This is a genomic window from Mesoflavibacter sp. CH_XMU1404-2 (assembly GCF_037029465.1).
Taxonomy (GTDB): Bacteria; Bacteroidota; Bacteroidia; order Flavobacteriales; family Flavobacteriaceae; genus Mesoflavibacter.
In genome coordinates, this window is record NZ_JAYMEM010000028.1 from 1 (window position 1) to 55,465 (window position 55,465).

At 32.4% G+C, this 55,465-nt stretch carries 75 protein-coding genes (1 of these 75 cut by a window edge); 57 read left to right on the forward strand and 18 right to left on the reverse strand.

Annotated elements, in window-relative coordinates:
• The first annotated feature begins 517 nt into the window (after window positions 1-517).
• The 5 genes from WA327_RS11440 to WA327_RS11460 all read left to right on the forward strand — a co-directional run bounded on the left by WA327_RS11440 (window position 518) and on the right by WA327_RS11460 (window position 6,732).
• A complete protein-coding gene (locus WA327_RS11440) occupies window positions 518-1,585 on the forward strand; it encodes a T9SS type A sorting domain-containing protein (RefSeq protein WP_336069864.1) in 1,068 nt (355 codons plus the stop codon).
• 160 nt (window positions 1,586-1,745) lie between these two features.
• A complete protein-coding gene (locus WA327_RS11445) occupies window positions 1,746-3,836 on the forward strand; it encodes a hypothetical protein (RefSeq protein ID WP_336069866.1) in 2,091 nt (696 codons plus the stop codon).
• Window positions 3,837-3,982: 146 nt separating this feature from the next.
• Window positions 3,983-4,687, forward strand: coding sequence for a hypothetical protein (locus WA327_RS11450; RefSeq protein WP_336069867.1), 705 nt, complete (start codon window positions 3,983-3,985; stop codon window positions 4,685-4,687).
• A gap of 157 nt (window positions 4,688-4,844) precedes the next feature.
• Window positions 4,845-5,543 (forward strand): CPBP family intramembrane glutamic endopeptidase, encoded by a 699-nt coding sequence (locus tag WA327_RS11455; RefSeq protein ID WP_336069870.1) that lies wholly within the window; start codon window positions 4,845-4,847, stop codon window positions 5,541-5,543.
• A gap of 76 nt (window positions 5,544-5,619) precedes the next feature.
• Window positions 5,620-6,732: a serine hydrolase domain-containing protein gene (locus tag WA327_RS11460; RefSeq protein ID WP_336069872.1), complete on the forward strand. Its 1,113-nt coding sequence runs from the start codon at window positions 5,620-5,622 to the stop codon at window positions 6,730-6,732.
• Between the two features lie 57 nt (window positions 6,733-6,789).
• On the opposite strand, the gene WA327_RS11465 is transcribed toward WA327_RS11460, so the two are convergent.
• Complete coding sequence (locus WA327_RS11465; RefSeq protein WP_336069873.1) at window positions 6,790-7,269, reverse strand: Dps family protein; 480 nt, start codon at window positions 7,267-7,269, stop codon at window positions 6,790-6,792.
• A 106-nt stretch (window positions 7,270-7,375) separates the two neighbouring features.
• On the opposite strand from WA327_RS11465, the gene WA327_RS11470 reads away from it, so the two are divergent.
• Window positions 7,376-8,314 (forward strand): LysR substrate-binding domain-containing protein, encoded by a 939-nt coding sequence (locus WA327_RS11470; protein ID WP_336069875.1) that lies wholly within the window; start codon window positions 7,376-7,378, stop codon window positions 8,312-8,314.
• Window positions 8,315-8,344: 30 nt separating this feature from the next.
• Here WA327_RS11470 and WA327_RS11475 read toward each other — a convergent pair whose 3' ends face one another.
• The 8 genes from WA327_RS11475 to WA327_RS11510 all read right to left on the reverse strand — a co-directional run bounded on the left by WA327_RS11475 (window position 8,345) and on the right by WA327_RS11510 (window position 14,596).
• The gene (locus WA327_RS11475; RefSeq protein WP_336069877.1) at window positions 8,345-9,331 is read right to left on the reverse strand and encodes a hypothetical protein; all 987 of its coding nucleotides are present in this window, start codon (window positions 9,329-9,331) and stop codon (window positions 8,345-8,347) included.
• Window positions 9,309-10,355, reverse strand: coding sequence for a cytochrome c peroxidase (locus tag WA327_RS11480; protein WP_336069880.1), 1,047 nt, complete (start codon window positions 10,353-10,355; stop codon window positions 9,309-9,311). The genes WA327_RS11475 and WA327_RS11480 overlap by 23 nt, the downstream gene beginning before the upstream one ends.
• A 21-nt stretch (window positions 10,356-10,376) precedes the next feature.
• Window positions 10,377-11,168 (reverse strand): MbnP family protein, encoded by a 792-nt coding sequence (locus WA327_RS11485; protein ID WP_336069882.1) that lies wholly within the window; start codon window positions 11,166-11,168, stop codon window positions 10,377-10,379.
• 55 nt (window positions 11,169-11,223) lie between these two features.
• Entirely contained in the window at window positions 11,224-11,595 is a 372-nt protein-coding gene (locus WA327_RS11490) for a hypothetical protein (RefSeq protein ID WP_336069884.1), read from the reverse strand.
• 86 nt (window positions 11,596-11,681) lie between these two features.
• Window positions 11,682-11,879 (reverse strand): hypothetical protein, encoded by a 198-nt coding sequence (locus WA327_RS11495; RefSeq protein ID WP_336069887.1) that lies wholly within the window; start codon window positions 11,877-11,879, stop codon window positions 11,682-11,684.
• 145 nt (window positions 11,880-12,024) lie between these two features.
• Window positions 12,025-12,822 (reverse strand): TIGR00266 family protein, encoded by a 798-nt coding sequence (locus WA327_RS11500; protein ID WP_106676163.1) that lies wholly within the window; start codon window positions 12,820-12,822, stop codon window positions 12,025-12,027.
• Window positions 12,823-12,882: 60 nt separating this feature from the next.
• Window positions 12,883-13,341: a DUF4442 domain-containing protein gene (locus WA327_RS11505; protein WP_336069892.1), complete on the reverse strand. Its 459-nt coding sequence runs from the start codon at window positions 13,339-13,341 to the stop codon at window positions 12,883-12,885.
• Between the two features lie 508 nt (window positions 13,342-13,849).
• Window positions 13,850-14,596 carry a hypothetical protein gene (locus tag WA327_RS11510; RefSeq protein WP_336069895.1) on the reverse strand — a complete coding sequence of 249 codons (747 nt, stop codon included), beginning with the start codon at window positions 14,594-14,596 and terminating at the stop codon, window positions 13,850-13,852.
• 119 nt (window positions 14,597-14,715) lie between these two features.
• On the opposite strand from WA327_RS11510, the gene WA327_RS11515 reads away from it, so the two are divergent.
• The 25 genes from WA327_RS11515 to WA327_RS11635 all read left to right on the forward strand — a co-directional run bounded on the left by WA327_RS11515 (window position 14,716) and on the right by WA327_RS11635 (window position 27,905).
• Entirely contained in the window at window positions 14,716-14,946 is a 231-nt protein-coding gene (locus tag WA327_RS11515) for a hypothetical protein (RefSeq protein WP_336069897.1), read from the forward strand.
• A gap of 4 nt (window positions 14,947-14,950) precedes the next feature.
• Window positions 14,951-17,044, forward strand: a complete 2,094-nt coding sequence (locus WA327_RS11520; protein ID WP_336069900.1) for a hypothetical protein — start codon at window positions 14,951-14,953, stop codon at window positions 17,042-17,044.
• Between the two features lie 15 nt (window positions 17,045-17,059).
• The gene (locus tag WA327_RS11525) at window positions 17,060-17,269 is read left to right on the forward strand and encodes a hypothetical protein (protein WP_336069903.1); all 210 of its coding nucleotides are present in this window, start codon (window positions 17,060-17,062) and stop codon (window positions 17,267-17,269) included.
• Window positions 17,270-17,273: 4 nt separating this feature from the next.
• A complete protein-coding gene (locus WA327_RS11530) occupies window positions 17,274-18,224 on the forward strand; it encodes an ATP-binding protein (RefSeq protein WP_336069906.1) in 951 nt (316 codons plus the stop codon).
• Window positions 18,224-18,904: a hypothetical protein gene (locus WA327_RS11535; RefSeq protein ID WP_336069908.1), complete on the forward strand. Its 681-nt coding sequence runs from the start codon at window positions 18,224-18,226 to the stop codon at window positions 18,902-18,904. Before WA327_RS11530 ends, WA327_RS11535 begins: the two co-directional genes overlap by 1 nt.
• A 3-nt stretch (window positions 18,905-18,907) precedes the next feature.
• On the forward strand, window positions 18,908-19,222 hold the full coding sequence (locus WA327_RS11540) for a hypothetical protein (RefSeq protein ID WP_336069910.1): 315 nt from the start codon (window positions 18,908-18,910) through the stop codon (window positions 19,220-19,222).
• Window positions 19,212-19,946, forward strand: coding sequence for a DUF3164 family protein (locus WA327_RS11545; protein ID WP_336069913.1), 735 nt, complete (start codon window positions 19,212-19,214; stop codon window positions 19,944-19,946). Before WA327_RS11540 ends, WA327_RS11545 begins: the two co-directional genes overlap by 11 nt.
• A 2-nt stretch (window positions 19,947-19,948) precedes the next feature.
• Window positions 19,949-20,095 carry a hypothetical protein gene (locus WA327_RS11550; RefSeq protein WP_336069914.1) on the forward strand — a complete coding sequence of 49 codons (147 nt, stop codon included), beginning with the start codon at window positions 19,949-19,951 and terminating at the stop codon, window positions 20,093-20,095.
• 317 nt (window positions 20,096-20,412) lie between these two features.
• Complete coding sequence (locus WA327_RS11555) at window positions 20,413-20,628, forward strand: hypothetical protein (protein ID WP_336069916.1); 216 nt, start codon at window positions 20,413-20,415, stop codon at window positions 20,626-20,628.
• Between the two features lies 1 nt (window position 20,629).
• Window positions 20,630-20,821 (forward strand): hypothetical protein, encoded by a 192-nt coding sequence (locus tag WA327_RS11560; RefSeq protein ID WP_336069918.1) that lies wholly within the window; start codon window positions 20,630-20,632, stop codon window positions 20,819-20,821.
• Entirely contained in the window at window positions 20,818-21,243 is a 426-nt protein-coding gene (locus tag WA327_RS11565) for a hypothetical protein (RefSeq protein ID WP_336069920.1), read from the forward strand. Before WA327_RS11560 ends, WA327_RS11565 begins: the two co-directional genes overlap by 4 nt.
• A gap of 3 nt (window positions 21,244-21,246) precedes the next feature.
• Window positions 21,247-21,507 carry a hypothetical protein gene (locus WA327_RS11570; protein ID WP_336069921.1) on the forward strand — a complete coding sequence of 87 codons (261 nt, stop codon included), beginning with the start codon at window positions 21,247-21,249 and terminating at the stop codon, window positions 21,505-21,507.
• Window positions 21,508-22,050, forward strand: a complete 543-nt coding sequence (locus tag WA327_RS11575; protein WP_336069924.1) for a hypothetical protein — start codon at window positions 21,508-21,510, stop codon at window positions 22,048-22,050. It begins immediately after the preceding gene.
• On the forward strand, window positions 21,989-22,549 hold the full coding sequence (locus WA327_RS11580) for a hypothetical protein (RefSeq protein WP_336069928.1): 561 nt from the start codon (window positions 21,989-21,991) through the stop codon (window positions 22,547-22,549). Before WA327_RS11575 ends, WA327_RS11580 begins: the two co-directional genes overlap by 62 nt.
• Window positions 22,549-22,866 (forward strand): hypothetical protein, encoded by a 318-nt coding sequence (locus tag WA327_RS11585; RefSeq protein WP_336069929.1) that lies wholly within the window; start codon window positions 22,549-22,551, stop codon window positions 22,864-22,866. Before WA327_RS11580 ends, WA327_RS11585 begins: the two co-directional genes overlap by 1 nt.
• A complete protein-coding gene (locus WA327_RS11590) occupies window positions 22,866-23,147 on the forward strand; it encodes a hypothetical protein (protein WP_336069930.1) in 282 nt (93 codons plus the stop codon). The genes WA327_RS11585 and WA327_RS11590 overlap by 1 nt, the downstream gene beginning before the upstream one ends.
• Window positions 23,147-23,755: a hypothetical protein gene (locus WA327_RS11595; protein ID WP_336069932.1), complete on the forward strand. Its 609-nt coding sequence runs from the start codon at window positions 23,147-23,149 to the stop codon at window positions 23,753-23,755. Before WA327_RS11590 ends, WA327_RS11595 begins: the two co-directional genes overlap by 1 nt.
• A gap of 3 nt (window positions 23,756-23,758) precedes the next feature.
• On the forward strand, window positions 23,759-23,920 hold the full coding sequence (locus WA327_RS11600) for a hypothetical protein (RefSeq protein ID WP_336069935.1): 162 nt from the start codon (window positions 23,759-23,761) through the stop codon (window positions 23,918-23,920).
• 289 nt (window positions 23,921-24,209) lie between these two features.
• On the forward strand, window positions 24,210-24,533 hold the full coding sequence (locus tag WA327_RS11605; protein ID WP_336069938.1) for a hypothetical protein: 324 nt from the start codon (window positions 24,210-24,212) through the stop codon (window positions 24,531-24,533).
• A 4-nt stretch (window positions 24,534-24,537) separates the two neighbouring features.
• Window positions 24,538-24,795, forward strand: a complete 258-nt coding sequence (locus WA327_RS11610) for a hypothetical protein (RefSeq protein ID WP_336069941.1) — start codon at window positions 24,538-24,540, stop codon at window positions 24,793-24,795.
• 120 nt (window positions 24,796-24,915) lie between these two features.
• Entirely contained in the window at window positions 24,916-25,686 is a 771-nt protein-coding gene (locus tag WA327_RS11615; RefSeq protein ID WP_336069943.1) for a DNA methyltransferase, read from the forward strand.
• Window positions 25,687-25,862: 176 nt separating this feature from the next.
• Window positions 25,863-26,234 (forward strand): hypothetical protein, encoded by a 372-nt coding sequence (locus WA327_RS11620; RefSeq protein WP_336069945.1) that lies wholly within the window; start codon window positions 25,863-25,865, stop codon window positions 26,232-26,234.
• Between the two features lie 535 nt (window positions 26,235-26,769).
• On the forward strand, window positions 26,770-27,219 hold the full coding sequence (locus tag WA327_RS11625; RefSeq protein WP_336069946.1) for a hypothetical protein: 450 nt from the start codon (window positions 26,770-26,772) through the stop codon (window positions 27,217-27,219).
• A 24-nt stretch (window positions 27,220-27,243) separates the two neighbouring features.
• A complete protein-coding gene (locus WA327_RS11630) occupies window positions 27,244-27,561 on the forward strand; it encodes a hypothetical protein (RefSeq protein WP_336069948.1) in 318 nt (105 codons plus the stop codon).
• A gap of 98 nt (window positions 27,562-27,659) precedes the next feature.
• Window positions 27,660-27,905, forward strand: coding sequence for a hypothetical protein (locus tag WA327_RS11635; RefSeq protein WP_336069951.1), 246 nt, complete (start codon window positions 27,660-27,662; stop codon window positions 27,903-27,905).
• Here the strand turns inward: WA327_RS11635 and WA327_RS11640 are convergent.
• The 7 genes from WA327_RS11640 to WA327_RS11670 all read right to left on the reverse strand — a co-directional run bounded on the left by WA327_RS11640 (window position 27,902) and on the right by WA327_RS11670 (window position 33,526).
• Window positions 27,902-28,351 carry a hypothetical protein gene (locus WA327_RS11640; protein WP_336069953.1) on the reverse strand — a complete coding sequence of 150 codons (450 nt, stop codon included), beginning with the start codon at window positions 28,349-28,351 and terminating at the stop codon, window positions 27,902-27,904. The genes WA327_RS11635 and WA327_RS11640 overlap by 4 nt on opposite strands.
• Window position 28,352: 1 nt before the next feature.
• Entirely contained in the window at window positions 28,353-28,877 is a 525-nt protein-coding gene (locus tag WA327_RS11645) for a hypothetical protein (protein ID WP_336069956.1), read from the reverse strand.
• On the reverse strand, window positions 28,877-29,635 hold the full coding sequence (locus WA327_RS11650) for a phage minor head protein (protein ID WP_336069959.1): 759 nt from the start codon (window positions 29,633-29,635) through the stop codon (window positions 28,877-28,879). The genes WA327_RS11645 and WA327_RS11650 overlap by 1 nt, the downstream gene beginning before the upstream one ends.
• 113 nt (window positions 29,636-29,748) lie before the next feature.
• The gene (locus WA327_RS11655) at window positions 29,749-30,975 is read right to left on the reverse strand and encodes a DUF935 family protein (RefSeq protein WP_336069960.1); all 1,227 of its coding nucleotides are present in this window, start codon (window positions 30,973-30,975) and stop codon (window positions 29,749-29,751) included.
• Between the two features lie 2 nt (window positions 30,976-30,977).
• Window positions 30,978-31,436 (reverse strand): phage protein Gp36 family protein, encoded by a 459-nt coding sequence (locus WA327_RS11660; RefSeq protein WP_336069963.1) that lies wholly within the window; start codon window positions 31,434-31,436, stop codon window positions 30,978-30,980.
• 3 nt (window positions 31,437-31,439) lie between these two features.
• Complete coding sequence (locus WA327_RS11665; RefSeq protein ID WP_336069966.1) at window positions 31,440-32,969, reverse strand: hypothetical protein; 1,530 nt, start codon at window positions 32,967-32,969, stop codon at window positions 31,440-31,442.
• Complete coding sequence (locus tag WA327_RS11670) at window positions 32,969-33,526, reverse strand: terminase gpP N-terminus-related DNA-binding protein (RefSeq protein WP_336069968.1); 558 nt, start codon at window positions 33,524-33,526, stop codon at window positions 32,969-32,971. The genes WA327_RS11665 and WA327_RS11670 overlap by 1 nt, the downstream gene beginning before the upstream one ends.
• Before the next feature lie 180 nt (window positions 33,527-33,706).
• On the opposite strand from WA327_RS11670, the gene WA327_RS11675 reads away from it, so the two are divergent.
• The 26 genes from WA327_RS11675 to WA327_RS11800 all read left to right on the forward strand — a co-directional run bounded on the left by WA327_RS11675 (window position 33,707) and on the right by WA327_RS11800 (window position 53,841).
• The gene (locus WA327_RS11675; protein WP_336069971.1) at window positions 33,707-34,675 is read left to right on the forward strand and encodes an HK97 family phage prohead protease; all 969 of its coding nucleotides are present in this window, start codon (window positions 33,707-33,709) and stop codon (window positions 34,673-34,675) included.
• Between the two features lie 2 nt (window positions 34,676-34,677).
• Complete coding sequence (locus WA327_RS11680; protein WP_336069974.1) at window positions 34,678-35,592, forward strand: hypothetical protein; 915 nt, start codon at window positions 34,678-34,680, stop codon at window positions 35,590-35,592.
• A gap of 48 nt (window positions 35,593-35,640) precedes the next feature.
• Complete coding sequence (locus tag WA327_RS11685) at window positions 35,641-35,928, forward strand: hypothetical protein (RefSeq protein ID WP_336069976.1); 288 nt, start codon at window positions 35,641-35,643, stop codon at window positions 35,926-35,928.
• Complete coding sequence (locus WA327_RS11690; protein ID WP_336069979.1) at window positions 35,929-36,285, forward strand: M15 family metallopeptidase; 357 nt, start codon at window positions 35,929-35,931, stop codon at window positions 36,283-36,285.
• Window positions 36,286-36,310: 25 nt separating this feature from the next.
• Window positions 36,311-36,718, forward strand: a complete 408-nt coding sequence (locus WA327_RS11695) for a hypothetical protein (protein ID WP_336069981.1) — start codon at window positions 36,311-36,313, stop codon at window positions 36,716-36,718.
• Window positions 36,719-36,728: 10 nt separating this feature from the next.
• The gene (locus WA327_RS11700) at window positions 36,729-37,127 is read left to right on the forward strand and encodes a hypothetical protein (protein WP_336069984.1); all 399 of its coding nucleotides are present in this window, start codon (window positions 36,729-36,731) and stop codon (window positions 37,125-37,127) included.
• A 3-nt stretch (window positions 37,128-37,130) separates the two neighbouring features.
• The gene (locus WA327_RS11705; RefSeq protein WP_336069987.1) at window positions 37,131-38,348 is read left to right on the forward strand and encodes a DUF2586 family protein; all 1,218 of its coding nucleotides are present in this window, start codon (window positions 37,131-37,133) and stop codon (window positions 38,346-38,348) included.
• A 9-nt stretch (window positions 38,349-38,357) separates the two neighbouring features.
• Window positions 38,358-38,771 (forward strand): hypothetical protein, encoded by a 414-nt coding sequence (locus tag WA327_RS11710; protein WP_336069989.1) that lies wholly within the window; start codon window positions 38,358-38,360, stop codon window positions 38,769-38,771.
• 6 nt (window positions 38,772-38,777) lie between these two features.
• Window positions 38,778-39,095: a hypothetical protein gene (locus tag WA327_RS11715; RefSeq protein ID WP_336069992.1), complete on the forward strand. Its 318-nt coding sequence runs from the start codon at window positions 38,778-38,780 to the stop codon at window positions 39,093-39,095.
• Window positions 39,096-39,270: 175 nt separating this feature from the next.
• Entirely contained in the window at window positions 39,271-41,286 is a 2,016-nt protein-coding gene (locus tag WA327_RS11720; RefSeq protein ID WP_336069994.1) for a phage tail tape measure protein, read from the forward strand.
• Complete coding sequence (locus tag WA327_RS11725; protein WP_336069995.1) at window positions 41,286-41,942, forward strand: DUF6046 domain-containing protein; 657 nt, start codon at window positions 41,286-41,288, stop codon at window positions 41,940-41,942. Before WA327_RS11720 ends, WA327_RS11725 begins: the two co-directional genes overlap by 1 nt.
• 16 nt (window positions 41,943-41,958) lie before the next feature.
• Window positions 41,959-42,492, forward strand: a complete 534-nt coding sequence (locus tag WA327_RS11730) for a hypothetical protein (protein ID WP_336069997.1) — start codon at window positions 41,959-41,961, stop codon at window positions 42,490-42,492.
• Window positions 42,493-42,561: 69 nt separating this feature from the next.
• Window positions 42,562-43,530 carry a hypothetical protein gene (locus WA327_RS11735; protein ID WP_336069999.1) on the forward strand — a complete coding sequence of 323 codons (969 nt, stop codon included), beginning with the start codon at window positions 42,562-42,564 and terminating at the stop codon, window positions 43,528-43,530.
• 1 nt (window position 43,531) lies between these two features.
• On the forward strand, window positions 43,532-44,041 hold the full coding sequence (locus WA327_RS11740; RefSeq protein ID WP_336070001.1) for a hypothetical protein: 510 nt from the start codon (window positions 43,532-43,534) through the stop codon (window positions 44,039-44,041).
• A gap of 7 nt (window positions 44,042-44,048) precedes the next feature.
• Window positions 44,049-44,261 (forward strand): hypothetical protein, encoded by a 213-nt coding sequence (locus WA327_RS11745; protein ID WP_336070004.1) that lies wholly within the window; start codon window positions 44,049-44,051, stop codon window positions 44,259-44,261.
• Window positions 44,261-44,599 (forward strand): hypothetical protein, encoded by a 339-nt coding sequence (locus tag WA327_RS11750; protein ID WP_336070006.1) that lies wholly within the window; start codon window positions 44,261-44,263, stop codon window positions 44,597-44,599. Before WA327_RS11745 ends, WA327_RS11750 begins: the two co-directional genes overlap by 1 nt.
• Window positions 44,592-44,879, forward strand: a complete 288-nt coding sequence (locus WA327_RS11755) for a hypothetical protein (RefSeq protein WP_336070008.1) — start codon at window positions 44,592-44,594, stop codon at window positions 44,877-44,879. Before WA327_RS11750 ends, WA327_RS11755 begins: the two co-directional genes overlap by 8 nt.
• A complete protein-coding gene (locus WA327_RS11760; RefSeq protein WP_336070010.1) occupies window positions 44,879-45,745 on the forward strand; it encodes a nucleotidyltransferase in 867 nt (288 codons plus the stop codon). Before WA327_RS11755 ends, WA327_RS11760 begins: the two co-directional genes overlap by 1 nt.
• Window positions 45,735-46,199 carry a hypothetical protein gene (locus WA327_RS11765; RefSeq protein WP_336070012.1) on the forward strand — a complete coding sequence of 155 codons (465 nt, stop codon included), beginning with the start codon at window positions 45,735-45,737 and terminating at the stop codon, window positions 46,197-46,199. The genes WA327_RS11760 and WA327_RS11765 overlap by 11 nt, the downstream gene beginning before the upstream one ends.
• Window positions 46,196-47,017 carry a phage baseplate protein gene (locus WA327_RS11770; protein ID WP_336070015.1) on the forward strand — a complete coding sequence of 274 codons (822 nt, stop codon included), beginning with the start codon at window positions 46,196-46,198 and terminating at the stop codon, window positions 47,015-47,017. Before WA327_RS11765 ends, WA327_RS11770 begins: the two co-directional genes overlap by 4 nt.
• 1 nt (window position 47,018) lies before the next feature.
• A complete protein-coding gene (locus tag WA327_RS11775; protein WP_336070017.1) occupies window positions 47,019-48,740 on the forward strand; it encodes a sialate O-acetylesterase in 1,722 nt (573 codons plus the stop codon).
• A 189-nt stretch (window positions 48,741-48,929) separates the two neighbouring features.
• Complete coding sequence (locus tag WA327_RS11780; RefSeq protein ID WP_336070020.1) at window positions 48,930-49,748, forward strand: DNA adenine methylase; 819 nt, start codon at window positions 48,930-48,932, stop codon at window positions 49,746-49,748.
• Window positions 49,749-49,988: 240 nt separating this feature from the next.
• Window positions 49,989-50,435 (forward strand): DUF4870 domain-containing protein, encoded by a 447-nt coding sequence (locus tag WA327_RS11785; RefSeq protein WP_336070022.1) that lies wholly within the window; start codon window positions 49,989-49,991, stop codon window positions 50,433-50,435.
• A 194-nt stretch (window positions 50,436-50,629) separates the two neighbouring features.
• A complete protein-coding gene (locus WA327_RS11790; protein ID WP_027880605.1) occupies window positions 50,630-50,971 on the forward strand; it encodes a PadR family transcriptional regulator in 342 nt (113 codons plus the stop codon).
• Window positions 50,968-52,833: a PspC domain-containing protein gene (locus WA327_RS11795; RefSeq protein WP_336070027.1), complete on the forward strand. Its 1,866-nt coding sequence runs from the start codon at window positions 50,968-50,970 to the stop codon at window positions 52,831-52,833. The genes WA327_RS11790 and WA327_RS11795 overlap by 4 nt, the downstream gene beginning before the upstream one ends.
• Window positions 52,834-53,022: 189 nt before the next feature.
• Entirely contained in the window at window positions 53,023-53,841 is an 819-nt protein-coding gene (locus tag WA327_RS11800; RefSeq protein WP_336070029.1) for a GIN domain-containing protein, read from the forward strand.
• A 78-nt stretch (window positions 53,842-53,919) separates the two neighbouring features.
• Here the strand turns inward: WA327_RS11800 and WA327_RS11805 are convergent, their stop codons facing one another.
• Together WA327_RS11805 and WA327_RS11810 are read right to left on the reverse strand one after the other, a co-directional pair.
• Window positions 53,920-54,498, reverse strand: a complete 579-nt coding sequence (locus tag WA327_RS11805) for a YceI family protein (RefSeq protein WP_336070031.1) — start codon at window positions 54,496-54,498, stop codon at window positions 53,920-53,922.
• Between the two features lie 113 nt (window positions 54,499-54,611).
• Window positions 54,612-55,465: the 3' portion of a hypothetical protein gene (locus WA327_RS11810; protein WP_336070033.1), read on the reverse strand. It continues 415 nt past the right edge of the window; 854 of the gene's 1,269 nt are visible here — the last part of the coding sequence; its start codon lies off the right edge, out of view; its stop codon occupies window positions 54,612-54,614.

Genomic DNA, 55,465 nt, shown 5'->3' on the forward strand with positions numbered 1-55,465 from the left:
TTTTCAGTTTGGTGTGTACTTGCAAAGTTAAGTGCTAACCCACGCAACTACTCATAGCCGAGACCGTTGGTTGCAATAGCGGAATTAAAAGCTAAACGTGAAAATTGTTCGAATTCTGAACTTTGAAAATAGCGGAACTTTGCGCAAAAAAGATTTTCGGAAACTGAATTTAATACTCAAAACCGAAACGTGACGCTGAATTGAAATGTAAAACGGAACTGTGCGCTGAAACCAACTCGTGCGAAATTAAAAAACGTGAATTGATCACTTCTACTCTATCGAATTCCAAAATTGCGGAATCAAAACGTGGAATTGAATAGCAAAACGCAAAACAAAACGCTGAGTGAATCTCAAAAAACTGAAATATAACTGCAACCAACATTGTATAAATTCAATTGCAATGAATTTCCTACGGAAATTCATTGCAATTTTCTATCTTTCTGCTCAATCGGAAAATCGTACCGATTTTCCGCAACTGAAATTTATACGCTAACGTTGGCAAACATTTTAAAAAATAATGAAGCAAAAAAAATACATTATTATATTATTAATTTTCTTTTTTGGAGTTAATAATTTAAAAGCACAAGTGAGTGATGTGATTACTGGATTGAACTACCCTGGAGGAATCGCATTTTATGGAAATGAATTATATTTTTCTCAATATAATGGAACAATATCGAAAATTAATATTAATGACAACCCTTTAAATATTGAAGAAGTTATTAATACTGGTAATATTTTAGGTGAATTTGAAATAATTAATGACTATTTATATTTTGCAAACTTCAGTGGCAATAAAATTTCAAAAATTAATTTGACCATAGCTAACCCAACAATTATTGATGTTCTAGATGTTTTCCTTCCTTCTGGATTAAAAGCTTCGGGAAATAAATTATATTTCAGTTCTGGTTCTGGTTCAAGTACTGTTTTGAACCAAGGCAAAGTTTCTTTCATAAATATATCTGACTCTAATCCAATACCTCAAGAAGTATTAACAGGACAAGCTTACCCTTTGTCATTAGAATTGAAAAACAACTATTTATTTATTTCGGACAAGTATGATAATAAAATAACAAAAATCAATTTGTCTGATACGACCTATACACCTATAGATTTCATTTCAGGATTAAATGAACCAACAGGGTTAATCTTTAATGGAGACATACTTTATATATCTGAACAAGGAAATAATAAAATAACAAAAATAGACACTTCTAACACAGTTATTACTTTAGTGGATTTCATCACTGGATTAGGAGGTCCTGCTCAAATGGATATCAAACTAACAGATATGTACATTACGGAAACATTATCAGGGAAAATTTCTAAATCAGAAAACACTATGCTTTCTGTTAAAAATTTTAGTTTAGAAAAAGTTAATGTTTTTCCAAATCCAAGTTATAATTTTATTCAAATATCGGGCTTTGAAAGTAGAATGTCAATTTCAATTTATGATGTAATTGGTAATGAATTACTTAAGCAAGTTGTAGTAAATAATCAAAAAATAGATATTAGCCATTTAAATACTGGTATATATTTTTTGAAATTTGAGAATAATGAAATTTTTAAGATTTGTAAAAAATAAAAAACGATTTGCCAACAACGTGTATAGCTCATTGCGGCTGAATTCCTAATCGGAATTCATTGCAATTTGCTATCTTTAGGTTACGGCGGAAAATAATAGCTGATTTCCCGCAACGAGCCATACACAAGACCGTTGGCAACAACTTTGAAAAACATCGAGCTTGAAAAGAAACTTACTGATATTATTATTAATTATTTCTTCTAACCTATTTGCTCAAAAGGAGCGACTTGATTTTCTAGATTGGCAGTTGCGTAAAGGAGATTTTAGCGCTCTAACCGAAATAGCCGAATATTTTGACAGTAAAACTGATTTGACCGAATATTTAGGTTATCACATTATTAACACCAACGAATCGAATGTTTCCAAAAGAATAGTTGAAGAAAATACAATGTTTCTTAATTCAGAAATAATCATTGACTCGACCACTACAACTTCCGATTTCAAAAAATTCTTGATAGAAAACCAGAAGAAAATCAAATTTTCAAATTTGGCAAATGCGTTTTTAATCACAGACTTTGATAGAAGAACAACAGACTTTGAAATTGTTGATTTAACAGAATTCAAATGGTCTGAATTAAATGCCAAAAGAAATGAATTATTAAGTCTTGATTGGGTTAAGGAAAATAAAATTGACAGTTTGGTAAAGGCTAAAAATTCTATGGCTTTATTAAAAACAGCTTCCATTTTACTTAAGAACAGAAATAGATTTGATGAATATGATTACAACGAAGAAGAAGTTATCAATCTAATTCAACTTTTGACAAAATCACAAATTTCTGTACCCAATGAAAAAGGGGAATTAAGTTACCATTTGGAAAAAGAATTTTACGATGAACCTAAAATAAACTTGCTTATTTTCTTTGCTAACAATTATAAGAACTACGAATGGGATGAGTCTACAAACGCTTTTAGGAATAACAGCTTAAATAAAAAGCCCGTTGATTACGAAAAGCAATTGTTTGAAATGCTTACTAGCAAGAATGATACAATAGCTCAAAACGCATATATAAGTCTTACAAAATTAGACCCTACAAGAATTAGTGAATTATCAGACCAGTATAGAAAAGTTGATATATCAGAAAATTATATTCTACCACAATTCTCCTTTAGGTTTTTAAAACAATTGGTTCAATTAACGAATTACAGCAAAGAGAACAATATTGACTTTGAAGGAAACGAAAAACTAAAGAATCAAATTGAGCTCTTAAAAACGGATTTGACTTTTAGTAAACGTAGAAAGCTAGAAGACCAAATAATAAACGAATTGACATTGGACAATATTACAGCATTTGAGTATTGGTCGTTGATTTACCAAAAGTCTTGGTCATTGACTTATTCTGCAGGAAGAATTTTGGATATATTCTACTCAAATAATTGGAACAACTTAATTAATAACCCCAAACACCTTAAAACCTATTTGCTCAAATCAAGGCTTTTCGATGACCTTGGTATTATTGGGTTTTGCAATAATTATTTAATCAAATTTCTTGGCTCATCTCAAGAAGCTAAAACTTCAATTGAAAAATTAAGTTCTACCAATCTAAAAATCCAACACCAAATCAATAAAGCATTAGAAATCGCGAATAAACAAATTGAATTTAAAGAAAAAGAAAAGAAAACTTGGAATGGAAATACCTTTGAAAGAATAGACGACTTTGACAAATCATTCGCGAAACTAGAAAAGTTTTCTGATAGCTTAGATGTATTTGAAGACGAAATTGAAATGTTATTGTCAAAAATCAAATATTCTCAAATAGAAAAAGCGATGAAAACTGTCGAGAAACTTCCTATTGAAGATTTTATTAAATATACCTTCTTAGAAAGAGATTTTGGATTTTCATATATTGGAGATTTTAAGGAATCAGAAGTTCGAAAAGAATTTTTAGCCAACTATAAAAAATTTAATGAGTTAGAATTGTACAAATATTACTTGAAAAATACCGGAATCGATTTTACAGACTCTAACAGCAATTTAGATTTTGATAAGATTTATGAAATTTTAAAATATGATATAAATACTGCTTTTGCTGGTGGTGGCGGAAGTACAAAGGATAATGGAGTATATGCTGTAATAAAGATTCTTGAAATTACTTTTAATGAGACATTAGGCTTTCCAAACAAACTTTGTAGTTCAAATGGAATGTACGCTTGCAATTCACGTTCAAGAGCAAAAGAATGGATGAATTATTTAGAAATAAACAATCATCTGAAAAACGAACATAATCAACCCGTTTCATTTGCATACGAATAAAAAGCAGTTGCCAACAATGTATAAAAATAATAGCGGTTTAATCGCTAAAACGAATGTAAGTAAATATAAAAAAGGTCTGTGTTTAACCGAAAAGTTAGTGTGTGAAATTCCGCAACTGAAATTTATACGCTAACGTTGGCAATAATATGAAAAAAATTTTAGCAATATTAATAATTACAATAACCTATTGTTGCAAATCTAAAGTTGAAAATGAAAAATCAAATTTAGAAAATGATACTGCTATTGATACATCTAAAATTACCGATCAAGCAAAGAAAATTATAAATGACACACCAACTAAAATCCGAAATTTTAATATTGAATATCTCAGAAATAATACTATAAATTTTTCTGATTATGTTCAAGTTGCGGATAATGAGGGAAGATCTCAAATTCCTAAAGAGTTTTTAGAAAACTATATTTCTAATAAAAAAATTGTAATTGGCTACCCTGAATTTTTAACATCTTATTACCCAGAATCATACTATTTTCAAAATTTTAAAGAATACAAAAATTATATACTTTTTACTTTCACTCATTTCGATGAAAGTTGTTGTAACAATTTATATGCAGTCACCAGTAAAAAAGATTCTCTAAATATAATTAATATTGGTTTAATTGGTTATATGGGTGGTGACGGTGGTTGGTATGGAGAACAATATGGCTTTTGGAAAAATGATTCTATTTTAAAAATTACGGAAGTATCTAATTATGATGAAGACCTTATTGAAGAAAATAATAACACTAAAATTGATACAACCTGGTCAAAAATTAAATTTGATAAAAATGGTGTAATTTCAAAAGTAGAAATTGATAGTATAAGTTATTTAGGCAACCAAAAAATCCAATAAATACTATTGCCAACAACGTATAATAACAATTGCGGCTGAATTTCCTGCGGAAATTCATACCAATTTTCTATCTTTCAGCTTAATCGAAAAGTCGTATCGATATTCGACAACAGATATTTACTCTAACACAAATTTAATTTAAAAACCAACAATTTAAATGATAGGAATTTTAGTAGGAATTGCCGTTTCGTGGCTGCTTTTATATCTAATTGAAAAGAAAAGTATTTTAGCATTAGGATTTCTACCTATTGCCAAAAGATTAAAACAATTCTTTATTGGTTTTATAATTACTGGAATACTTTGCGTTCTTGTTCAATACCTAGAAATATATCTAAAATCTTCGACATGGATTTTAAATAAAGATATTTCAAGCAGAATTATACTAAAATCATTTTGGTGGGATTTTAAATCTGTATTCACAGAAGAATTGATTTTTCGTGGAGCTTTGTTATATATTCTTATTCAAAAAATAGGCTCAAAAAAAAGTATAGTAATTTCTGCTATAGCTTTTGGTATTTATCATTGGTTCTCATACGGTGTTTTAGGTAATTTAATGGCAATGATTTTAGTCTTTTCAGGAACAGGCTTAATGGGCTACGCTTGGGCTTGGGCTTTTTCAAAAACAAAATCTATTGCGTTACCTTTTGGGCTTCATTTTGGATGGAATTTCATATTTAATACTGTATTCTCTAACGGACCTTTGGGTGAATTACTACTAGTTCAAAATGGTGGAAACGAACTGACCGATTGGGCGTCATTACTAAATTTTATTAGAGGTTTGGTTATTGTTCCTATTTTAGTTTTGATATATGTAAAATATTTTGTCAAAGTTGAAAGCTCATTTATTAATGAATAACTTAAACTAGATTTAATAAATCAATTTCATTTCATCAAAAGTTTAAATTAAATTTTAAAGTATTATAATCATAATTATGAAAAAACAAGTTTATATCACTTTTATGCTTACCACATTACTTATAAGTGTTTGTAAAAGTCAAAACCTAAAAGAAACTACTAAAAGTGATTATACATTAAAAACATTTACAAAAAAGGTAGACTCAATTGTCTTAAAAAAAATGGAAACTTATCAAATACCAGGTCTATCAATTGGTATTATTAAAAATGATAGTGTTATATATTCAAAAGGCTACGGAATAAAAAGCATAAATTCTAAAAATCTTGTAACCAAAAACACAAATTTTCATACAGCATCTATTAGCAAACTTTTTACAGCACAAGCAATAATGATTCTTGCAGAACAAAAAAAGTTAAACCTTGAAGACAAACTAATAAATATTATTCCTGATCTAAAGTACAAAGACGAAAGAATTAAAAATATAACTATAAAATCTCTTCTCAACCATACTTCTGGTTTACCTGATGTAGACAATTACAATTGGAAAAATAACAACCAATCTGATAATAGCTTAAAAGACTATGTCTTAAACCTCAATTTAAAACTAAAAACCAAACCTAATACAGAATATTTATACAGCAATTTAGGTTACAACATTTTAGGCTATGTCGTAGAAAAAGTTTCTAAAACTAATTTTGATATTTTTATTAAAGAGAACATTCTAAATCCAAAACAAATGTTTAATAGTGATTTTAGATATTTTAAAATAGCAGATTCTTTAAAGTCAGATCCACATTCTAGAAGAATACTTTCAAAAAAAATATTCCAAAGAAAAATTTACCCATATACACGTGAACAAGCACCAAGCAGCACATTAAATTCTTCAGTAAATGATTTAAATAAATGGATGATTTCTATTTTAAATCCTGAAAACTCTCAACAGCTAAATCAAATGGTACAACCTAGCTTTTCAAAATATCCCTATATAGGATTAGGCTTTCAATTAAGTAATATTTACGATGAAAAAACTGTTGGACACTATGGTGGCGATAAAGGATATAGAAGTTATTTAATAATGCTTCCAGAAAAGAGATTTGGATTAGTTTTATTAGCTAATTGTGATTACAATGAAGACTTTAGACAAGAGATTTTACATTCTATATTGAAACAAATGCTAAAAGAAAATTAAAACAAAAAAGCAACCAGTTTGGTTGCTTTTTTTAATTGCTATTAATCAATTTTAAGGTTAAATGCTTTTTCCTAACCAAGCATTCATCATCCACACAGTTTTTTCTTGTTCGGTAATAAAATCACTCATCATAGAGTTTGTTCCTTCATCATTAGCCTCATCAGAAGCATTTAAAATTTCTCTTTCAATTTGTAATAATTCTGTTAAAGAATTTACTATTAATTCTACTGCATTTTCATCTTTAGAAATATTTTTACCAACAGGTACTTTGGCAATATTTGTATAATCTTCAAAAGTATGTAAAGGTGTTTCTCCTAAGGTTAAAACCCTTTCTGCTATTGCATCTACTTTCATATTAGCATCGGTATAAAGCTCTTCAAACTTCACATGTAAATCAAAAAAGTTTTTACCTTTAATATTCCAATGTATACCTCTTAAATTTTGATAATATATTTGAAAATTAGCTAACAAATCATTTAATTGATTAGCTAATTCTTTTGTTTTTGATGGGTCTAATCCAAGACTATTTAGTTTCATATTTTATAAGTTTTTGTTTCTAAAACAAAATTACTCCAAATTAAACCGTTTTTATTATAAATTTTATTGATAGATTTTATATTTTTATAGCCACAAACTATTAGCAATGACTATAACACAATTATCATATGTTTTGGCTGTAGCCGAACACCAAAATTTTACAAAAGCAGCTCAAAAATGCTTCGTAACCCAACCTACTTTAAGTATGCAAATTCAAAAATTAGAAGACGAACTTGATGTTCTTATTTTTGATAGAAGTAAAAAACCAATTGAACTAACCGAAGTTGGTAAAAAACTAGTAACACAAGCTAGAAATATTGTTAACGAATCTAACAGAATACAAGACATTGTAGATCAAGAAAAAGGATTTATTGGTGGCGAATTTAAACTTGGTATTATACCAACTGTAATGCCAACACTACTACCAATGTTTTTAAATAATTTTGTAAAAAAGTATCCAAAAGTTAAACTTAAAATTGAAGAGTTAACTACAGAAGAAATTATTACTCGAATTAACGATGGACACCTAGATGCAGCAATAGCAGCAACACCATTAGAACAAGAAACTATTAAAGAACGTGTACTGTATTTTGAACCTTTTGTTGCTTACGTCCCACAAAACCACAGATTAAGTAATAACAAAAAATTAGACACATCAGACCTTGATATAAATGATATGCTTTTATTAGAAGATGGACATTGTTTTAGAGATGGTGTTATTAATCTTTGTAAGGTTTTTAAGAGTCATAACGATGATAAATTTCAATTAGAAAGCGGAAGCATAGAAACTTTGATTAAGCTCTCTAATGAAGGTTTAGGCATGACACTACTACCCTATTTACATACCTTAGATTTACCAGAAAAATCAAAACAAAACTTAAGGTTTTTTAACGAGCCAAATCCCGCTAGAGAAGTTAGCTTAATTTATCATAAAAGTGAACTTAAAATGCAAATTATTGAAGCCTTACAAGATGTTATTTCTGGCATTGTCCGAGGTGCAATAGCATTTCAAAATGTGCAAATAATTAGCCCAATAAGCAAATAAAAAAAAGCGACTTTGTAAGTCGCTTTTTCATTATAAAGCATAATTTAAATACAAAGAAAACCGTTGTTTTGAAGTAACATTACCACCAAACATATCTTGGCTAATTGGTAAAGTTAAACTAGTACCAATAATATAGTTTTTAAATGCTATTTCTGTACCAAGAGATGAATTAATAATATACCCATCTGTCTCGTTTAACTTCTCATTATATTGAGTGATTTTTTCAAAATGATCACCAGATACACCTAAAAAGGGCATAAAATTAATTTTAGTTGTTTTTAAAACAGTATAAAAATTTGCTGAATAACTAATTTGATTACCAAACTGATAATCGTTTTTATTTTCTCCTTTAAGATAATAACTTAGTAGAGTATTTACACCTATTTTATTTCCTCCATAATTATATCCTAAAGAAAATATACCATCCAAACTACCTGTTCCTACCTGAAAACCTGGGTTAATATTATCTGTAAGTCGTTGCTCAAACTTACCTGTTGGTAACTTTGCACCTAATCCTATCTGTATACTGTGACCAGAAGGTTGTTTTTGATTATTAAAGTTAATAGTTCTTTCATCTTCTTTTTTATAAAAAATAAATTTATACCAACCTATAAGACTAGCATCACCAATACCATTTATACTTTCTTCAGTATTGTTAAAATCCCTATTTAAATGCTGATAAGGTAAATTAGCACTCAAATAAAAATTTTTATTTATAGGAATTTGAGCCCATAACTGATAAGTATTAAAATTTTCTTTACTTATTGGTGAATTATCAAAAATACCATTCTTAGACTCAAAGTTTTGGTAAATATATCTTACACCTATAAAATTAGAATTACTTAATGTACCAAAACCAAAACTACCACTGCTTGTAGCACAACCACATAAATCACATAATACTTTAAAATAAGAATCATGTTTACATGGGTTAGTATTATTAGCTAAACTACCAGTTATATTAAAGCTTAAAAAAAATAATACACAATAGGTTTTAATATTCTGAAAAACGTTCATCTTCTAAAAATTGATTATCTGTTAGTGTTTTTAAAAAAGCTATTAGGCTTTCTTTTTCATAATCGCTTAAAGTAATACCAAAAGTACCATCTTCTCTTAGCAAACTACTATCTACATTACCGTTATCTACCATTCCAGAATCATAAAAATCTAAAACCACTTGTAATGTATTAAATCTACCATCATGCATGTATGGATAGCTAACCTCTACATTACGTAAGCTAGGCACTTTAAACTTGTATAAATCATTAGGGTTTTCTAAAACGTTGTATCGCCCTTTATCATTTAATTGCGGATCAATTGGTAAACCTGTATTTCTAAAACTTTGATCAGAAAACAAATCTGTTGCGTGGCAACTTGCACATTTATTTTGAAAGGTATTTAATCCATCTAACTCAATATTTGATAGGGTTATATTATCTTCATTTCTTATATATTTATCATACTTAGAATTAGAAGAAATCATCATTATCATAAACTGAGATAAGGCTTTAAGCATGTTCTCCGTATTAACTTCTCCTCCATTAAAAGCTATATCAAATTGCTCTTGATAATATGGATCTTGTTTTAATTTGTTTATTACATTACTTAAGATTTCACCCATTTCTAATTCGCTAGTTATAGGAATTATAGGTTGTAAATCTAAATGAGAAGCTGCTCCATCCCACATAAAAGAATTTTGAAATGCTAAATTTTGTATTGGTTGCGCATTTCTAAACCCTATACCTCCATTAACACCATGACTTAAATTGTGTCCGTGATGCGTAAATGCAAATGCTTGCTCATGACAAAAAGCACAAGGAATAGAGTTGTTTGAAGATAATCTACCGTCGTAAAACAATTTTTTACCAAGCTCAAAACCAGCATCTGTTACAGGATTATTTTCTAAATCATATTCTAAATCTGGAAAATTATCCGGTACCTCAACTATTAGAGGTACCGGAATATATTTTCCTGTGTCTTCAGAATTTGAACAGGATAAGCATAACAATAATGTAAGTAAACTGTAAATTGAAATTTTCATTTTACTTATACTTATTAATTATTATTCATTATGTACATGATGTATACTAAACATAGACTGAATATTAGATGCTATTACAGGTGTTGTGTTTGCATCTGTATGAACTTGATTATACCCATCTGCTATATTTATTCCATCAAATATTTTAAGAATATCTGCTTTGATGTGTATTTGAGGCGTTTTGTTATCACGTACTAAAACAGTATTAGGTAATGGTAAGGTTACTTCTTTATAGTTATCTAAAGACGTACCAACACTTCCCATGTGTATGTTTAATGCATCATCTGTGATTGTACTAGTAGAATATGTACCGTCTAACCTTATAAATCTATAACCAGTTGCCCAGCTCCACATCATACCTTTGTCAGATGCATAGTCTAAAAAATCTCCTTGTCCGTCTGCACCTAAGGCAAAACGATCTTGGTCTATACCTACACCAAAGGTAACAGATACGTAATTTGCTGCATCTATATTAGTCAGGTTTAACCATATTTCACCTGCATTATTACCGTCTGCCTCATCTACAATAAATGCATTATCTTCTGTTGGATACATAAAATCATTACCATCTGAATCTGTTAATCTAACATTACTAATAATATACTTTAATGAAGATATTTTAAAAGACTCGCCGTTAGACTTATTGTAAGATGTACCAAAAATAAAGTCTTGATCACCAACACCGTTATCAAACTTTAATACAACTTCTCCTGTTTGTCCTGTTAAATCTTCTAGGGTGTTATCATCGTCTGAAGAGCACGATAAAATTGTTGCGCATAAAGATAGCGCAAATAAATATTTTAAAAATTTCATTTGTGTTTTTATTTAATAGTTAATTACTTAATTAGTTGTGTTTTGTATGTAACTATTAAATAATTGGCGGTTTAAAAACACTGTCCTTTACATCAAGTCGATATAAAGAGTTTGGAAAGAGATCTTTTTGTAATTCTAAGATTTCAATTGAAGTTAAATCAATTTCAGAAACTTTATGAAAAAAAACAGGTATAAATGTTTCTGAAAGTACTTTAATATTATCTTTTGAAGTTTTATCACTTGTAGCTTGTAATTGTTTTGCTAAATGACACTTACCATTACAAGATAATTGTGGTTTATCTGTATTTACACAGTAGGTTTCGATAATATAATCTATGTTAAACGCGTAATAAGAATAGTTGACAATACTAAAAATTGGTCTTATTATAAAGGTTAAGATTATAAAATATGTGTAAAATAATTTCAATAGTAAAAATTAATTTGAGCGCAAAAATAATAGAAATTTCTGACATCAAACCAAAAAAAGCGACTTTATAAGTCGCTTTTTTCTATTTAAGGATTAAGATAAATTAAACATTGATTTAGTTTTGGGTTTTGCTTTACTAAAGAGTCTATAAATACTTTAAGCTCTTCAATTTCGTAAGGTAACAAACGCTCTAAAGCTTTTTGTACCTCTCTGCAAAACAACGTGGTGTCAAAACTAACTTTTTGAAGTACAGTTTTGGTGTACTCAAACATTGCTCTTGCCATAATTAATTTTAAGTTTTAGTTAATTAAAGGTAATGTTTTTTTATAGGCGAACGGTTTAAAATTACAGATTAAATGTAACAAAAAAATTGTTTCAAAATTAAAAACCAACGAATTTTAACAGTTAAAAAGACGTTAAAAAAGTCTTTTAAAACCTATTATCGCCACCAATAATATCTCCTAAACCGCCTAAAATACTACCTTCGCCTTTATCTTTTCCTCCGCGTGGTAAACTTGCTAAAACACGACCTGCTAACCTACTAAATGGTAATGATTGTATATAAACTACACCTGGACCTTTTAAGGTTGCAAAAAATAAACCTTCACCACCAAAAATGGTGTTTTTTATACCACCAACAAACTCAATATCATAATCTACATCTTGTGTAAAACCGACTATACATCCAGTATCCACTCTTAATGTTTCACCTGGTTGCAATACTTTTCTAGCTAAAGTTCCGCCAGCATGAACAAACGCCATTCCATCACCTTCTAACTTTTGCATAATAAAACCTTCACCACCAAAAAGTCCGCGTCCTAAACGCTTAGAAAACTCAATACCAACACTAACGCCTTTTGCTGCGCATAAAAAGGCATCTTTCTGACAAATAAACTTACCGCGGTACTCCATTAAATCGATAGGTACAATTTTTCCTGGGTAAGGTGATGCAAAACTAACATTGCGTTTACCATGTAAAACATTATAAAATGCTGTCATGAACAAACTTTCTCCTGTTAACAAGCGTTTTCCTGCACCAAATACTTTACCTAAAAAGCCTTGATCTTTTTGAGATCCATCTCCAAAAATGGTTTCCATTTTTATTCCATCATCCATCATCATGAAGCTGCCTGCTTCTGCTATAACACCTTCGTTTGGGTCTAGTTCTATTTCTACATACTGCATTTCTTCTCCGTAAATGCGGTAGTCTATTTCATGTGAATTCATAGTTTTTTGATTTAATGATTAACAGCTATTGGTTGTAAGATTTGTAAAAATGTTACAATGTTATTTTGACTTTAATTTAATAGACCATTCAAAATCAAAAGTAGAAACCACTACTCCATCTTGATTTACACCTTGAGATTGCATCCAAACGGTTTGACCTTCGCCAGTTTTTATAGTTTGCGCTATAGCCTGATCTATTTTATTGCCATCATTACACGTAAAAGTTATTTTTCCTGTTGCTTTTTTAGTAAAAACTGCTTTGTTAGTAGTCACTAACATTGATATTTTTTGACCACTTTCTTGAATTTTTGCAATAACCAATGCGCCTGTAGAAAACTCTGCAGCCATACCTTGTACTGCCCAAAACATTGATTTAAAAGGGTTTTGATTAATCCATTTATGTTTTACTGTTACCTCACAACTTTGGTCAGAGATTGACTTTGTCCTTACACCACAAATATAGGCAGATGGCAGTTTAAACATTGTATAAGTATTTAGTTTGCTTGGTGTTAACTTCATAATATTATTTTTGGGTTTTTTACCCCCCAAAAAACGATTTTTCCTAAAAAAGAATTTCAGAAAAAAGCGTAAAAGCTTTTGTTTATAGGCTTTGAGAGGATTTTATTTGTTTTTTTATGATTTATACGAAATGTCTCTTTATAGCTATTTAGCGCTATTTCTGTGCTATTTTAAACACGATTTAAATATAGTTTAAATATTATAGAGTTACAATGCTTGAAAACCCTTTATTTTAAAGGGCTTTTTTGTTGGTAAAGTCTTTATAATATCGCTTTTAATAGATGATTTTTTAGAAGAAAGTGTACTTTTAAAAAGATCGTATTTATTTTTATGGGTGTACCAATGGGTGTACTATTGGGTGAACTTTATAATGTAGTAATGTTGCTTGTATTAATACCTGAAATGCATTAAAAAGTATATTAATAAATAAAAAACAGCATTTACAAATAGGTGTAATGCTGTTTTTTTTAATCAAATAATATCTAATTGCTTGAAAACAAATGATTTACTAAAATGTTCTTTTTATTACTTTAAATATTTGTCTAACATCGTTCAAATTAATTGTAAAATCTGCGTGCTGTGGCAAACCACTTCTAGAAGAGCAAACTATATCTCCAGTTTCCTTATTAAATGCCTTTATATCCTTAAATAGTACAGTTGACTTATGTATTATAACCCAGCCATAAGGACTATCTCTAAATCCATCTTTCCAATGGTGCTGTGCTAATTCTCTAACTAATAATTCTGATCCTTCAGGTGTATCATTTATACCTCCACCATTCATACTATCTCCCTCAACTTCAAAACACATATACTTACCTCTTCCTAAATGATCAACTGTAAATGATATCTCCTCAAGCTCTTCTAAAAAATCTGTATTTTGATAATCTGTTAAATATGATCCAAATGCTCTCACTGGTAACTTCTTTACATAAATTTTAAACTTACCATTGTTAAGTTCTTTAAATTGATTTCCATTTTTATTTGATAAAACCTCTCTGTCTTTAGTTCTATAAGTTACTGCAGCTTCATTTATAGAATTTGTTAGATCCTCTAAAAACATATTTCCTTCTCCATTCATTAACCAGGAAGGATTGACTTTACTAAATCTATTTAGTAGTCCTTTTATTGGTTTTATACCTGCATCCGTTCTTCCTTTACATATTTCTGTAATGCTAGACGTGCTTACTTTAATCTCTCGTGCAAATTCTGATGTAGAGCTTATAACACCCTCATTTATAAGGTGATTATACACTTCTAAAAAGCGCTTAGTAATATCATTCATAATTGATTATTTTACATTTTTTTGTATAAATTATTTTGTATATACATTTTTCTGTATATATTTGTCCTGTACAAAAGACAAAATAAGCAATGCGCAAACCTACGAAAAAAAGAAACAATTACAATGAGGATATCCTTATAAAACTTCAACAGATGTACGGTTATAGCAAAGATTACATTAGAAAATGTTTGCGAGATGATCGTGTTGGCATCATGCCAGATAAGATAAAAAAGTCTTATAAGGAACTCGAAAATGCAGCAAAAAAAGCTATACAGAACGCTGTAAGTGACGAACAGAATGCTGTAAAAAACAATCAATAATAACATGGAAAAATCTAATCCGTATGAATATTATGACAATAAGCTTGGTGTAAAAGTTAAGTTTCTGATTTCAAACAGAAATAAATCACCTGAAAGTTTATGTCTTATGACCTATCGCTCTTTAAAAAAGAGAATGGATAGCTCTACGTGTTGCGAAAAGCAATTACGCAGAGGATCATTAGGACAGGATGCTCTTATTTTATTTTCTTCATTATCTCAAGAATGGAAAGATGCAATTGCTATAAAATTTGGCAAACCAAAAGCTGAAATCAAGAAAAGCTGGTTTGCAGATCACTACATAGCAGATCGTGAAGCTTTCGATTTCTTTGTTGCTTACAGATATGGTGACAAAAACAATGAGAAGCTAGATTTAAAATACGTAGAGCAATACACGTTTAATGCTTCAGTATTAAATACAGTTCTAGAAATTAAGAAAAACCGCAAAGCATATGCTAAAGCACTTGGTGGTGTACGTATTGATATTTGGGACTCACTAAGCAAAGATGTAAATGCATTTCGTGAAGTAGATCACAACCTACCAACTACAAAAGATGGTTTAAGACGTAAAGCTACCAAATATGCAAAAGAAGGTTACATCACATTAGTCTCAGGTAAGCTTAAAAATAACAACGCCAAAAAAGTGTCAAGCAAAGAGCAGGAAGCTTTACTGGATGAACTGTTAGCAAAACACACCAATCTTGATAACCAATTAATATCTGAGATATACAATACAGTAGCTGATCAATTAGGATGGGAAAAGATAACAGCGCCAACTGTAGCCAACCGCAAAAAGAAAAGCAAACTAGTTACTTATGCAGGTAGACAAGGTGCAAGTGCATTATCAAATAATATGTTGATGCAAAACAAACGTAAAGCACCAAGTACACCAATGTTATACTGGACTTTAGATGGTTGGGATGTAGAGCTTCTATACCAGGAAACTACAACCGATAAAAAAGGTAATAGCGTTACAACTTACCACAACAGGCTTACAGTTGTAATAGTGTTGGATCCTTACAACAAATATCCTGTAGGATATGCGATTGACACGCATGAGACACCTGCTTTAATAAAAAGAGCATTACAAAACGCAATGCAATACACTAAGCAGACATTAGGAGATCTGTACATGCCTTATCAGATACAAAGTGACCGTTACAGTATTAAAAAACTAACACCAATTTATCAAGCAGTTACAAAAAACTTTACGCCAGCGCAAGCTCGAAACGGTAAATCAAAGGTAATAGAGCCTTACTTTAATTATATCAATAAAAAATACTGTAAGCTTTTAGATAACTGGTCAGGTCACAACGTAGATAGTGGCTCAAAAAGTCAACCAAATAGCGAGTATTTAAACAAAATAAAAAAGAACTTTCCTGACAAAGCAGGATGTATCGCTCAAATAGAGTCAATTATTAAAGCAGAACGCAATAAGAAAGCTTTAGACTACTCAAGTAATTGGTTAAACACAAAAGAGGAGTTTAAATCAATAATGCCATTAGAAAACTATCTGTTAACCTTTGGAAGCAATACAGGCATGACTAATAAGCTAAGAGGAGATGGTTTAAGACTTACAATACATGGTCAGCATCACTTTTACGATAGTTATGACATTGATTTTCGCCATAATTCACACTTAGACTGGAGTGTACAATACGATGTTAATGATCTTGATACAGTACTTGCAGTATCTGCAGATGGTAAAAAACGCTTTTTACTAGAGCAAAAATACATACAACCTATGGCTCTTGCAGATAGACAGCAAGGCGACTCGGACGAACTCAAGAAGATCAAAGACTTTAATAAATCAACGCATCAGATGATTATCGAGCAAAGAGCAGAAAACGCTCGCATACTTGAGCCATTAATGCAAAACCCAAAACTAGAGCAAACGTTAGCTAAACACTTACTTACAGATAGCTTAGGACAACATAAAAATCACAAGTCTAAAGAGCGTCTAGCGGTACAGCAAAAAGCCTCAAAACTTGAAGTTAAGCAGGCTAAAAAAGAAGCTAAAACAGAGCGTAAAAACTTCCTTAAAGAGCAGGAAGATTACTATAAAAACAAAGTAGACATTAATCAATACTTAGACAACTAAACTCAACAATTCCCAATGAAAAACTTAGTAGCAAAACTTGAGAAAACTGTAGACAAAGTACAGCAAAAATGTGAAGAGCGAGACAAAACCGCATTATCTCGATCTGACAACTGGAGAGAGTCAACACCAGGACAAAAATACGAAGCTCGTACACAGCTTTTAGCAGATGGTGTATTTGACATGAGAGACGGAATAAGAAAAATTAAAAACGCATTAGAACTATAACGCCATGAAAGAAACTGATAAAAAGAAAATCGCAGAAAAAGTACAAGAGTACATCAATAGGCACGAGATAACACAAACAATAGTTGCTAATAAAGCTGGTGTGCGTAAAGAGTATTTAACAAGTATTTTAAAATTTGATTTTACATACAACGCAGGTAATAATAACACTGGTAACATTCCTGATAAGCACTTTATAAGACTTGCAGAGCTTGTAGATTATGATTTAAAGAAAAAATACTGGATTAACAGACCAACGCCACAGTTAACCCAAATGTTAGCCATTTTAGAAGAGTCTAGAGAGCATGCTTACACTAGATTAATAGTTGGAGCAACAGGATCAGGTAAGTCTCATGCAATTAGCCTTTATACAAAAAAGCATCCTGCAGATGTCTTTTGTGTAAAAGTAGGATCAGAAGATACGCTGGCAATACTTTTAGATAAGGTGTGTAAAGCTATAAAAGTACCAGAGTTTAAGCATAAATCAATGAAGATTAGAGAAATCTCTAGAGCATTAAAAATGCTATCTGCTTACGGTAAAAAACCACAGCTAATATTTGATGAAGCTGAGTATTTAAGAGTATCTGCATTATGCTCTATAAAAGAGTTTTATGACTACTTAGACAAATACTGCAGTATTGTGTTAATCGGTACAGATCAACTTCCTGATCAAATCGAAAAACTACGTAAGAAAAACGCAAAAGGAATACCACAGCTTTACAGACGTATCAAGTTTGGGATTAGAATACTGCCTGATATTGATAAGTCATTTAAACTCTTTTTAAATGATGTTAAAGATCCTAATGTAATCGACTTTTTAAGATCCAACTGTGATAACTACGGAGAGCTTCATGATGTATTAGTGCCATGTCTAAGAGAAGCAGACCGATTAAACGAGCCATTAACACTACCATTTTTAAAACAAGTTTTAAACCTATCTGAAGCATCGCTATACTAATGAGAGCAGCCAAAAGAACAAATACAAAAAAAGACAAAACTATCAAGCTTAAAAAGGTGCTAACGGTTGCTAATATTCAAAACCAAAGCGTAACCAGGTTAGATTGGAGTGGAGAGTTTTTAAATGCTTTTGGCAAACCTCAAGATAGAGGCTTATGGTTTGTTTGGGGAGACTCTGGTAGCGGTAAATCATCATTTGTAATGCAATTAGCAAAAGCAATGTCATGTATGTTTCCAACGCTATACAATTTACTTGAAGAGGAGCCTGATGACTCAGATTACATAGATCGCACTAAGTTATTCAATATGCAGGATGTAAAAGACAATTTTCATACTGCAAACTATACAACACTTGAAGAGCTTGATGCTTACTGCGAAAAAAGAAACTCAAAAAAAGTAATCATCATAGATTCCATAGTCTACTTGACTAAAGATTGGGAAGCTTGGTTTGCTTTTAAAAAGAAATGGGAAAAGAAAAAAATACTAATAGTAGTCGGTCATGCAAAGGGTAAAAACCCAAAAACAGAGTTTGAAGACAAGATCATGTTCGATGCTAAAATGAAAATATTTATAACAGGCTACCTAGCAATTTGTAAAGGTCGCACCATCGGAAAAAACGGTGGTAAGTACATAGTTTACCAAGAAGGTTACGAAAAATTAAGAGGAGCTGAAAGCGCATAAATTATGAAAGCAAAAATTTTAGAAATACTAAACTGCCAATCGCATACTTACGAGATGCAAGTGTTTAACCTATGGTTAACCTGGTGCCAGTCAAAAACTAACAATAGTAAATCACTACAAAAGGCGCTTACCTCTAAACCACTTTTTAACTGGTGGAAAAAAGAGCTTGAAAAACTTGAAAAGGACTTTGTAACAGAAGCCTACATCTATAAAGATCACTTAAACTACGAGACTGCTTTAGAGTTTTGGGTGCAGTCAGTAGAGCCTATATATCACAGGTTTTCTAAACCATTAATCAAGAAAATAAATGAAAAATAACCCTAATAACATCGAGGTCATCGATCCAGTAATAATTAATACAGACAGTAACATGAGTACAGAAACACAAACACCAGTAGACTTAGACAACCTTAGCGAAGATCAATTACTAGCAGCTTTAAAAAAGAAGCAAGAAGTAAAACACCAGGCAGAGCTTGAAAAAATAAAAGCTTATGAGAAGGATAATGAGGACTTTGTAACCTTTACAGTATCTAAAGTTAAGCAGCTACATAACGAGCTTAAAAAGCTAAAAAAACAAACTATTTCAGATGCTAATGCTTTATACAACAGAATGTATGAGGTAAAAGGCAAAGTACCTTCAGAAGTAAAAACATTCTCAAGATTAAACAAGGCAGGAGACTTAAAAGTAACTGTAGAACGTCAAGAGCGTTTCGAGTTTACAGAGGATGCAATGGTGCATATCAATGAAATCAAAGCCATTTTTAAAGAGAAGTTTGAAGGTCGTAATAAAGGGCTTTACAATATCCTAGATGGTTTATTGATAAAAGGATCTAAAGGCGATTATGATCCAAAGTTATTAGCTAAAGCACGTAACCAGGTAAGAGCTTTAGGTGACACAAAATTAATCGAAGAGTTTGATAAGCTGGACGATTGCCAACGTGTTACAGGATCATCAATGTATTGTCGTGTGTATGAGAAAACAGAAGACGGAAACGGTAAGATAGCATGGCAGGACATATCTCTTAACTTCTCAAGTCTATAATTATGACAATAGTAGTAATACAAACCGAAGACGATAAGCTTACAGTAAATGGTAAGCTAGTGTATAAAGACACTAATAATAATTGGGTAAGTCAAACCACTTTAACCCAATCAGAAATGGATGCGTTGCATTCACATTTAAGAGACTAAAGTGAAGCGGTAATGTGAAACAAAAAGTCCTGGTCAGGATTGATGCGCTAAGTATGTGATCTGTGTTGTAGAGCTTCACGCCTTTAGTAAGGGTAAATCATATGCAACACAAAGATTGTTAAAGGAGCATTACCACAATAAGCGAACTCCTAAATACATGAGAAATGACTGACACCGATAAATCGGTAATTATAAGGGCAGTTACGGGCTGCCCTTTTTAACCCAAATGTTATGATACCTACACTAATTGCAATAACACTAGGCTTTTCAATAGTCATTTATGTGCTAATAGATAGCCACTTTAAAAACCATTTAAAATGATTTTAAAACACAAAATAACACCTGAAACAATATACAAAATAGCAAAAGTCACAATGATTACTTCTGCTATTATCGGTATAGCAGCAGTATTATTAGCACTTATTATCAGTCCTTTTTATGGAGTAAAACCACTACAATATGCGCTAGTTATAGAGGTTGTATTTGCGGTTTTTTTCTACATATCAATGCAATACTATTTTAAATACAAGTAAGATGACAATAATTCAATTAAATAATAAAATTATAAAAGCTCTAAAAGCTAGGCAACACGTCTACCAAACACAAGGTTATAATAATCAAAAGGCTAGAGATATTACTTATTCAATTGGTATTTATGAAGAGATGAAGAGGCTTAAAGAAAGAGAGGAGTATTTAAATCAAGAACTTCAAAGATTAGACATATGACAACAGCATGTAAAAACCAAAAACAACGCATTGCCATTTTAACTAAAGGCGATAAAGAGTTTAAAGCAGCGCTAGTGTATAGTCAAACACAAGATGCTGAAAAAACTAGCACCAACGATCTAACACACGATCAAGCAAACAACATACTTGTAGAGCTTGGAAGCAAACCAATAGAGTATGATAATTGGGCTTTTTATGATAAAAATAAAAGAAACCATAAATACCTGTTAAGCTTAGCTATCCAATACGGTTGGGAAAAAACAGATAACAAGTACGGACAAATTGCAGATCTATTTAAGATTAGCGAATGGTTAAAGTCTGATAAATCTCCAGTAAAGAAACCTTTAAAAAAAATGTCACCACAAGAAGTTTCTAAAGTTTTAACCGCTTTAGAAAATATGGTGGCATCTAAATACAAGTAATTAATGAATACTTCCCTGATTATTTTAATAGCAGTCATTGTCATCGCACTTGTTTATTGTGCCATTAGCAGGTGCTTTGATGATGATGATCCAGATCTAAACTGGTATGATAATTATGCAGCACCACCAAAAGATGCAAAACCTATGGGTTGCAGTCATTTTGAAGTTACAGATGTTGTAAAAAGTGTTGGAGTAACCTGTGAAGAGGTTTGGAGTATTTGCAAACAATGTGGAGAAGTATTAAACAAACGTACCGATTGCTAAATGACAACACATTACAACATACAAATAACAGAAACTGGTACAGATCTAAAAGTAACGTACCGAGATAATAAGTTTAAAAAGCTAGAGCATCTAAGAGGTAAACTAGACGATGCTATGCTAAGACAATTAGGTCGTATTGTACCACGTCTAGAAAGTAGTATCGATCAATTTAAAACAGCTTATAAATACAAAGTAACTTATACCAAGATCGAAAAGCAAAAAAGCCTTTACAGTATGTTTTTGTCGGAGTGGTACACGTTTTATAACACCTACTCAGAAGGTATAGAGCCAAAGTTTACAGGTGCAGATGGTAATGCTTTAAAATCTATAATAGCACACCTAAAAAAGCTCTCAAACAATAACGATACAGAAGCTTTGGCGCTGTTTAAAGTCATCTTAGATAAGTGGCACACCTTAGCGCAGTTTCATCAAGACAACACAGATCTAAAATACATTAATAGCAAGTTAAACATCATATTAAATGCAATCAAAAAACAAAATAACACCTTCTCTAACAAGTCTGGTGGCAGTGTCCAACTATAAAAATTCTGAAGTAGTAAGATATTATGGCAATATGAATATAAATGTTGCAGCAAAATCAAACTCCAGATCTGTAGGTAGACTAAGCCAAAAAGACGAAGACAAAGTGCGTCTTTGTATCTGTAACCTGTTTATTGGTACCAGTATGTATTTTGATAATGTGCTAACTCAAGAAAAGGCAGATGTTATAGCTACAGAGATATTAGCAAAGTACGAGTACAGACAATTACGCCTGGAGGATCTTGTAGCCATTTGTATAGAGATTAAAGAGTCGGACAGTTACAAGTTAACACCAGCAAGAATACTACGCCACATTAGCGATTATGTAAAACGCAAAGAGAAGATAGTTATCTCTAACGCAATAAACAACTCTCAAAACCATAAATCAGATCTAGGCGAGTCTGATATAGATAAACGCCTTCATAATTCCATACGTCACTTAGATCGCACTAATCAAGAAGTGGTTAAAGGACGTGTTAACATAAAAAAATTTTATAAGTAATGAGTAGACAACCGCATCAGTTTTCAACAAATCAAGAAGCATTTATTAAAGCAAATTATTTAAAAATGAGCATGAATGAGATAGCAAATTTTTGTCATGTCTCACAAGGATGTATAAGAGCTTATTATAAGCGTAATAATATTGAAGTTCCAGCAGAAGTTATCAGAGATATTAATAAAAAAAACATCCGTAAAGCTTTAGGATCAGACAAACAATCTGTTGTAAAAGAAAAAGAGTTTAAAAGAGTATTAAATCATCCATTTTGGGAAAACAAATGGCATCCAATAACAGGTTATTCATCTAACAGATATTTATAATGCAGCAAAAAGTAATAATAATAGGTAGTCCAAGACAAGGCAAAGAAGCAATGATGTTATTGCTTGAAAAAACCATGCAGCAAAACATAGAAATCATGTCTCCTGCAGAAGCTTTTGTTAAAGGTATAGATAGCACATATAACACACCAAAAGAACGAGCAGTTATTGCTCATCAAGTTATAAAAGAATACAGCCACTTACCTGAATTAACCAGAGCAGAACGACGTGCAGAACAACGCCAACTAAAAAATAAAATTAATAATTATAAAAAACGTAAATAATGAAAACATCAGTAAATATTAACGGAAGAAAATTAGAAGCAGTACAATGGAAAGGAACTCCAAATGGTGATTGCTCAAGTGTTGTAGAAGTTTATAACTTTCTTACAGGAGAGAATATTAAAGGCGCTAGTCAAGCAAAAACTGAAGGTGACTTCTTTTATTTAGAATACCCAAATGGAATACCTACATTAATAATCAAAACATTGATAGGAGATGTAGTTGCTAATCATGGAGACTGGATTATAAATTTTTCAGATAATAAATTTCTTGTTATTTCTAAGATTATATGGGATCAAATAGAGGTGAGTACAAATAAAACTAGATCTGTACTGGTTGAATTACACCAAGAGCGACAACGTCAAGATTTAAAATTTGGAAAACAAGACCACTTACCAATAGAATGGATCGCAATTATAGGAGAAGAATTTGGAGAGGCTTCTAAAGAAGCTTTAGAGCATCATTTTGAATATGCTAATAAAGATGGTTTTCCGCCAACAATACAACAACAACTTACCAGACTTGAGTATTTAAGAGAAGAGCTTGTACAGCTAGCAGCTGTTACTGTAAATGCAATAGAGTCTTTAGATAGAAACCAATTAAAAGAATAAGCAATGATAGAAATAACAGCAAAAAAAGACGAAAACGGAAGAGTGTATTTTGAAGCTTCAGAAAGCGGATCAATATTAGATTGGGATTATTCCTTACCTACCTTATTACAAAATCTAAGTCGTATGACAGAGCAATTTGAAGACGATTTAATTAATAACATTTAACCATGAAAAAAATAAAGATATACTGGTTAATGATTTTCTATAAAGCCAAATGGATAGATCACAAAGAACGACCAGGTTACTATTGTGTAAAAAGAAAGTGGTCATGGATAGTAGCATTTGCATTTATACTAATTTATAGATCTCTTGTTAATGTTTTTTTAGAGGCTTTAAATATTGTTGATCAGATTTACTCATACAACATTAGGTATATAACTACTCCAGATAATAAACCACGTAAGATTACACCTAAGCAAAAAGAATACATAATTAAAAAATTTCATTAAACAACATGCAATCAAAAAAACACAGCTTTATAGAAGCACTAAGCAATACCGCCATAGGTTTTGTTATTAGTTACGCCAGCACCTTTTTAATATTTCCTTTAGTTGGTTTGCAAAGCAGTAGCAGTAAAAACCTTTTAATAACTATGTTTTTTACAGTAATAAGCATCTTAAGAGGTTACTTTATAAGACGCTATTTTAACGGTAAAATAGTGCGTTTAAATACCGCTAAAATGCCTTTTAAATTACATTGCTTTGACTGCGAAATAGAAATGCCAGTAAAAAGAGATGAAAAAGGCTACTTCTGTAGCAATTGTGGATTAAGGCATTAAAATTATGAGTAAATTAACAAATACCCAACTTAAAGCACTTGGCTTTACAATAGAAAGTAAAGTGTTTCCAGACGAGTTTAACACCGCATTTAATTACCAAGTCGCCAAAATAGAAACGTCAAACTCTTTAATAGAAGTTATTAACGAATATGATGGCGAAGCATTTAAACAGCAGCACTGCAATATAGAAATAGCAGAACAAGGCAAAACAATAGACCAAATCACTTTAACCAAATTAATAGCCTTTATAACCGATAATTAAAAAAATAGGCTCTAAAACCGATAATATGCATAGACGATACAAATACAATTTAGGTAATTACATTATAGCGCTATTAATAATAATTGTCATTGTACAGTTGCTTTATATTGTTTTTAATTCATGAATAGTATAGTTTATAATAAAGATTGTATGATTGATTTGGTTAATTATAAGTCAAACCATTTTGATTATGCAATAGTAGATCCAAACTGGGGCATAAAAGAGACTTCAATAAAACCAGAAAGTAGAAACAATCCTGTTTTGCAGACAAATGGTAAAAAAACAAAAATACCTCCAAAAGATTATTCTGACTCCGATTGGGATTTAAATAAGCCAACAAAAGATTATTTTCATCATCTTTTTAGAATTTCAAGATACCAAATAATTAAAGGAGGTAATCATTTTACAAATCTTTTACCAGAGTTCTCTTCAGGTAGAATTGTTTGGGATAAAGTAAATGGGGGTAATGATTTTTCAGACTGTGAAATATTTTGGACAAATATTTTTAAAAGCACTCGCTTATTTTCTTATATGTGGAATGGAATGTTACAAGGAGAAAGTTTATTAAATCCAAAAAAATCTCAGGGTAATAAAAGTTTATGTGAAAAAAGAATACATAGATGTCAAACTCCTGTTAAAGTATACGATTACATCTACAAAAATTATATCCCAAAAGGCTCTAAAATAATAGATACTCATTTAGGTAGCGGCTCAAATAGAATATCAGCCTATAAAAATGAATGTATATTTGTGGGTTATGAGATTGGTAAAAAAGAGTTCAAAGATCAAGAAAATAGATTTAATGAGATAAAACCAAATTTAGATATTGAAATTAAATTTATAAACGAAATCAAATCTAAAACCAATAATGTTCAGGAGACGCTTTTTTAGGAAAGATATCTTTGGCTTAAAATTTAATTTAACGTGCCACGTATATGGGAAGTAGCGTTTAAACACGCTTAAAATTAGAATTAAACACAAAGAAAATAAATATTAAATAACATTAACCAAAGCACTTAACAGCTATTTTTTATATACGGTGTTAGTTGCTTTTAAAAACAAAAGTAATGGCAAAATTTGAAGATTTAAAAGGCAAAGTATTAACTGACGTTAAACAAGTTGATGATAATGAAATATACTTTACGTGTAATGACGGTAGTAAGTATAAAATGTATCACTCGCAAGATTGCTGTGAAGAAGTAACCATTGAAGATATTAACGGAACATTAACCGACTTAATAGGGGAAGAAATACTTTTAGCAGAAGAAAGAAGTAACCAAAAAGATACTGATTGGGGTAGCGAAACTTGGACATTTTATACGATTAGAACGCAAAAAGTATCTATAGACATTAGATGGCATGGTGAAAGTAACGGTTATTACAGTGAAGAAGTTGACTTTGCCGTTGCTAATGAAAACGGTGAGTTTCCAAGATGGTAGAAGCTCATGTTTTTAATTGCTACTAACGGGCAGCGTATAAGGTTTGTGGATGCGCAGCATACACGTAAAAACCGATTGAGCTGCGCATCTATGAACTTTATACTTTGTTATTTATAGTAGTTATCGAATAAGAACAAAAGAAAACAAATATTAACTCACGATTGCCGATGCGTAGCCATTACGCTGCCCGTTATGCTACAATAAGCAATCTTTTAAACTATTAAATAATTACCATTATGGATTCACATAGAAAACAAAAATTCAAAGAGTCGTTCAAGGCTTACTTGAAAGCAGGAAAAGAAGTTAAGGAATGTAAAGACCCTTGTATAAAAAACGGACGTTCGGATAGATATTGCCTTGAATGTGGTAATGAAATATTGAAACCAATATTGCCGTAATTATTTACTGGTTTGATTGCGTGCCTCGATGGCTATTGTAGCATAATATAAGGATAAACGCAGTTTTTTAAATTGCGTTTATGTACTGTTAAATTTAGTTTTCAAAATTAACTACCTTTGTATCAAATCAATAATTTATGAAACGATACCTTTTAGCTTTATTCTTACTTTTAGCTGCAGTTTGCAATGCTCAAGATCAGTTTAACCAGGTTAATTTAAATGATCAAGAAACGACTTTTAAAAACCTTTTAAAAGAAGCACCAACACAATACCATATTTTTAAAAGTTCTACTAAACGATTGGTGTTAATTCCTAATAGTATAGCAGTCTCAGACTTTGATGCTATTAAACAAGCTAAAAAAGCGGTCGTGTTTGATTTTTACACACTAGATAATGCTGTAAAACTTAAATCTATTAAAGGTAACTTTGATACGCTATTTTATTTGTGGCAAACCCACTTTAATCCGTCTGCATATAAAACTACAATAAGCAAAGACTATAAAAATCAAACCGCTAAAGGATCAACCTATAAGTTTACTTTTAAAAAAGCTTTTGATGGATCCTGGACAATCCAAAACGTATCATAAAAGAGACGTTAAAATCAATAATTTATGAAAAAACTACTTTTACTATTAAGCGCATTATTAATTTTAAGTTGCGGAAATTCTAAGCCTGATGAGTCAGATGCTAAAGAAGCAGCACGATCTGCTATAATCAGAAATCTAAAAAACCCTTTAGATGTAAAGTTTCATCATAATGAAACTATTTCAGATTTAGGTGATAACACTTTTGAGTACAGAGAAACATTTAATGCAACCAATAGTTTTGGTGGATCAATTAAGAAAAATGCAACTGTAAAAGTAAAGTGGCTAAAAGATGATCCAAGCGAAATATCTAATTGGTCAGTTTTAGATATAAGGTTTTATTAAAGACTTCTATTATATTAGTTAATAACTCTGTGAAAAACCAACTGTAATTAGTTGGTTTTTATTATTTTGTCATATCAATAAAAAATGTAAATTTGTTTATGCCAAATCGTCAGTCTCAAAAATTAGGTATCCAAAAAAACAAATTGCTAAGGTACAAGCTAGTAGTAGATTTGTACAACAAACACTACTCAGAAGATATACCTATTACGGTTTTGTTGCGCAAATACATTTATCCGCACTATCCAATTAGCCGTACTACTTTGTACACTATTTTAAACACACCAATAGACAAAGAGCTTAAAGAAATACAAGCCATAGAAGAGTCTCAGCTAAGCATGTTTTAAACATCGTTTAGTTCAAAAGTGTAAGTAATATTATACTCCTGGATACCATCGTCTCTAATTACACGCTGTCTACTAACACGTATTAAACCTGTGCTGTTTGCTTCAGGATTAAAACCATGTAACAGCTCATGGATCTGTTGGATCAATCCATTAACGCTAAAAGCAGCATCTTTTTGTAGTATTGGTGCTTTAACACTACTGTTAGTTAACTTTAAATTTGCCACTTTAACTGTTAAACTACAAGCGCCATGTTGCCTGTTAATAGGTGTTTTTGTTTTGTCTTTACCAATATTGCTATAATTAGCAGAGGCAACATCTAGCAAGACACAAGGAAACTTTACAGGCGGATTAGGTGAGTAATAATCTAATTGTCCCCAATCTTCATCGATGTGTAAAAAAGAGATTTCTGCTAGTTTATCTTGTATATTTTTTATGATAGCATCCATATTACTTTAATTTATTGATTATTGCTTTATTAACTTCAGCAAGGTTATTATTAACTATTCTTTTTACCATAACATCTACTTGAGGATGCCAACCTATAAACTGGCGTTGCTCAATAGTCATTACGGTACCAACTTTTTGCAAGGCTAAAGCTTTCCACTTTAAAGCCTCTTCATTTAGTTTTCTATTACGTTGGTTGTTACCTGTTCCTGCAGCACCTTTTGCTTTATAATGCATAGCCCAAAAAAAGCGCTTCATTTTAGCTGTAACTTTAATCTCGCCACCTTCATTGTGTATAGAAGCATAAGGCATTGCACTTTTCCAACGGATCACACCATTAGCAGTACTGCTTTTTATACTTCGTCTTAATTTACCAGAGCGCATCATTAGTGATCCTCTACGATTAGGATACCTGGTGTTTTTCCATTTTTTATTAAAAAAGGATTTGCTCTCAAAGTTTCGATCAAAAGCTTGAGTAAGATCTACTGCAGTATCTTGCACTATTTGCTGTACTAGTTTTTCAAACATTACTTTTTGCGTTTTACTTTATTAGCTCCAGCAACTTTATTATAAGGATGCTTAGGTGGAAATACGACACCTTTTTTACCAGGATTAAACCTGAATATTTCAAGTGTGTTTTTTCCGTCTTTATTTAGCTTGGTTGTGGCTTTTTCGCCAGCTATTAATGCTTTTTTAGAGTCGCTTTTAGTATTGCTACTTGCTAATACTTGTACTACAGTACAACGACAGCGCCAACCATTAGGAGCAAAATAGTAATCCCAAAACGCATCAGTTTTTGGCAATGTAATATTATGTAGCGCTCTATGGCTATCTCTTACACGATCATCGTTAGCTGTTCTGTACTGCAGATAATAACGATCATTATCGCTATAGTTTTCCCATTGTTCTGCCATAAGACTACTGCCAACAGCAAACTCATACTCAGCTTCTAAATAAGTCTCATTATAGTCTTTTTTTATAGCAGCTATATCTTTACTAAACTGAGCAAAGCTTTTTATTTGCTTTTTATCATCGGTTAGTAATCCAGCAGCTTCAAAAAGTTGAGCGTGTGTTTTTAGTTGGCTAAACCTGTAGACATCTTTATCTAGGTTTTCTTTTAAACCTTCAGACAGATCATTGTCTTCAATTCCTGAAGCTAAAACGCGATACGTTTCGTCAATAATGGCTTTATACTCTTTGGTGTCTTCTAAATCTTCAGGCTTGTAACCTTTCTTTATATGAAGCTTTTTAAAAGCCTTTTCAACTGCATTTAAAAGAGGTTTCAACTGATCAGAAAACGTTAAGTTTAACGTCTCTTTTTCTGTTTGGCAATTAGTACATGTACAGCCATATAAGTGGCTTAACCTGTCATGCAATGCCCCAAAATAAACTTTGGGGCTTAACCGAAAAAACCAAAATCTAGCTTTTGCTCTCCTGGAGGATTTGCATTTTGTCTGTCTCCTGTAACCTCTACACCAAACTTTTCCTTGATCCAGTCATCATCAATATTTTTGTATGGCAAAATCTCTTTAGTAATTGTCCAAAGCTGATCAAGATCTTCTGTTTGTTCATACTCATAGATTAACTCGCCTTTTAAAATACCAATTCTAACCAGCGCAGGAATAATGGTCTCATTCCAATATTGCTCAACTAGTCTTAAATCACTATCAATTAAAACCTGCAACATTTCCTGAGAGCTTTCATCTTTGGATCTACTTCCGTTTTTAGTATCCTGACCGATTACTGCTCCAGAGATTAATAATGAGATTTCATTATTACATAAAGTGATTAACTTATTATAAACGTCTCCGCTTTGTGTGGCACTTGCTGCCCATTCAAACTTCTCACTTTCATCAATAATAAACCAAGCAGCTGCACCCATATCTCGCATCATTGCTTCAGCTCTTTTTACTGCAGTAGGATCTTGTGTGTTGGTTTTCATTACACGTGGCGGAATACCATTAATCTCGCACAACTCACTCCAACAGCTTTGAGCAAAACGTTTAAACAACACGTGTGGTACAGCGTTATTAAGTAAACCTTTGTCAAGCGCTTCTCCAAATTCTAATAACCAGGTACCATACTCTGACGTGTTACGATAGTCTATTTTTTTGTCTTCAGTATAATCAGGATAAACAACTCCATCACGAGGATTAACGTTAGCACGAGGTATTAACTCAACCTGAATTTTATCGTCTTCATCAATAGACAACTCAATTAAAGAATGACCTCTATATTTAGAATCTAAAATATGTCGGTTAATCTCTAAGGTAAAAATACCGTTATTAAGAAGCTTGGTTTGCTCTTCGTCAATCTCTCCGTTTGGTTTTTTTAGTACAACCTTTTCAGACAACGCTTTAAGTTGCCTGTTTTTGTATTGACTAGTTAAAAGAGCATCAAGGCTAATCTCATCATATAATTGTTGCAATAAATACCATTTAGGGTTATCTTCTAATTGTGTTAATTGCAGCGCTCTATTCCAACTCTTAATATCCTGTCTAGTTCTAGCAACAGCTTTAGGAGCTATCTGTGTTGCTACCTTTGGTTTTTTTACACCTGTTTTTACATTAGCCAATGTAGCGTGTTGTCTACCGTTATGGTAACGTCTTCTATTTTTTCTACCCATAATTACTCGTGATTAAATTTAGGTCTACTACCGTAGCTAAATGGTTGTATGCTGTCCTCTTCGGTTTCTGTTGCAGGATCAATGGTTGGTAATGTGCTTAGGTTGACTTCGCCTTTTGCTAATTGCTTTAGCCAATTTGTAGCACGATCATAGCGCTCTTTGGTTTGCTCGTAGATAATATCTGCATTACACAATTCGACAATCCACCACTTAGCAATGGTCACGCAATGCTTTAGTATTAATGGGTTTCTATCAGTACCAGAAGCACTTAAAATAGCTTCGACATCATAACGTAAACGTCCATCTAGCCACTCTTTTTGATTGTTAGGATCTAAGTAACTTCTTATTTCCTCTTCTGCTGCAGCCATAGCCATATCGATAATGTCATCATTACCTTCTGTGATTTGATCCATTTGATAGCCATAGATTACACTAGGCAAATCTGCTTGAGTTAAAAACATAATTTAATATTTTCGGTTATCCCTAGTGCCTACGACATAGGTTGTATTTTTTTGTATTGCTCTATTTTGAATTAGCCAGCATCCACCTTCTAGTGCATCTGGTCCGTCCATAACAGTTGCACTAACAGACACGCCTAACATTTGATCGTGCATACGTTTCATGTTTGGCTCTTCTTTTTCGTCTATATTGAATATTAAAAGCCCTAAGCGGTTAAGTGGCTCTAGCGTACCTTCAATCCTGAAAAACTTATCAGGTTTTTTTCTACCATCTGGAGTAATTGGCAAGGTGTAACCATAAAGAGCAGACTTTGTGTAAATAAGCGGTAACAATACCTGCTCATAATGAGGTGCTTGTAGTGTGTTGTTTTCTATACTTACACGTAAGGTGTCTACACCTTGATCTTTACAATATTGGTAAGCTTCATATAACCAGTCTACAAATTTGGCGTTACTAGTCTGATCCAGCCAAACCTTATACAAATAGCGTTTTCTTCCTTTTGACCCAACAATAACGACTGCTTTGTAAGAAGCCTGTTTATTTTTGCCTTTATCTTTATTTGAAGTTGATGGATCTGCATAAATAACTACCTGATCACACGTTGAAAGTTTTGGTGTTTTACCATAAGTGATCTCTTTAAAGGTGTCGCCTTCAGATACTGGATTATTAAAATATTCCTTCTGTTGAGCGCTCCATGGTTGCTTAGATAATGTACGGTCAATTAACTCTTCAGTATTTTTATTTAACCAGGTACTCTTACCATTTTTATCTCTAATATTTACAATCTCATGTACGTCTGCTATTTTACCCATTTCGGTAATACAGCAATATTTTGCTATAATGTTACCACAAGCTATCCATAGTAAATCTTCACTAATAGATCTAGTCGCATAAAGCGCTTCACTAATCCACTTTACTTTAGCTTTAACACGTACAGGATTTCTGCACTCTTCATCGGTATCAATATCATCGATTAAGATAACATCAGGTCGTTTTGCATCGTTCCTGGTACCACGAGGTGATTGTCCTGCACCTAATGCTCTAAAGGATACACCTTTTGTGGTAATAAACTCTCCAGCTTCCCAATTACCTAAGCTTTCTTGTTTACCGTAATCGTTAATAATTCGATTGTTAGACTCAAGTATAGCCTTATATGGTAATAATAAACGCTCAGCATTATCAAGTGTATTAGATACTAGTAAAACATTAAACTTTTTAACTGTTAAAGTTAGTTTAATGACTTCCATCATGGTACGAGCAGACTTAGCCAACTCTCTAGACCATGACCTAACCAAATAAAGCTCTGGATTATTCATTACCAACTTTGTAGACTTCACATGAAAAGGAGCTGGCTCTGAAGTATAAAAATTAGGAAAGTAGTATTTAAACCAGGCTTCGTCATTTTTCTCTAGCGTGGCAATACGCTTTTGCTTCTCGATAGCAGTCTCATTAAGATCTATCGGAGTTGCTTTTGCAGTATTGTCTCTGTATTGTTTCCAGAGCGCTAGATATTTTTTTTGTTCAGCTGAAGCCATTAAACCAATTTAGAATTAATAAATCCATCAAAAACAGGCACAAGCTTTTGGTATAATTCAAAATCTTGAGGTTTTAAATACTCTAAGAAACCAGTTGCAACTTCGTAGATTTCTGCAATAGAGGTCTCAGTCTCCAGGCGTTTAATAGACGTTGTAATTACTGCAATGGTATTAGCTTCTTTAGTAGTTGGAAAATTACCAGTAGCAATAGGAAAATCGGCTTCATTATAAGTAGGATAAACAATTGTCTCATTACCATCAGCATCTTTAACCTTTTGACCTTTTAAATACTTATCTGGTATGTCATAAGTAATCGGTCTGTTTTTAATGTGGTCGTTAAGGATCTCTAACTGATCATACAGATCGGTAATCATCTTTTGGCGAGTTACCATTAAAGACTTTCTTAATTTATCCCATCCATATTTTTCAATCCATTTACCAACGGTGTTAGGTCTAACACCAACACGTTCTGCGATTTCTTTTTGAGTAAGCTTTTGAGAGCTATCTGTATAAAGCATTTTAGCAAACGCTTGAGCGTCTGTTTTCTTTGATCCCATCTTTAATATTTTATACAAAACTCTGTAAAATACTATCTGAAAGAAAAATTCAGAAAACTAACTAAACACTTGCTTAAACTAAGTTTGCACATCTGATTAAGGACTTTACAGATTTTTGTACAGTACTTTTTATTCTTAAATCTTTGTGGTCTGAATTAGTTAACAAAAACTCTGGATTAAATGCCAAAACCAAAACCATTTGTATTTAATGACGAGTCTGTAGCAAATAGTTACGGCTTCATCATCCCTACATCAGGCATAAGCCTTAAACGCTTTAAACAAAATCCGATAATGCTTGACTCTCATTGGAATAGTACTAAGAGTGTACTAGGAAAGTGGGAAGATGTAAAAGTGGATAACGGACAACTTACAGGAGTACCTGTTTTTGATAGCGAAGATGAAGACGTAACTAAAATACAGGGTAAGGTTGAAAGAGGCTTTATTAAAAGTTGCTCTATGGGAGTAACCTTTAGACGTGAAGACTTAAAAATGGTTGCTGGTAAGTTAGTGCTTGAAAAATGCGAACTATACGAAGTCTCAATAGTAGCTGTACCAAGTAATGCCAATAGCATAAGACTTTATGCTCCAGACAGCGATACACCATTAAAAGACGAAGAGGTTAAAGACTTGTGTCTATCTATTGAAGGTGTAGATCCAAACATCGAAACACAAAACGAAAACAACGATAAAATGAAAATCACATTAACACAAGCAGCTGCTTTAGCATTAGGCTTTGCTGCAACACAACTAGAGCATGACGTAGAAGACGTAAATGCTGCAATTGGAAAACTAAGCGCTGAAAAAACAGCTGCTGAGTTAAAACTGGAGATCCTTGAGAATGACAAAAAGGAAGCTGCTAAAAAAGCGATTGAAAACAAAGTTGAGCTAGCTATTAAGGCTGGTAAAATACCTGCAGACAAAAAAGAGAAGTTTGTAAGCTTAGGTTTAGCAGACGAGGCTCTTTTAGACGACACGTTAGGATCTATTCCTGCTAAGAAGTCATTAGCAGCTCAAATTGAAAATACTGGCGAAGATGCTGGAGAAGTTAAATCTATGGATGACTTCCAAAAGTTAGATGATGCTCAGCAATTGGCATTTAAAAATGATCAGCCAGAAGCTTACAAAAAATTATTAACTCAAATTAAATAGAGATGCCACAAAATCACCCAGAAATTTGGTTAGGTAGAGTTATTGACAACCTTGAAAAAGGTGATGTCGCTACATGGCTAGAAGGTATTGCAGAAATAGCAACAAACGTAACCACTATTAATGAAGGTACGTTATCAGAAAAACAAATCATCCACGTACCAGTAACGGACTTTGATGTAGATGTATTAATCAATAATACAACTTATCCAATCGAAGTACAACAGTATGACGATGATACAATACAAATTACTTTAGATAAGTATCAAACTAAAGTAACGTCTGTGTCAGACGATGATACCATTGGAGCTTCTTACGATAAGATTGATACGGTGACAAAGTCACACGTTAAGTCAATCAAATCTAACAAGTTTAACAAATCATTACACGCTTTAGCTCCTGCTGCAGATAGTGTAGCTACTCCTGTAATTGAAGCAACAGGTGGCGGTGGAGCAACACCTTTAACAGATCCTTCAGGTCGTCTAAGATTAGTTTATGATGATTTAGTAGAAGCTAAAAGACGTTGTAAAGGTAAAGGCTGGAGAGCAGTTTTAACTCAAGATCACTGGAACGATTTATTATTAGATCGTAAAAACTTCGGAGATCAGTTGGTAAACTATAAAGAAGGTATGCCTTCTCCTAAAATTGCAGGTTTTGAACTGCATAAGTTTGATGATGGTACACATCCTGTATTTGATACAAACGGAGACAAAAAAGCTTTTGGTGCCATTCCTGTAGCAACAGACAAAGAAGCGTCTGTATTGTTTAGAGTAGATAGTGTTGCTAAGAAAACAGGTATTACAAAACAATACTTTATAGCATCAGCTCAAAACCCAAGAACTCAAGCTAACGAGCTTAACTACCGTCACTACTTTGTGGCTACACCATACCAAGCAAAAGGTATCGGAGCTATCATATAATATTAATTAGGCTTCCTGGTAAAACAGGAAGCCTATAATTAACAGCTAGTGGCAGGTATTGAAAACTACTTAGGTGAAATAGTCACTGGTTTAGTGACATCCACCGCAGGATTAGGCGCTTGGTTACACGAGCGTAAACAAAGAAAATTACAAGGACAACAAACGGTAGTAGATCTATATCAAGAAGTTTTAACCGATTTAAAAAATCGTTACGATGAGAAATTTAAAGATATAGAGTCAGAGCTGGAGTCTGTTAAGAAAAATCTAGACTTATGGAAAGGTAAGTATAGATCACTAAAAAAAGAATTTGAAGAGTATAAAGAAAAACATCCGTAAATGGGATTAAGTCAACATCAAAGAGAATTTACATTAAACGTTTCTAAGCTTATACAGTTTGCTTTTAGTAAAGGTATAGAGTTAACGTTTGGCGAAGCTTACCGCACTAGAGAGCAGCAGCTTTTGTATGTGCAGTCTGGTAAATCTAAAACGATGAATAGTAATCATCTTAGGCGATTAGCTGTTGACTTCAATTTCTTTAAAAACGGAAACCTTACTTACAAATTTGAAGACATTAAAGAGATAGGAGATTATTGGGAAAGCTTACATCCTAAAAATCGTTGGGGCGGAGATTGGAATAAAAACGACATCAAAGACGGTTTTATAGACACACCTCATTTTGAGATGAATATTTAAAACCTATTTAAGACACATTTAAAAAATGAAAAACGTAGCAGAAAATTTAGCCATTACCATAATAGCATTAATTGTAGGTGTATTTATTGGCTTTACAATTTCTATAAAAACCACAGAGCGTATTGTAGCTTCTCAAGAAGAAACCATAAGAGAAGCCATACGTAAAGAAACTACTGCTATCAATAACACTGTAAATAATCAATTTGATAAGATCAAGTCTAAAAAAGCAGATCCTGTCAATATCATTATAAAACCTGAAAGCAACAGCGCTATTCAGACTAATAACTCTAACCAGGACTCTACAGATCAAGTACAACCAGATACTGAAGATACTGAAGAAAAAGGGGGCTTTTTTAGCAGGTTGTTTTCTGGTGATCCAGAACGCAAAGCCAAAAGAAAAGCACGTAGGGAGCAACGCAATAACAACAATTAACATAGATATTATGAAACCAGAAAAAGTATTTAAAGCAAATCCATCCTTAAAAGCATACTTCGAGACTAGCGATGGTACAAAGTTTTTCACAGAAAACAATGCTAAAAACCATGCGAAGTCTTTAGAAAATAAGGCAGTTAAAAAAGTAGAACGTGGTGCTGTAGTTTCTAGCGATAACAAGCAAAAAAGCAATACTGCAGATAAAAGCAGTAAAAAAGCAAGTACTGAAGAGCGTATAGCAGCAATTAATGCTTTAGATACAGTTGAAGCTGTAACCGAAGCTTTAAAAGGAGAAACTGCTAAAACAGTAAAAGCTGCAGGAGCAGAAAAAATCAAAGCACTAGAAGCAAGTGCAGCAGGATCTACAGATGATGGATCTACAAGCGAAGACGTTAACGATAACAAGTAAGATATGTTACCAGGATTAAATATAAAATTTACAAACGGCAACATTGGTAATGTAGTCTCTACTGAAGATGGTGTTTTAGGCTTAATTGCCAGCGCTGTTGCAGTAGCAGATACCTTTGAGCTTGACAAAGCCTATGAGGTAAAAAGCATGCAAGATGTTGCAGCTTTAGGCATTACTCCAGATGTAAACAACTACCACCTGTATAAAGCTTTAGAAGAGTTTTATGCTGAAGCAGGAAGCGGTACAAAGTTGTGGCTTATGGGAGTTGCTAAAACAACTACAGTTACCAGTTGGTTTACTGTAAATGTTGGTACAGGTAAAGCACCAGTACACACAATGTTAGATAAAGCAAAAGGAGAAATCTCTGGCGTGTTTACATGTTATGATCCTTCTGAAGCCATAACAGTAGAAAACGGTATGGATGCAGATGTACCTTTAGCAATTGCTGCAGCACAAAAATTAGCAGAAGACTATACCAAAGATAACTATGCGCCTTTCTATGTCATCTTAGAAGCTTATGGTTATACAGGTGTAGCATCAGACTTGCCTGCTCTAACAGAGAGAACAGACAATCGTGTTGCTGTTTTTGTTGGAGAAACAAAAGAACGCACAGGAGACGTGTCTCATAACGGAGCAGCTTCTCAAGTGTTGGCAGGTCGATTAAGCACATTGCAAGTACAAGAAAACGCAGGAAAAGTAAAGCGTGGATCTTTAGAGACTTTAACTGCATTTATTGTAGATGATGCTGTAGAAGATGTAGATGTAGAAGCTTTACATGATAAAGGCTACATCACTTTTAGGACACATGCACGTAAAGCAGGATACTACTTTACAGATGATCCATTAGCAACAGATCCTGAAGAGGATTATAATGGTATTGCTAGACGTAGAGTAATTGATAAAGCTTACCGATTAGCTCATAACGTAGCAAGTGAGGAGATTTTGGAAGATTTCACTTTAACCAATCAAGGTGCAATAGATCCGTTTTACGCAGCAAGTGTAGAAGGAAATATTGAGCGTGAAATTGCTACAAAAATGACGGCTAACGGAGAGCTTAGTGCAAGTCCTACCGATAAAGACGATTTAGGCGTAAAAGCAAAGTTTGATGCTGAAGCTAACGTCTCAACTACAAACAAAATAAACCTAACGCTACAAGTACGACCAAAAGGCTATGCACGCTTCTTTGAGATTGCTTTAGGCTATGGTGTAACCTTAAATTAATAAGTAAACATGGCATTTAATAGTAGAGAATACGAATGGGCTGATGTAACTGTAATTGCAGCAGGTAGAGATATTACTGGAATTAGAGCTATTAAGATCAATCGTAAAGCCGAACGTGAAGCTTTACACGCTAAAGGTAGAAATCCTCACAGTATCCAAACAGGAAACAAAACCTATGAAGGATCTATTACAGTATTGCAAAGTGAGTTAATCGCTTTAGATGATGCTGCAGGTGGAGATGCATTAGATCTAGCATTTGATGTATTAGTAGGATTTGGAAATCCAAGTCTTGGAGATGCGATTACAAGAAAAAGAGCTGTAGGTGTAAGAATAAACGAAATAGACGAAAGCTTAAAACAAGGCGATAAGTTTATGGAGATAGAGTTACCATTTATCTGCTTAAACTGGCAAAACGTAGACTAATATATTATGGGAGCAAACAAAAACATACCATTAGATCAGGTAACACCTGATATGATTGAAGCCTGGAAAGCTAAATACGAAAAGGTTTGGAAATTAAAAGTAGCTGAGAAAGAAGCTATTGTCAGAAATCCAGAGCGTAGTGAAATCAGTTATGCTAGTAAAGTTGGATCAAACGATGCAATGAAGTATAACGAGTATATGCTTAAAACCTGTTGGTTAGCTGGAGACGAAGATATCCTAAACAAAGACTCTTATTTTATTGGAGCATGCGCTCAACTTGAAAAGTTAATTGAAATAAAAGAGTCGAGCCTGGAGGAGCTTTAAAGGCTGCTGAAGTAAGCCCAACAGATCACATCCGAATTAGTAACGCACAACTGCGTTACTATTTCAGGATTGATGATCCAGACAGCCTAAGCGATAAAGAATGGGCTGAGAAAGTTAAAGAACTACAATACATAAGGAAACTAGAAAATCCTGAAGAGCAATAGCTCTACTCTCTATGGATAATACTTTAAACTACATATTACAATTTTCATCTAACGCAGATAAGGTGTCAGCTTCAGTTAATAAGCTTGATAACAACTTAAAGAGCGTAGATGGTCGTGTAAAAGGACTTAGCAAGAATTTTTCCAGCGCTATGGATAAAATCAACTCTAAGTTAAGTAGTATCCAATTAACCTCATTTATTCAAAACATACAATTTGCAGCACAAGGATTAGACTCAATGAGTAATCCTGGTATAAAGCTAAATGCTTCTTTATCCGACCTAGAAGCTATTACAGGTGTTGCAGGTGACAAGCTTAAACAAATAGAAGGTTATGCTAGACAAAACGCTAAGGTTTTTGGTGGCGAAGCTGCTCAAGGTGTAGAGTCATACAAGCTAATCCTTTCACAACTTAATCCTGAAATTGCAAAAGTACCTGAAGCTCTTAATGAAATGGGTAAAAATGTCTCTGTAACCAGTAAACTTATGGGCGGAGATACAGCAGCAGCTACTGAAGTATTGACCACAGCAATGAATCAATACCAGGTATCTACTGAAGATCCAATTAAAGCTAGTAAAGAAATGGCAGACATGATGAATATTATGGCTGCAGGTGCAAAAGAAGGAAGTGCAGAATTGCCACAGATTAAAGCTGCTTTAGAGCAGTCTGGTATGGCAGCAAAAACAGCAGGTGTACAATTTAATGAAGCTAATGGATATATTCAGGTATTAGATAAGGCAGGAAAAAAAGGTAGCGAAGGTGGCGTGGCTTTACGTAACGTTATGGCTACATTATCTCAAGGTCGATTTTTACCAAAAGATGTCCGTACCGAATTACAATCTGCAGGTATAGACATTAACCTGTTAACCGATAAAAGCTTAACGTTATCAGAGCGCTTAAAACCTTTAAGAGCTATTATGAATGATCAGGCATTAGTCACTAAAATGTTTGGTAAAGAAAATAGCAACGCAGCAATTGCCATGATTAATGGTATTGATGAAGCTGAACGATTAACTGCAGCAATAACTGGTACCAATACAGCTTATGATCAAGCAGCAATAGTTATGGAGTCTCAAGCAGAGAAAAATGCGAGGCTTAAAGCTAGAGTTGATGATCTTAAAATAAGTTTATTCAATGCAACTGGTGGCGCTTTAGGATATGCAAAAGTATTAGGAGACATCGCATTTGATGTGTCTAACCTCATCCCAATATTTAGCGGATTTGCTAAGATGATCGGCTTTGTTACTAGCGCTCAAAAAATGCAAGCGTTGTGGACTGGAATTGTAACAGCAGCTACTTCATTATGGACTGGTGTGCAATGGGCATTAAATGCTGCAATGACACCAATATTTATAATTCCTGCAATAATTATAGCGGTTGGTGCTGCTATTGCTTGGGTAATTTCTAAAACTGAAGGTTGGGGTACTGCTTGGAAGTACACCGTTGAAGGTGCAAAACTCTTATTTCAAACTTTTGTAGAGGCAACAAAATTACATTTTAGCTTAGTGGTTAACGGTATTATGATTGGTATTAACAAGATTAAAAAAGGTTGGTACGAGTTTAAAAATGCTGTTGGTATGGGAGACGAAAATGCCAACAATGATATGATTGCTAAGATTAATGCAGATACTGAAGCAAGAAAAAAAGCAATCATAGACCAAGCTAAAAAAGTAAAAGAAACTGCTCTAGCAAGTGCTAACGCATTTAAAAATGCAGCAGGATCTATTACATGGAAAAAAGATACTGAAGAAAGCAGTACTGGTATTACTGCACCAAAAATACCAGGAACAACATCAAACAATTTAACACCAGGTAATAATGGCGGATCTAATGGCGAGCTTGAAAAAACAAACAAAGCTATTGCTACAGGTGGAACTAAAAACACAAGCATACACATCACTTTACAAAGCTTAATAGAACAATTAACTATTAAAGGCAATGACTTTGATGATAGTGCTAAACAGATAGAAACAAAAACTAGCGATGCTCTTTTAAGAACATTAGCATTAGCAACAACAGCAGGATCATAATGGTATTTGATCGTACAGGCATATTATTTAGCAGCTTAGTAGGTAGCAAGGTTACTGAAAGCATACCCCGTTTTAACGCAGTTCAAAACGAGTTAATGAAGCGTGTGTTGCCACCAATTCCTTTTTTACCAAAAACTAATGCAGATAAAATAGCAACGGTTACTGGAGACTATAACGGAAGTGTACATCAAGCAGATGCACCACTACCTGAAGACAGACAGTTTTTTCCGTTCTCATTTGTTGCTGAAGATGGTACCAGGTATTTATTACCATATGAGCCAATGGTTAACATTACAGGTAAAAATACAATTGTAAGACGTAATGTAGCCAAAGCGCAAAACATGATAGGATCCATTAAGGAGCGATGGAATCAAGCTGATTATGAAATAACCATTACTGGTGTATTGATAGGATCAATATTAACTGGTAGTGTAGATGAATGTTTCCCTAGAGAGGACTTTGAACGGCTAAGAGACCAAATGACTGCTCCCAGGTCTCTTACCGTTTATTGTGAGCCATTACAGCTGTTAGGGATTAATCAAATAGTAATAGAAGACTTTAGTTTTCCTTTTACAAAAGGCGAAAACGTACAGGCTTATGAGATTAAAGCTTATAGTGACTTTGCCTACAATTTATTATTAGATATCAATGATTAAAAATATAGAAAATAACATGAAAGCGAGAAGCTGGATTTTAATGTTGCTAATCGGTATGATTAGCTTCACAGGACACTGTAACACACCAGACCTGATCCAAAATTCAAAAACTGAAGTAGTAAAGTCATTAGACTTAGTTGCTCCAGCGTGTGTACAAATAGAAGTGCAGGATTTAATCTGCCAAAACATTGAAACGCAGAATACAGTCTGCAAAAACCTAGTATCAGATGCTAACCTTGTAACAACGTATCGAGTACATCGAGCCGATGGTTATTTTGATGTGAGCATCTATAAAAATGCTAATTGTGAGACAGCTATTACAACCAATTTAGTTAAGGTTGATAAGACAATTACATTTAAATACTTTAATACAACCTATTTATACCAAGTCAAACGACTGCCATACAACAATGATCAATTATTAAAACCTGATTTGTTTGCTACACTAAGCTCCAGTCGGTACAGTAATAAAATCATTGCTGCATTAGATCCTAAATATGTCTTCAGGAAATCTAGAGACGGATTATGTTACCAGGATTTAAATATCTAATAAAACCTATTTAAATAAGATTTAAAAAGCGCCTGATTTTAGGCAGGCGCTTTTTCAAAATAAAACAGAATGTATAACCTAGACTGGTACATAGAATTTAATACTGAAGGTAAGCGCACACAATTAGCATTGTTGGCAGAATGTGACATTATTAGTAGTGTTGACAATCTTACAGATACTGCAGTAATTGTATTACCTGAAGCTGTATTTAATGCTCCTTTAAATTTTGAAAACAAGATTAAAAGAGGTACAAAAGTATTGATACAATTAGGTTATAACGGTGATTTAAAAACCGAGTTTGTTGGCTATATCAATGATATAGTTAACAGTGATAGCTCTTTGAAAATTAATTGTGAAGACGCATTATTCTTGTTTAGAGTTGGTGTTAATGATGTAGAATTAAAGCCTACATCTTTACCAAAAATAGCACAGTACTTATTAGATCAAATAGATGGCTCTTTTACTTTAAACTGTGATTATGATATTGCTTACGAGAAGTTTACCATACATCAAGCAACAGGTTATGATGTACTAAAAAAACTGCATGACGAAACTAAAGCTAATATCTACTTTGATACAGAGAACAAAATACTGCATATCCATCCGCCATACATAGAAAAGGCTGGAGAGGTTTTTTACTCGATGCAAAAGAACATAGAAAATTCAAGTTTAGAATTTAACAACAAGTTAGATGCTAAAGTTGAAGTGACTATTGAAAGCACCGATTTAAAAGGCAACGTGCAAAAGGTTGTATCTGGTACCACAGGTGGAGATAAAGTGACTTTAAAAGTTGGTAGTATGAGTAAGGCATCTATGCAGCGCATAGCAGATAATGAAGTGATTAAAAGAAGTGCTGCAGGTTATGAAGGTAGCTTTGATACCTGGTTAATTCCTTTTGTAAAGCCTACCTATTCTGCAAGGATAAAAGATGAAGAGTATCCTGATCGTACCGCTTTTTATTATGTAAAGAGTGTAAATACAAATATCTCTGAAGCTGGTGGTAAGCGCACCATCACACCAGGACTAAAATTAAGTTAGTATGGCTGGAGATAATGTGCAAGAGATTAAGCGCTTATTAAAAGAGATTGTTGGTGCTAATCCTAATCTACCAATAAAAGCAACAGTAGTATCTGTACAAGCAGAAACTGTAAAGGTGAAGCTTGAAGGTGGACTGGAACTAACAGATGTAAAGTTAAGCGCTACCATAGACGAAAGTGACAACTATTACAAGCTAACGCCTAAAGTTGGTACTAAAGTTTTACTGATCAGTCTAAGTGGAGATCTTGATAACCTTTGTGTTATTAAAGTAGATGAATTAGAAAAATTTGAGTTTAAACAAAACGGACTGGAGCTGCTATTAGACAGTACCGATAAAAAGGTAAAACTGGCAAATAACAACACAAGTTTAAAAGAGTTGTTTGACGATTTAAAACAGTTGTTATCTCAGTTTAAGGTTTACACTCCAGCTGGTCCAAGTGGTACACCTTTGCCACCAACGATTACAGCATTAGAACAATTAGAAATTAAAGTGGATCAGCTTTTAAAATAGATTTAAAATGGCATTAAATAAAACAGCATTAAAAACCGAGATTGTTGGTATTATGACTGATATGTTGCAAAGAGAAAACACCTCTATTGAAGAGTTTGCAACACGTTTAAGCGATGCTATTGATGACTATGTAAAAGAAGCAGATATTATTTATACCACAGGATTAACAAGTGCTACAGGAGGTGCTGTGACAGGAACGTTTGAAGGTAATTTGGAATAATGAAAGATTACGCAATACAAATAGTAGACAGTGAAGATGATGGTGTCTTAATGGATCTAAAAATAGATGTTGTTAAAGATGCTACTGGATTAATCACAAGTGGTTTGGTTGTAGGTAACACATTACAGCAAAATAAAGCGCTGTTGTTATTGATACACCCTAACGATTTAAAAGACAATCCTACTATTGGAGTTGGTATAGAGGACTTATTGTTGAGTAGTGATTTATTAGAGTACCGACATAAGATTAGAGAGCAGTTTGCTAGAGATGGATTAAAGATTACTAAGCTTGATTTATACAGCTTAGATAAAATAAATATTGAAGCACATTATGAGTAATGTAGTTAAACAAGGACAAAGTTTTGTAGACAAAGTTGTAGAGCTTACAGGAAGCTTTGAAAACGTTGTGGCTATGGCTGTACTTAACAACAAAAGCATTACAGATCATTTAACCATTGGCGAGCAGATTAACGCTTTTCCTGCTACTAATAAACGTGTAGCTTCTTTTTTTAATAAATACAATGAGCCTGCTACAGGATTAACAGTTGCACAAGTAGCAAATGAAGGTAGTGATGGCATTGGAGATATGATTATTGGTACAACATTTATAGTTGAATAATGAGAACATACACAGAAATAAAAAACAGTATTACACAAAGCTTCATCACTAAACCAGAGATAATTGAAAAATATGGGCTAGTTGATGGTCAAACTTTTGAAGCACAATTTAGCCTGGTATCTTTTGAAAATATTTTGTTTAGTGTGATTGCTGGAGTTGTTTACACTTTAGAGGTGTTTTTTGGAGAGCATAAAAAAGAAGTAACAGATCAACTTTATGATCAAAAAAGCGGACGTTTACCATGGTATCGTAGTATGGCTTTAAAGTTTTTATATGGTTTTGATTTGTTACCAGAGTCTGATGAGTTTGATATTGAAGGTGCTACTGCAGAACAAATAGCAGCTGCACAAATTATAAAATATAGCGCAGTAAATAATAGCGAGATACCAGGACAGATTGTTATAAAAATAGCAACTGAAACTAATGATGTTTTATCTCCTGTAACAGCTCAGCAAAAGGAAGCTGTAGAAGCTTACTTTGAGGAGATTAAATGGGCTGGTACTTATGTAACCATTATTAACTACTTACCAGATATGCTGTATTTAAATTTAAAAATACAACGAGATCCTTTAGTGATTAATGAAGACGGTGTAAGCATTTTAAATGGTAACAAGCCAGTAGAAGACGCTATTAAAGAATTTTTAAAAGAGCTGCCATTTAACGGAGAGCTTGTGTTGGCGCATTTAGTAGATAAGTTACAAGCGGTTGAAGGTGTTATTATTCCAACATTACTACAAGCCTCAAGTAGTTGGATAGATGCCACTATTGATGATTATGGAACGCCAACAGTTATAGATATTAAAAGAATACCAGTATCAGGATATTATGAGCCTGCCAACTTTGATAACATAGAATATGTGGTCTAGATTAAACATAGAAACTTTTGGTATAGGCAACTATGTAAAAGCATTACGTCTACCATTACATAAGGCATTTTTAAAGTCATTATTAGCGCCTTTAGTATTGCTTTATGATGATTGGTATAGAATGCGCCAGGATCACTTATATAAACTAAAGCATAATGCACAGATATGCTACTTTCAAAAGAGTTTGAATGATAAGTTTGATAATGAGTTAAGACGCATTTACATAGGTAATGGTAATGCATTTGATCCTGAATACATTTATACACCAGGAGAAGAGCAACCAAGGTTTTTAGGTACTATTTTTTTATACAGCTCTGATGACTATGCCGATACTGGTGTGGATTACATTGTTTATGTGCCTGCAGAAATAGTTGCAGAGCAAATATTTGCATTAAAAGCACACATTGAATTTTATAATGAAGGCGTAAAACGCTACAAAATAGAAGAAATATGAATCATATAAATTTTGATCAAACAGGCGGTTATAGATTAGAAACCGAAAGCTTGTCTAAGCTGCAAACCAACCTAAAGATTTTTGAAGCTTTAGGAGAGATTGTTGGCGAAAAATCAATTATTAAAGGTTGCAATGTTTTAGGTAACACCACAACAGATGGTTATATCTATTATAATGGTGAGCTTTTAGAGTTTGTAGGTGGTCAAACACAAACTAACATCATTATAAAAGAAGAGGTTACTGATTTGCTATTTGAAGACGGTCAACAAAAACCGACTTTTTATAGACGTTATGCCACTTTTGGAACTGGAGCTGCACAAGTACCATGGAGTGAGTTTGTAAGAGCTTATCCTTTAAGATCTGCTTTATATATTGATAAGATTGATATGTATGCAGGAAATCCAACAGAGTTACCTGAAGGTTGGTACTTATGTGATGGTCAAAATGGTACTGTAGATTTAAGAAAGCGTTTTATAGTTGGTTATGATCCAACAGATCCAGACTATGATGCTGTAGGAAATACAGGAGGATCTAAAGAGGTTACACTAACAGAAGCACAGTTGCCTAGCCACAGTCATACTGGTAATACAAGTACATCAGGTGAGCATACACACACAACTCAAAACAGTAATAGTGATGGTGGATCTGGTAAGCCAGCAACAGGAAGTGAGCCACCAGAAGGAACTGGATATCATACAACAAATCCATCAGGTGACCATAACCATAGTTTAAATATAAATGATACAGGTGGTGATCAACCACACGAAAACCGACCACCTTTTTACACATTAGCATTCATACAATTTAAAGGCATATAATATGGCAATAATTAACACAAATAATTTAAAACAGTACTTTTTAACAGGATTAAAACCTACTCAGCAACAATTCTGGAATTTAATTGACTCTTTTAGACACAAGAATGATCCAGTACCAGCATCAGAGGTAAGTGGTTTACAAGGCTTATTAGATCAAAAGTTAGATGCAGAGCTTTATGTAGGAAAACCAATACATAAAAATTATGAAAACATTACTGCTTTAACATCAGATCAAAGCAGTCAAATAGAAGGTTATTTTTACGGTATAGAAGACGCAACAGGATTTCAAAATATAACTAATGGAAGAGTAACAGTAAGTTATAAAGGCACTACAAATGGAGATGAAACTGATTATAATTTAGAATGGAAAGAAACTAGTGGTGAATTAGTTTTAGTTTTCACAGGTCAATCTAATATGAACTGTATCGTTGAAGGTCAAACTGGTGGAGGAGATACAGAAATTAATCCAAACGTAGAAGTTTGGGATGACCAACAAAATGAATGGGTTGTAGCTGATTTAGATTTATATCCTTTTGGTGAACGTGTAAGTGTTGGAGGAAATGATATAAGCGGAAATAATAATATTGCTTTTCATACAGCAAAAAGAATCCAAGAACGTACAGGTAAAAAAATAAAAATATTATTTAAAGCTTTTTCTGGTACATCTATTGATAGTTGGAGGTTAACGAATACAACACATGGTGCATGGGATTTGCTTAGTGGAATTATAACTGATAGTGGTGTAACTAAACTAGATGGTGTTTTTTGGTTTCAAGGAGAAGCAGATAGTAATACAGCAGCGGCTTTAAATGAAAATTACTCTAATAAATTAATAGAATTAATAACACAATTTGAAGACTCTGGAATATCAGTACCAAATTTACCATTTATAGCAGCAGAATTAGATAGTCAGTACAGGTTAAATGATGTTTTTTATCGTTATCCAGAATATTTAAAATACATAAATAAAAAGTATTTTACAGTTATTAAAACAGAAGATTTACCAAGATTAGATACTATACATCTTACAGGGCAATCAATTGTTAGTGCTTCTTATCGTTACGCAGATGCTTTTGGTAGTTTACCTATTCAAATTAATGATGTAACAGATTATTATTCAAAATCCTTAGATACTAATGGTGCTTTTATAGATCCTAATCTAAGATATGTTGAAGTAGATATATCTTCTGCTTCTAAAAATTTCACACTACCAAAATTAGCTTATTATAATAAATTAACTATAAAGGTTATAGGTACAAGTAATTTAAATTTTGCAAGAATAAATACACAGCCAACTGAAACTTACGATGATGGTACTACAACAAAAATTGATTTGTATGGTATTGGTACAGAAGTCACATTAATATCAACAAAAGAAGGTCATAAAGTTGTAGATGAAATCATAAAAGATCAAACTACAAGAGAAATTACAGGCGCTTCAACGGTTACAAATTTAACTTTCACTAAATATTCTCCTAAACATGTAGTTGTTGATGGTAGTGATACAGGTAATGTAAATATTACACTTCCACAGCATGAAGATGCAAAAGAGTTTTATATAGAAAGGGTAGCAGGAACAACTAACAATGTTAATTTATTAAATGCTTCTGGTGCTGAAATTGATAATGGTGGTACATATTTTACTATTCCAGATGGGAATTTAATTAGAGTTTATTATTCTGAAAGCGCATCATTATATCGTTGGCAAACAATTAACAATTAGAAAATTTTTAATCTATAAAAATAAAAAGCCCTCGCCTCTGTAGTTGTAGTTTCTCAGGCGTACAACTAAAGTAAAGGTGCCATAACACCACGACAAGGACAGTAATGTCTTAGTCTATTGGTGTTATGGCACCTTTGTTATTAATAAGCCTGAGAAGGCACAAAAATAGATAAAAAAGAAATATTTACAATGAAAACACCTACTAGTTATTATGGCGGAAAGCAAAACTTAATAAGCACAATACTGCCTTTAATACCAAAGCATACAACCTATACAGAAACCTTTGTAGGTGGTGGTGCTATCTTCTGGGCAAAACCAAAGAGTGAGGTTGAAATAATTAATGATTACAATAGAGAGCTGATTAATTTTTATGAATGTGTGCAAAATGAATTTGTTGAGCTTGAAAAAATGGTAAGAATTAGCCTGCATAGTAGATCCTTACATAACGATGCTACAGTTGTTTATAATAATCCGCATATGTTTAGTAGAATAAAGCGAGCTTGGGCTGTTTGGGTTTTGGCTGCTCAAAGCTTTAGCAGTATGCTAGACGGATCCTTTGGCTACGACAAACAAAAAGGAACTACAAGCCAGAAGATTACTAATAAACGTAATGATTTTACTGTAGATCTATCAATACGAATGCAAAATGTACAGGTTGAGTGTACAGACGCATTAAGAGTTATTAGAAGTAGAGACTATGCAGATGCGTTTCATTATTGTGATCCGCCTTATTTTAATAGTGATTGTGGACATTATGATGGATATACAAAAGAAGACTTTGAAAGCCTTTTAAAAACGCTTAAAAACGTTGAAGGTAAATTTTTATTAAGTAGTTATCCTAGTGACATTTTGAAAGATTATACAAATGATTGCAATTGGAGTGTAATACAGTTAGAGCAACAGGTTAGTGTTGCAAATGGAACTGGTAAGCCTGGAAAGAAAAAAATAGAAGTGCTAACTGCTAATTATGATTTGAGTAATCCTAGAGATAGTTTAACTTTGTTTTAAATTGGTTTTAAATCCTTTTTAAAACTTGATTATTAGATACATATTAACTGCGTAAAATTGTGGGCATTTCGTTTTTAAAAAGTGTGCATTTCGATTTTGCGATTATATTTTGGCTAAATTATTGAAAATAATCCACAACTCAACATGTTAATAAAATGTTAAATTATAGTACTTTGTATTGCATAATACCTTCTTTTAGATATATATTTGCATAAGAAACTATTATATACTTTTAAAATCATGCTTACTAATCACCAAAAAAATCTAGCAACTATAATTCATTTATCGACATTTAGTCGCTTTATTATTCCGTTTGGAAATTTTATTGGGCCAATTGTTTTATGGTTGACAAATAAAGAAAAATCTGATTTTATTGATACACATGGTAAACAGGCTATTAATTTTCAGATTAGTATTTTACTATATACCATGATTTTAGGATTATTATTTGTACCGTTTTTCTTGTTTATTGTGTTTAGTCATTTAGATTTTTTTGAAATTAACACCTTTGACGGTTTACATATTAGTTTAAATGAACCTTCACCTCTATTTATCTTAGGTGGTAGCTTAGGTTTTGTAGCAGTAATTGGATTTATTTTAGAAATCATTTTTATAATAAACGCTAGTATAAAAGCTAAGGATGGCGAATTTTATCAATATCCGTTTAGCATTAATTTTATTAAATAAAACATGAAACAGTTTTTAAAAATCAAGATAGCAAGTTAGCCTGCGTTAGGGATTGAGCAATTGTTGGAGCACATCTTTGATTGCGACTTGCGAAAGCCCGACCCGATAGGGTAACGCCATAAAATAAGAATTATCAATTTCATCAAAAATAATCATCAAAAAATGAACAGTTTAACAATAAATCTCATAAAAATATGAAGATAGAAAATACAAAAGCACAAATGCGAAAAGGTGTGTTAGAATACTGCATACTGTCTGTCTTAAAGGATGAAGACGCTTACGTTGCAGAAATTTTAGACACTTTAAAAGACGCTAAGTTGTTAGTAGTTGAAGGGACAATTTACCCATTATTAACACGACTAAAAAACGCTGGCTTACTAAGCTACCGTTGGGAAGAGTCTACTTCTGGTCCGCCACGTAAATACTACGGACTAACAGAAACTGGACATATCTTTTTAAAAGAATTAACCCAAACTTGGGACGAATTACAAAATGCAGTTAACATAGTAACACAAATTAAATCAACTAAAAAATGAATAAAACAGTCAACATAAATTTAGCAGGTATATTCTTTCATATAGATGAAGATGCATACTTAAAATTACAGCGCTATCTTGAGGCTATAAAACGTTCATTTACTGACTCTCAAGGTCGCGAAGAAATTATATCTGATATTGAGGCTAGGATTTCGGAATTATTTACAGAACGCATGAAGACCGAAAGACAAGTTATTGGTAACAAAGAAGTTGAAGAGGTTATTGCAATTATGGGACAACCTGAAGATTATCTTGTTGATGACGAGATTTTTGAAGACGAACCTTCTAGCAAAACTAAAAACACTTACAGATCTAGCAGTAGTAAAAAACTATACAGAGATACAGACAACTCTTATATTGGTGGTGTATCTGCTGGTTTAGCCCATTACTTTGGTATTGACGCTATTTGGATACGTTTAATCTGGATTTTACTTGTGTTTGGTGCTGGTACTGGTGTATTCTTGTACATTTTACTTTGGATTTTGGTACCTGAAGCTAAAACAACTGCAGAAAAGCTTACCATGACTGGTGAAGCTGTAAATATTAGTAACATTGAAAAAAAAATTCGTGACGGATTTGATAGCGTAAGCGAAAATGTTAAAAATATAGACTTTCAAAAACATGCAGATAAGCTAAAAGAGGGTTTTGAGCATGCGTCGGATAACATTAGTGATTCTGTAAAACGCATACCTACAAATAAAATTAAAGACAATAGTAAATCTTTTTTTGACGGTTTAGGTAATCTTATTAAAGGTGTTTTTAAAATCTTTGCAAAAATCATAGGACTATTTATTGTCTTAGCAACCATAGCTGGTACAATTGCATTAACCGTTGGATTAATTATAGGTTCTTTTTTTGATAGTAATATCCATTTTTTAGACAGCGACTTAATGGAGTTATCTACCACTAGCGGTATGTCTTTTGAGCTATTATCAATCTTAATCTTTATTGTATCAGTAATTCCGCTTATATTTTTATTCTACTTAGGTTTAAAAATATTGATTTCTAACTTAAAACCATTAAGTAACGTTGCTAAGTTTACATTACTAGGTTTATGGCTTTTATCTTTAATAGGACTAATTACTATATCAATTAACCAAGGTCTAAGTTACAGCGAAAAAGCGCCAGTAATTATTAACGAGAAGATTGAAACTATTAAAAGCACAGATACTTTAGTTGTAGCAATGAAAGGTAATGATCATTTTGCTGGAGATTATTATAGACGTTATCATAATTTTAGAACTGGTTTTGATGAAAACGGAGAAAAGGTAACTTTTTCTCAAGACATAAGAGTAAATATTAAATCTACTAGTGATAGTGTTGCAAAAATTAAAGTCTTTAAATCTTCTAGAGGTAGGACTTTTGAAAGTGCAAAAGAACGAGCAAAATCTATTGAATACAATTATAGTGTTAATGATAATAAACTAGAATTAGATAATTATTTTCTAATACCAAACACAGAAGCTAAACGTGATCAAAAAGTAGAAATTACCGTTTACTTGCCAGAAGGAAGCGTAATTTACAACAACCCTAATACAGAAAGTTTTATAAGCTACAGTAGTTTTGATGGCTATTTAAGAGAAAATACAGGTCATTATTTTAAGATAGAACAAAACAATGCAACTTGTTTAGATTGTCCTGAAGACCAAGATGAAGATGAAGATGAAAACGAATTAAAAATTAACGTAGACTTAGATGGAGAAACCTCTAAAATTAAATTTAATGAAGATGGTTTTGAAGCCAAAGGTGAAAACTTAAAAATCAAAATAAACGATACTGTTTTTGATGCAAGTACCAAAAATGTAAAAGTTATTATAGATGATGAAGAAGGTATAAACATCACAAATAATAAAAAAGAATAACCACCAATCAATCAATCAATCAAAAAACATCAATTATGGTCGCATTAATCGAATATATAATTAATACCATTATAGATATTTTAGTCTAAAACAACCATTATTAACCACTAAAAGTAGCTACCATCTCAAACAAAATAAAGTTTGGGATGGTTTTTGTTTATATTTGCCCGTAACAATATTATTATAAAAATGAACAAACCAATACTTTTAGTTTTATGTGTATTAATGTCTACTTTATCTATCGCCCAAGATAAAGTAAAAGGTAGCAGAGTATTATCTACTAACACAACAGATATTAACCCTTTTAACAGACTATTACTAACCGAAGATTTTGAGGTGAAACTGGTAAAAGCCGAAACTGCTGCAGTAAAAATAATAATTGACGAGAACCTGCATGATTACATAAAAATCATCGATAAAGACAGCACACTTACCTTAAAAACAACAGCAAAATTAAGATTTAAAAAACAAGAAATTACCGTATTTTATACAGATGCTTTAAATACTATTGAATTGAAGGAAGAAGCAGAAATATTCTCTGAAAATAGTCTAAAATTTAACGATTTAACTTTAGTTACTTCAGATAACTCTAGAGCTTTTTTAACTGTTGAATGTACAATGATTAAACACATAAATGAAGGTAAAGCACGAAATAAACTAAACATTACTGCAGATAATGTTACTTTAGAGTTAAACGGTGACAGTAAAATTGAAGCATTAATTAATGCCTCAAAAATTGAAGCAGATTTACTAGAAAGTGCAGATGCACAAATAGAAGGAGACGCTAAAGACTTAGACTTAAATGTTGATAATTCTTCTGAATTTAACGGAGAAAAACTTAGCATTAAAGACATAAACATTACAACTCTTAATCGTGCAGAAGCTAAGGTAAATGCCTCTAGTGACCTCAACATAAATGCTTCTGGCACTTCTGAAATTGAAATTTATGGTAGTCCAAAAATCAATATAGAATCTTTTGAAGATAATGCTATTTTAAAGAAGAAGTAATTGTTAAGATTAACGTATAAAAAAAAGGTGTTTAAACAAGTTTAAACACCTTTTTTAGTTTGATAGTTAGTTGATTATTTACTTTTGGCCAAAACTTAAATTAAAATTTATTTCAATTTCATTAGAAACAACTATTAAACCTAAAGCTTTTTTAGGTGCTTCTAGACCAAAATCTGTAATATCCAATTTTAATTTTCCCCATACACAAAGCTCTTCTTCATCTTTAATAGTTACAGGTAAAGTGTAAGATTGTGTTTTACCTGCAATAAAGATTTCAACCTTTGCTGTTACTGTGTTTTCTTTTTTATTGGTTTTATTTATTTCTTTTAAATGAAGTTTAATTTCTGGATAAGTTTCGGTTTTTAAAAGCTTATTAAAATCTTTATTTATAGCCTTACTTCCGCAGTCAAAACATTGATTATCTAACACCAATTTGGCTTGATCAAAGACTAATTTGTTGTCTTTAATTTGATAATAAAGCGGTATTGGATTTTCTATTTGTTTTAAATTAAAATCGCATTTAAAACTGTTAACGTTGGTTTTTCCTTTAATCAACAGTTCGCTTTTTGGTAAGATTACAACCGAGGTATTGTTAACCATAACTTTAGTAAAAGCCAATGTTGAAAAAATAACAAGTATAAAAATTAACTTTTTCATGATTACAATCCTGATTTTTTAAATTTACAAAACAAACCTCAAATTTCATGAGGTCTGTTTTGCAATTTATGTAAATTAAACTAATTCAAAAATATTACAATAATTCTTGTGTATTAGAAGCTAATTGCTGCTTCTACCATTAATCCTTTAAATTCTCCTTCATCATATAATCCTCCTGTAAAACCATCTCCGTCATAAGTTTGGTTTACGTATTCTGCTTTTAGTAAGATGTTTTTAGTCATAAACCATCCAGCTCCTACTTGGAATCTATCTATATTTACATCTCCTCCTACTTCTTCAGAGTCTACTGTGTTATATCTAGCTCCTAAGTACACATTTTCTTTTTCTCCAAAACGATACACTACTTCTCCTGCGTATTGCATTGTGTTTCTTGTATCTGTATCTCCTGAAGATTTACCTGTAGCGCTTTCTACAGTTCCGAAAAACTCTAACCCTTTATACTTAACAAATGGGTTAAACATAATTGCTGTTATACTATTTTTAAAACTTGGTGCAAAACGTCCTGATCTAAAATTATCTGATGTAGCAGATTCTGCTTGCATCACGTTATAATATCTAGATCCTGCACGATCTGCAGAATATAAATATAAGTTTGGTACATATCCTGTGTTATATAAAGATCCTGTTAATCTAAATCTAAAGTCTTCGTTAAACTGTTTGTCGTATCCTAACTTAGCTAAGAAAGAAGCTCCACCAGTCATTCCTGAAGCATTTTCTTCTACAGATTGGTTTAATTTTCCGTTAGAGAAACCTAACATACCGATAAATCCATTTCTTCTATAATAAACTTCTGCACCAACTTCTGTTGTAAATGCATCCATTATTAAATTACCTACAAATGGGTTGTGAATAGATTGAGCATTATCTGTTCTTCTAAAGTGTGCATCACCATAGTTGTTTTCCATATGTCCAATCTTAATTGTAGTGTATTTCATTAAATCACTTA

What these genes read in the sequence shown, in the direction of transcription:
- WA327_RS11790 (WP_027880605.1), top strand. Translation starts at nt 50,630, where the DNA reads ATGAAGATAGAAAATACAAAAGCACAAATGCGAAAAGGTGTGTTAGAA.
- WA327_RS11440 (WP_336069864.1), top strand. Translation starts at nt 518, where the DNA reads ATGAAGCAAAAAAAATACATTATTATATTATTAATTTTCTTTTTTGGA.
- WA327_RS11635 (WP_336069951.1), top strand. Translation starts at nt 27,660, where the DNA reads ATGCCAAATCGTCAGTCTCAAAAATTAGGTATCCAAAAAAACAAATTG.
- WA327_RS11610 (WP_336069941.1), top strand. Translation starts at nt 24,538, where the DNA reads ATGAGTAAATTAACAAATACCCAACTTAAAGCACTTGGCTTTACAATA.
- WA327_RS11705 (WP_336069987.1), top strand. Translation starts at nt 37,131, where the DNA reads ATGTTACCAGGATTAAATATAAAATTTACAAACGGCAACATTGGTAAT.
- WA327_RS11560 (WP_336069918.1), top strand. Translation starts at nt 20,630, where the DNA reads ATGACAATAATTCAATTAAATAATAAAATTATAAAAGCTCTAAAAGCT.
- WA327_RS11795 (WP_336070027.1), top strand. Translation starts at nt 50,968, where the DNA reads ATGAATAAAACAGTCAACATAAATTTAGCAGGTATATTCTTTCATATA.
- WA327_RS11760 (WP_336070010.1), top strand. Translation starts at nt 44,879, where the DNA reads ATGAGAACATACACAGAAATAAAAAACAGTATTACACAAAGCTTCATC.
- WA327_RS11580 (WP_336069928.1), top strand. Translation starts at nt 21,989, where the DNA reads ATGCAATCAAAAAACAAAATAACACCTTCTCTAACAAGTCTGGTGGCA.
- WA327_RS11575 (WP_336069924.1), top strand. Translation starts at nt 21,508, where the DNA reads ATGACAACACATTACAACATACAAATAACAGAAACTGGTACAGATCTA.
- WA327_RS11755 (WP_336070008.1), top strand. Translation starts at nt 44,592, where the DNA reads ATGAGTAATGTAGTTAAACAAGGACAAAGTTTTGTAGACAAAGTTGTA.
- WA327_RS11570 (WP_336069921.1), top strand. Translation starts at nt 21,247, where the DNA reads ATGAATACTTCCCTGATTATTTTAATAGCAGTCATTGTCATCGCACTT.
- WA327_RS11470 (WP_336069875.1), top strand. Translation starts at nt 7,376, where the DNA reads ATGACTATAACACAATTATCATATGTTTTGGCTGTAGCCGAACACCAA.
- WA327_RS11710 (WP_336069989.1), top strand. Translation starts at nt 38,358, where the DNA reads ATGGCATTTAATAGTAGAGAATACGAATGGGCTGATGTAACTGTAATT.
- WA327_RS11720 (WP_336069994.1), top strand. Translation starts at nt 39,271, where the DNA reads ATGGATAATACTTTAAACTACATATTACAATTTTCATCTAACGCAGAT.
- WA327_RS11545 (WP_336069913.1), top strand. Translation starts at nt 19,212, where the DNA reads ATGAAAAATAACCCTAATAACATCGAGGTCATCGATCCAGTAATAATT.
- WA327_RS11520 (WP_336069900.1), top strand. Translation starts at nt 14,951, where the DNA reads ATGGAAAAATCTAATCCGTATGAATATTATGACAATAAGCTTGGTGTA.
- WA327_RS11495 (WP_336069887.1), bottom strand. Translation starts at nt 11,879, where the DNA reads ATGGCAAGAGCAATGTTTGAGTACACCAAAACTGTACTTCAAAAAGTT.
- WA327_RS11600 (WP_336069935.1), top strand. Translation starts at nt 23,759, where the DNA reads ATGATAGAAATAACAGCAAAAAAAGACGAAAACGGAAGAGTGTATTTT.
- WA327_RS11620 (WP_336069945.1), top strand. Translation starts at nt 25,863, where the DNA reads ATGGCAAAATTTGAAGATTTAAAAGGCAAAGTATTAACTGACGTTAAA.
- WA327_RS11515 (WP_336069897.1), top strand. Translation starts at nt 14,716, where the DNA reads ATGCGCAAACCTACGAAAAAAAGAAACAATTACAATGAGGATATCCTT.
- WA327_RS11555 (WP_336069916.1), top strand. Translation starts at nt 20,413, where the DNA reads ATGATTTTAAAACACAAAATAACACCTGAAACAATATACAAAATAGCA.
- WA327_RS11460 (WP_336069872.1), top strand. Translation starts at nt 5,620, where the DNA reads ATGAAAAAACAAGTTTATATCACTTTTATGCTTACCACATTACTTATA.
- WA327_RS11540 (WP_336069910.1), top strand. Translation starts at nt 18,908, where the DNA reads ATGAAAGCAAAAATTTTAGAAATACTAAACTGCCAATCGCATACTTAC.
- WA327_RS11655 (WP_336069960.1), bottom strand. Translation starts at nt 30,975, where the DNA reads ATGGGTAGAAAAAATAGAAGACGTTACCATAACGGTAGACAACACGCT.
- WA327_RS11700 (WP_336069984.1), top strand. Translation starts at nt 36,729, where the DNA reads ATGAAACCAGAAAAAGTATTTAAAGCAAATCCATCCTTAAAAGCATAC.
- WA327_RS11805 (WP_336070031.1), bottom strand. Translation starts at nt 54,498, where the DNA reads ATGAAAAAGTTAATTTTTATACTTGTTATTTTTTCAACATTGGCTTTT.
- WA327_RS11665 (WP_336069966.1), bottom strand. Translation starts at nt 32,969, where the DNA reads ATGGCTTCAGCTGAACAAAAAAAATATCTAGCGCTCTGGAAACAATAC.
- WA327_RS11775 (WP_336070017.1), top strand. Translation starts at nt 47,019, where the DNA reads ATGGCAATAATTAACACAAATAATTTAAAACAGTACTTTTTAACAGGA.
- WA327_RS11595 (WP_336069932.1), top strand. Translation starts at nt 23,147, where the DNA reads ATGAAAACATCAGTAAATATTAACGGAAGAAAATTAGAAGCAGTACAA.
- WA327_RS11800 (WP_336070029.1), top strand. Translation starts at nt 53,023, where the DNA reads ATGAACAAACCAATACTTTTAGTTTTATGTGTATTAATGTCTACTTTA.
- WA327_RS11680 (WP_336069974.1), top strand. Translation starts at nt 34,678, where the DNA reads ATGCCACAAAATCACCCAGAAATTTGGTTAGGTAGAGTTATTGACAAC.
- WA327_RS11670 (WP_336069968.1), bottom strand. Translation starts at nt 33,526, where the DNA reads ATGGGATCAAAGAAAACAGACGCTCAAGCGTTTGCTAAAATGCTTTAT.
- WA327_RS11450 (WP_336069867.1), top strand. Translation starts at nt 3,983, where the DNA reads ATGAAAAAAATTTTAGCAATATTAATAATTACAATAACCTATTGTTGC.
- WA327_RS11480 (WP_336069880.1), bottom strand. Translation starts at nt 10,355, where the DNA reads ATGAAAATTTCAATTTACAGTTTACTTACATTATTGTTATGCTTATCC.
- WA327_RS11590 (WP_336069930.1), top strand. Translation starts at nt 22,866, where the DNA reads ATGCAGCAAAAAGTAATAATAATAGGTAGTCCAAGACAAGGCAAAGAA.
- WA327_RS11485 (WP_336069882.1), bottom strand. Translation starts at nt 11,168, where the DNA reads ATGAAATTTTTAAAATATTTATTTGCGCTATCTTTATGCGCAACAATT.
- WA327_RS11660 (WP_336069963.1), bottom strand. Translation starts at nt 31,436, where the DNA reads ATGTTTTTAACTCAAGCAGATTTGCCTAGTGTAATCTATGGCTATCAA.
- WA327_RS11615 (WP_336069943.1), top strand. Translation starts at nt 24,916, where the DNA reads ATGAATAGTATAGTTTATAATAAAGATTGTATGATTGATTTGGTTAAT.
- WA327_RS11605 (WP_336069938.1), top strand. Translation starts at nt 24,210, where the DNA reads ATGCAATCAAAAAAACACAGCTTTATAGAAGCACTAAGCAATACCGCC.
- WA327_RS11785 (WP_336070022.1), top strand. Translation starts at nt 49,989, where the DNA reads ATGCTTACTAATCACCAAAAAAATCTAGCAACTATAATTCATTTATCG.
- WA327_RS11465 (WP_336069873.1), bottom strand. Translation starts at nt 7,269, where the DNA reads ATGAAACTAAATAGTCTTGGATTAGACCCATCAAAAACAAAAGAATTA.
- WA327_RS11640 (WP_336069953.1), bottom strand. Translation starts at nt 28,351, where the DNA reads ATGGATGCTATCATAAAAAATATACAAGATAAACTAGCAGAAATCTCT.
- WA327_RS11735 (WP_336069999.1), top strand. Translation starts at nt 42,562, where the DNA reads ATGTATAACCTAGACTGGTACATAGAATTTAATACTGAAGGTAAGCGC.
- WA327_RS11675 (WP_336069971.1), top strand. Translation starts at nt 33,707, where the DNA reads ATGCCAAAACCAAAACCATTTGTATTTAATGACGAGTCTGTAGCAAAT.
- WA327_RS11625 (WP_336069946.1), top strand. Translation starts at nt 26,770, where the DNA reads ATGAAACGATACCTTTTAGCTTTATTCTTACTTTTAGCTGCAGTTTGC.
- WA327_RS11525 (WP_336069903.1), top strand. Translation starts at nt 17,060, where the DNA reads ATGAAAAACTTAGTAGCAAAACTTGAGAAAACTGTAGACAAAGTACAG.
- WA327_RS11695 (WP_336069981.1), top strand. Translation starts at nt 36,311, where the DNA reads ATGAAAAACGTAGCAGAAAATTTAGCCATTACCATAATAGCATTAATT.
- WA327_RS11730 (WP_336069997.1), top strand. Translation starts at nt 41,959, where the DNA reads ATGAAAGCGAGAAGCTGGATTTTAATGTTGCTAATCGGTATGATTAGC.
- WA327_RS11475 (WP_336069877.1), bottom strand. Translation starts at nt 9,331, where the DNA reads ATGAACGTTTTTCAGAATATTAAAACCTATTGTGTATTATTTTTTTTA.
- WA327_RS11765 (WP_336070012.1), top strand. Translation starts at nt 45,735, where the DNA reads ATGTGGTCTAGATTAAACATAGAAACTTTTGGTATAGGCAACTATGTA.
- WA327_RS11630 (WP_336069948.1), top strand. Translation starts at nt 27,244, where the DNA reads ATGAAAAAACTACTTTTACTATTAAGCGCATTATTAATTTTAAGTTGC.
- WA327_RS11550 (WP_336069914.1), top strand. Translation starts at nt 19,949, where the DNA reads ATGACAATAGTAGTAATACAAACCGAAGACGATAAGCTTACAGTAAAT.
- WA327_RS11535 (WP_336069908.1), top strand. Translation starts at nt 18,224, where the DNA reads ATGAGAGCAGCCAAAAGAACAAATACAAAAAAAGACAAAACTATCAAG.
- WA327_RS11740 (WP_336070001.1), top strand. Translation starts at nt 43,532, where the DNA reads ATGGCTGGAGATAATGTGCAAGAGATTAAGCGCTTATTAAAAGAGATT.
- WA327_RS11745 (WP_336070004.1), top strand. Translation starts at nt 44,049, where the DNA reads ATGGCATTAAATAAAACAGCATTAAAAACCGAGATTGTTGGTATTATG.
- WA327_RS11715 (WP_336069992.1), top strand. Translation starts at nt 38,778, where the DNA reads ATGGGAGCAAACAAAAACATACCATTAGATCAGGTAACACCTGATATG.
- WA327_RS11530 (WP_336069906.1), top strand. Translation starts at nt 17,274, where the DNA reads ATGAAAGAAACTGATAAAAAGAAAATCGCAGAAAAAGTACAAGAGTAC.
- WA327_RS11770 (WP_336070015.1), top strand. Translation starts at nt 46,196, where the DNA reads ATGAATCATATAAATTTTGATCAAACAGGCGGTTATAGATTAGAAACC.
- WA327_RS11500 (WP_106676163.1), bottom strand. Translation starts at nt 12,822, where the DNA reads ATGAATTCACATGAAATAGACTACCGCATTTACGGAGAAGAAATGCAG.
- WA327_RS11780 (WP_336070020.1), top strand. Translation starts at nt 48,930, where the DNA reads ATGAAAACACCTACTAGTTATTATGGCGGAAAGCAAAACTTAATAAGC.
- WA327_RS11690 (WP_336069979.1), top strand. Translation starts at nt 35,929, where the DNA reads ATGGGATTAAGTCAACATCAAAGAGAATTTACATTAAACGTTTCTAAG.
- WA327_RS11725 (WP_336069995.1), top strand. Translation starts at nt 41,286, where the DNA reads ATGGTATTTGATCGTACAGGCATATTATTTAGCAGCTTAGTAGGTAGC.
- WA327_RS11505 (WP_336069892.1), bottom strand. Translation starts at nt 13,341, where the DNA reads ATGAAGTTAACACCAAGCAAACTAAATACTTATACAATGTTTAAACTG.
- WA327_RS11645 (WP_336069956.1), bottom strand. Translation starts at nt 28,877, where the DNA reads ATGTTTGAAAAACTAGTACAGCAAATAGTGCAAGATACTGCAGTAGAT.
- WA327_RS11585 (WP_336069929.1), top strand. Translation starts at nt 22,549, where the DNA reads ATGAGTAGACAACCGCATCAGTTTTCAACAAATCAAGAAGCATTTATT.
- WA327_RS11455 (WP_336069870.1), top strand. Translation starts at nt 4,845, where the DNA reads ATGATAGGAATTTTAGTAGGAATTGCCGTTTCGTGGCTGCTTTTATAT.
- WA327_RS11750 (WP_336070006.1), top strand. Translation starts at nt 44,261, where the DNA reads ATGAAAGATTACGCAATACAAATAGTAGACAGTGAAGATGATGGTGTC.
- WA327_RS11565 (WP_336069920.1), top strand. Translation starts at nt 20,818, where the DNA reads ATGACAACAGCATGTAAAAACCAAAAACAACGCATTGCCATTTTAACT.